Origin of the sequence: Streptomyces sp. NPDC050388 (assembly GCF_040655635.1) — a bacterium.
Lineage (GTDB): Bacteria > Actinomycetota > Actinomycetes > Streptomycetales > Streptomycetaceae > Streptomyces.
The window spans coordinates 1-40,443 of record NZ_JBFAKH010000071.1 but is presented as its reverse complement, the minus strand read 5'-3'; the positions used below and the strand labels follow the sequence as shown (position 1 = coordinate 40,443).

The 40,443-nt window shown below is 72.0% G+C and carries 28 protein-coding genes, 1 rRNA gene and 1 pseudogene; 11 read left to right on the top strand and 19 right to left on the bottom strand.

Translation table 11 applies throughout. The features are described 5' to 3' along the window. Window positions 1-294 (bottom strand): 16S ribosomal RNA (locus AB0I73_RS31005); the annotation flags it as partial. Window positions 295-855: 561 nt separating this feature from the next. Here AB0I73_RS31005 and AB0I73_RS31000 point away from each other — a divergent pair. Further along, window positions 856-1,305 carry a PTS glucose transporter subunit IIA gene (locus tag AB0I73_RS31000; RefSeq protein WP_279337132.1) on the top strand — a complete coding sequence of 150 codons (450 nt, stop codon included), beginning with the start codon at window positions 856-858 and terminating at the stop codon, window positions 1,303-1,305. Window positions 1,306-1,385: 80 nt separating this feature from the next. Next, complete coding sequence (ptsP, locus tag AB0I73_RS30995; protein WP_363042910.1) at window positions 1,386-3,056, top strand: phosphoenolpyruvate--protein phosphotransferase; 1,671 nt, start codon at window positions 1,386-1,388, stop codon at window positions 3,054-3,056. A gap of 119 nt (window positions 3,057-3,175) precedes the next feature. On the opposite strand, the gene AB0I73_RS30990 is transcribed toward ptsP, so the two are convergent. Both AB0I73_RS30990 and AB0I73_RS30985 read right to left on the bottom strand, forming a co-directional pair. Continuing rightward, window positions 3,176-4,066: a hypothetical protein gene (locus AB0I73_RS30990; RefSeq protein WP_363042908.1), complete on the bottom strand. Its 891-nt coding sequence runs from the start codon at window positions 4,064-4,066 to the stop codon at window positions 3,176-3,178. A 170-nt stretch (window positions 4,067-4,236) separates the two neighbouring features. Continuing rightward, window positions 4,237-6,213, bottom strand: coding sequence for an acetoacetate--CoA ligase (locus tag AB0I73_RS30985; protein WP_363042906.1), 1,977 nt, complete (start codon window positions 6,211-6,213; stop codon window positions 4,237-4,239). Window positions 6,214-6,425: 212 nt separating this feature from the next. Here AB0I73_RS30985 and AB0I73_RS30980 point away from each other — a divergent pair, with 212 nt between their 5' ends. After that, complete coding sequence (locus AB0I73_RS30980; protein WP_363042904.1) at window positions 6,426-8,768, top strand: glycoside hydrolase family 31 protein; 2,343 nt, start codon at window positions 6,426-6,428, stop codon at window positions 8,766-8,768. 33 nt (window positions 8,769-8,801) lie between these two features. On the opposite strand, the gene AB0I73_RS30975 is transcribed toward AB0I73_RS30980, so the two are convergent. Continuing rightward, window positions 8,802-9,344 carry an NUDIX domain-containing protein gene (locus tag AB0I73_RS30975; protein ID WP_363042902.1) on the bottom strand — a complete coding sequence of 181 codons (543 nt, stop codon included), beginning with the start codon at window positions 9,342-9,344 and terminating at the stop codon, window positions 8,802-8,804. 70 nt (window positions 9,345-9,414) lie between these two features. Beyond that, complete coding sequence (locus AB0I73_RS30970; RefSeq protein ID WP_363042900.1) at window positions 9,415-10,233, bottom strand: M15 family metallopeptidase; 819 nt, start codon at window positions 10,231-10,233, stop codon at window positions 9,415-9,417. Window positions 10,234-10,352: 119 nt separating this feature from the next. Here AB0I73_RS30970 and AB0I73_RS30965 point away from each other — a divergent pair. Beyond that, a pseudogene (locus AB0I73_RS30965) lies at window positions 10,353-10,539 on the top strand (diguanylate cyclase); the annotation flags it as partial. 20 nt (window positions 10,540-10,559) lie between these two features. Here the strand turns inward: AB0I73_RS30965 and AB0I73_RS30960 are convergent. From AB0I73_RS30960 to AB0I73_RS30940, 5 genes are read right to left on the bottom strand one after another with little or no spacing between them, the layout of a single operon-like run. Beyond that, on the bottom strand, window positions 10,560-11,165 hold the full coding sequence (locus tag AB0I73_RS30960; RefSeq protein ID WP_363042898.1) for an ATP/GTP-binding protein: 606 nt from the start codon (window positions 11,163-11,165) through the stop codon (window positions 10,560-10,562). Then, window positions 11,146-14,844 (bottom strand): hydantoinase B/oxoprolinase family protein, encoded by a 3,699-nt coding sequence (locus AB0I73_RS30955; protein ID WP_363042896.1) that lies wholly within the window; start codon window positions 14,842-14,844, stop codon window positions 11,146-11,148. Before AB0I73_RS30955 ends, AB0I73_RS30960 begins: the two co-directional genes overlap by 20 nt. A gap of 24 nt (window positions 14,845-14,868) precedes the next feature. Continuing rightward, complete coding sequence (locus tag AB0I73_RS30950) at window positions 14,869-15,264, bottom strand: DUF742 domain-containing protein (RefSeq protein ID WP_363042894.1); 396 nt, start codon at window positions 15,262-15,264, stop codon at window positions 14,869-14,871. A 9-nt stretch (window positions 15,265-15,273) separates the two neighbouring features. Beyond that, window positions 15,274-15,708: a roadblock/LC7 domain-containing protein gene (locus tag AB0I73_RS30945; protein ID WP_363042892.1), complete on the bottom strand. Its 435-nt coding sequence runs from the start codon at window positions 15,706-15,708 to the stop codon at window positions 15,274-15,276. Between the two features lie 12 nt (window positions 15,709-15,720). Further along, complete coding sequence (locus AB0I73_RS30940) at window positions 15,721-18,444, bottom strand: nitrate- and nitrite sensing domain-containing protein (protein WP_363042915.1); 2,724 nt, start codon at window positions 18,442-18,444, stop codon at window positions 15,721-15,723. Window positions 18,445-18,862: 418 nt separating this feature from the next. On the opposite strand from AB0I73_RS30940, the gene AB0I73_RS30935 reads away from it, so the two are divergent. Beyond that, complete coding sequence (locus AB0I73_RS30935) at window positions 18,863-19,381, top strand: hypothetical protein (RefSeq protein ID WP_363042890.1); 519 nt, start codon at window positions 18,863-18,865, stop codon at window positions 19,379-19,381. Window positions 19,382-19,777: 396 nt separating this feature from the next. On the opposite strand, the gene AB0I73_RS30930 is transcribed toward AB0I73_RS30935, so the two are convergent. From AB0I73_RS30930 to AB0I73_RS30895, 8 genes are all read right to left on the bottom strand, one after another. Continuing rightward, window positions 19,778-24,412, bottom strand: a complete 4,635-nt coding sequence (locus tag AB0I73_RS30930; protein WP_363042888.1) for a hypothetical protein — start codon at window positions 24,410-24,412, stop codon at window positions 19,778-19,780. A gap of 112 nt (window positions 24,413-24,524) precedes the next feature. After that, entirely contained in the window at window positions 24,525-25,406 is an 882-nt protein-coding gene (locus tag AB0I73_RS30925) for a hypothetical protein (protein ID WP_363042886.1), read from the bottom strand. Between the two features lie 115 nt (window positions 25,407-25,521). Next, on the bottom strand, window positions 25,522-27,048 hold the full coding sequence (locus AB0I73_RS30920; protein WP_363042884.1) for a hypothetical protein: 1,527 nt from the start codon (window positions 27,046-27,048) through the stop codon (window positions 25,522-25,524). Window positions 27,049-27,258: 210 nt separating this feature from the next. Continuing rightward, on the bottom strand, window positions 27,259-28,122 hold the full coding sequence (locus AB0I73_RS30915; RefSeq protein ID WP_363042882.1) for an SGNH/GDSL hydrolase family protein: 864 nt from the start codon (window positions 28,120-28,122) through the stop codon (window positions 27,259-27,261). After that, window positions 28,119-29,309, bottom strand: a complete 1,191-nt coding sequence (locus tag AB0I73_RS30910; RefSeq protein ID WP_363042913.1) for a glycosyltransferase — start codon at window positions 29,307-29,309, stop codon at window positions 28,119-28,121. The genes AB0I73_RS30915 and AB0I73_RS30910 overlap by 4 nt, the downstream gene beginning before the upstream one ends. 110 nt (window positions 29,310-29,419) lie before the next feature. Beyond that, complete coding sequence (locus AB0I73_RS30905; protein WP_363042880.1) at window positions 29,420-30,541, bottom strand: glycosyltransferase family 1 protein; 1,122 nt, start codon at window positions 30,539-30,541, stop codon at window positions 29,420-29,422. A gap of 161 nt (window positions 30,542-30,702) precedes the next feature. Next, on the bottom strand, window positions 30,703-32,121 hold the full coding sequence (locus AB0I73_RS30900) for a HEAT repeat domain-containing protein (protein WP_363042878.1): 1,419 nt from the start codon (window positions 32,119-32,121) through the stop codon (window positions 30,703-30,705). Window positions 32,122-32,497: 376 nt separating this feature from the next. Then, window positions 32,498-32,890, bottom strand: a complete 393-nt coding sequence (locus tag AB0I73_RS30895) for an ankyrin repeat domain-containing protein (RefSeq protein WP_363042876.1) — start codon at window positions 32,888-32,890, stop codon at window positions 32,498-32,500. Between the two features lie 333 nt (window positions 32,891-33,223). On the opposite strand from AB0I73_RS30895, the gene AB0I73_RS30890 reads away from it, so the two are divergent. Together AB0I73_RS30890 and AB0I73_RS30885 are read left to right on the top strand one after the other, a co-directional pair. Beyond that, window positions 33,224-33,418 (top strand): hypothetical protein, encoded by a 195-nt coding sequence (locus AB0I73_RS30890; RefSeq protein WP_202276830.1) that lies wholly within the window; start codon window positions 33,224-33,226, stop codon window positions 33,416-33,418. A gap of 57 nt (window positions 33,419-33,475) precedes the next feature. Continuing rightward, complete coding sequence (locus AB0I73_RS30885; protein WP_363042874.1) at window positions 33,476-35,155, top strand: hypothetical protein; 1,680 nt, start codon at window positions 33,476-33,478, stop codon at window positions 35,153-35,155. A 57-nt stretch (window positions 35,156-35,212) separates the two neighbouring features. Here AB0I73_RS30885 and AB0I73_RS30880 read toward each other — a convergent pair whose 3' ends face one another. Next, window positions 35,213-36,712 (bottom strand): PLP-dependent aminotransferase family protein, encoded by a 1,500-nt coding sequence (locus AB0I73_RS30880; RefSeq protein WP_363042872.1) that lies wholly within the window; start codon window positions 36,710-36,712, stop codon window positions 35,213-35,215. Window positions 36,713-36,810: 98 nt separating this feature from the next. On the opposite strand from AB0I73_RS30880, the gene AB0I73_RS30875 reads away from it, so the two are divergent. The 4 genes from AB0I73_RS30875 to AB0I73_RS30860 all read left to right on the top strand — a co-directional run bounded on the left by AB0I73_RS30875 (window position 36,811) and on the right by AB0I73_RS30860 (window position 40,281). Then, a complete protein-coding gene (locus tag AB0I73_RS30875; protein WP_363042870.1) occupies window positions 36,811-37,476 on the top strand; it encodes a hypothetical protein in 666 nt (221 codons plus the stop codon). Beyond that, window positions 37,473-38,240 (top strand): glycerophosphodiester phosphodiesterase, encoded by a 768-nt coding sequence (locus AB0I73_RS30870; protein WP_363042868.1) that lies wholly within the window; start codon window positions 37,473-37,475, stop codon window positions 38,238-38,240. The genes AB0I73_RS30875 and AB0I73_RS30870 overlap by 4 nt, the downstream gene beginning before the upstream one ends. A 47-nt stretch (window positions 38,241-38,287) precedes the next feature. Beyond that, a complete protein-coding gene (locus tag AB0I73_RS30865; RefSeq protein WP_363042866.1) occupies window positions 38,288-39,640 on the top strand; it encodes an MFS transporter in 1,353 nt (450 codons plus the stop codon). A 266-nt stretch (window positions 39,641-39,906) separates the two neighbouring features. Beyond that, the gene (locus AB0I73_RS30860; RefSeq protein WP_003977404.1) at window positions 39,907-40,281 is read left to right on the top strand and encodes an RNA polymerase-binding protein RbpA; all 375 of its coding nucleotides are present in this window, start codon (window positions 39,907-39,909) and stop codon (window positions 40,279-40,281) included. The last annotated feature ends 162 nt before the right edge of the window (window positions 40,282-40,443 follow it).

The window sequence follows — 40,443 nt, the reverse complement described above, 5'->3', positions numbered from 1 at the left end:
CCTCTCAGGCCGGCTACCCGTCGTCGCCTTGGTGAGCCACTACCTCACCAACCAGCTGATAGGCCGCGGGCTCATCCTCCACCGCCGGAGCTTTCGACCCCCGCCCATGCGGGCGGGGGTGGTATCCGGTATTAGACCCCGTTTCCAGGGCTTGTCCCGAAGTGGAGGGCAGATTGCCCACGTGTTACTCACCCGTTCGCCACTAATCCGCCCCGAGGGGCTTCATCGTTCGACTTGCATGTGTTAAGCACGCCGCCAGCGTTCGTCCTGAGCCAGGATCAAACTCTCCGTGAATGTTTACCGGTGATCCGGTTGGCACACACGGGAGCGGAACCGCCGGAGGAATGGTCCGGCGGTTCACAGCGTCCTCGCTGTGTTTCTTCAAAGGAACCTCGTCCATCCGGAAGCCGGATGGGCGGGGTATCAACATATCTGGCGTTGACTTTTGGCACGCTGTTGAGTTCTCAAGGAACGGACGCTTCCTTCGTACTCACCCTCACCGGGTTTTCCTCCGGGCGCTTCCCTTCGGTCTTGCGTTTCCGACTCTATCAGTGTTTTTCCGACCCCCTGACCACCATCCTGCAGGCATGCAGAAGATGATCTCGAGATAAGATCTGATGAGTTGGACTGCCGGGAGTCAGGGCGCACGTGATCGCATCACTCAGCCCCAGGCAGGTCCTCGACTGTACATGGGGCTGCAGAGTGGGTGCAAATCGCTGCGAGATGTGGTCTAGACCTCCAATTGGCCCTCTCGCACAAAACCGGTACTACCTATGACATACCCTGCATCACAGTGCACCGTCCGAGATAGGTAGTGACGGGCTCCTATAGATCCCCGCCCCTGGGAGGCTTCCCATGACCACCGTGACGTCCCCGCTCGCAGGACGGGCCATCGGACTGGAGTCCGTGCCCGATCCCGTCTTCTCCGGGGCCATGGTCGGCCCGGGTACAGCGATCGACCCTGTACGGGAGCCCTCCGCAGCCGTCTCCCCCGTGGACGGTGTCATCGTCTCCCTCCACCCGCATGCGTTCGTCGTCGTCGACGAGAGCGGGCACGGCGTGCTGACGCATCTCGGCATCGACACCGTGCAGCTCAACGGCGAGGGTTTCGAGCTGCTCGTCAACAAAGGCGACACCGTGACCCGTGGTCAGAGCATCGTGCGCTGGGACCCTGCCGCCGTCGAGGCCGCCGGCAAGTCCCCGGTGTGCCCGGTCGTGGCTCTGGAGGCCACCGCGGATGCTCTCTCCGAGCTGCGCGACGACGGCGAGGTGAAGGCCGGCGACAGTCTCTTCTTCTGGAAGTGACGTCAGTGCCGTCCTCATTGACGGCGAGCAGGGCAAGCAACCCGGCGGCGTGAGCCGCCGCACTATCGGAGACGGGTGAGATGGAGACAACGCTGCGAGGCGTCGGCGTGAGCCACGGTGTGGCGATCGGCGAGGTTCGACACATGGGAACGGCCGTGCTCGAACCGCCGGCCAGGCAGATCCAGGCGGAAGAGGCGGAGCGTGAACAGGGACGCGCCCGCAAGGCCGTGGAGGCTGTGGCGGCCGATCTGACGGCGCGCGGCAATCTGGCGGGCGGTGAAGCCCAGGCGGTCCTCGAAGCTCAGGCCATGATGGCCCAGGACCCCGAGCTGATGACGGACGTGGAACGTCGTATCACCGCAGGCAGCACCGCCGAGCGTGCGGTGTACGACGCGTTCGCCGCGTACCGCGAGCTGCTGGCCGCCGCCGGTGAGTATTTGGCAGGCCGCGTGGCCGATCTCGACGACGTTCGGAATCGGATCGTCGCACGGCTGCTCGGGGTACCGATGCCGGGTGTCCCGGACAGTGACGAGCCGTACGTCCTGGTGGCTCGGGATCTGGCGCCGGCGGACACGGCCCTGCTGGACCCCGCCCTGGTGCTCGGCTTTGTGACTGAGGAAGGAGGGCCCACCAGCCACAGCGCGATCCTGGCGCGGGCGCTCGGTGTGCCGGCCGTGGTGGCCCTGCCGGGTGCGGGTGAGCTCGCCGAGGGGACGATGATCGCGGTGGACGGCAGCACCGGTGAGATCTTCGTGAACCCGAGCGAGGAGAAGAAGGGGCAGCTCGAGGCTGAGGCGGCCGCGCGCAGGGCGTCGCTGAATGCGTCGACCGGGCCCGGTGCGACCGCGGACGGTCACACGGTGCCGCTGCTGGCGAACATCGGCGGTCCGGCGGATGTGGCGGCCGCAGTCGAGGCGGGTGCGGAGGGTGTCGGTCTCTTCCGCACCGAGTTCCTCTTCCTGGACGACAGCAAGAACGCTCCCTCCGAGGAGAAGCAGGTCGCGGCCTACCGTCAGGTGCTCGAGGCTTTCCCCGAGGGCCGTGTGGTGGTGCGCGTGCTGGACGCGGGCGCGGACAAGCCGCTGGACTTCCTCACCCCGGCCGATGAGCCGAACCCGGCGCTGGGTGTGCGTGGTCTGCGGTCACTGCTCGATCACCCGGAGGTCCTGCGTACCCAGCTGTCGGCGCTGGCCAAGGCCGCGGAGGGGTTGTCCGTCCAGCTCGAGGTGATGGCCCCGATGGTGGCGGACCGTGCCGACGCCAAGGCTTTCGCCGACGCGTGCCGTGGGGCAGGCCTGCGTGCGAAGTTCGGTGCGATGGTCGAGATTCCGTCGGCCGCGTTGCGTGCGCGCTCGATCCTGCAGGAGGTCGAGTTCCTTTCGCTGGGGACGAATGACCTCGCGCAGTACACGTTCGCCGCGGACCGCCAGGTGGGCGCGGTGTCCCGACTGCAGGATCCGTGGCAGCCCGCGCTGCTCGACCTGGTGGCGCTGTCCGCCGAGGCGGCGAAGGCCGAGGGCAAGAGCTGCGGTGTCTGCGGCGAGGCCGCTTCCGACCCGCTGCTCGCTTCGGTGCTGACCGGTCTGGGTGTCACCTCCCTCTCCATGGGCGCGGCGTCCATTCCTTATGTACGCGCGGCGCTGGCGAAGTTCACGCTGGCGCAGTGTGAGCGGGCCGCGGCGGCGGCTCGCGCGACCGACAGCGCCGAGGAGGCCCGTAGGGCCGCTCAGGCAGTGCTGTCGGGCGAGTAGCCGGCCGCGGCAGGCCCGCGGGCCCGACCGGCCGCCTTTCGTGAGGGGCGCTCCAGGTTCTGGGGCGCCCCTTTTCCTTCCCTTCCCTCCGATTCCCCTTTTGCGTTTCCCGTTCGTGTTCAGTGGTGGTGGGTCGGGTTCGGACCCTCGTCCGCGAGGTCGGGCGGCTCGCAGTAGTCGACATTGGACTCGGGCGAGATGAGGTCTCCGGTTTCCACGTCGGTGCAGTAGGCGTCGAAGACCTCTCCCGCGGTGAGGGGTTCGAGACCGTGGGCACGCAGCCGCCAGCCGTGGATGCGGTCGGCGGTGCCTGGTGCGGTGGTCCGCATGACAAGTCCGCCCGGACTGTCGGTGGCGAGGCCGACTGCCAGCACCGTGGTGAATTCGAGGAGCTCGGCGTCGTCCAGCTCCATGTGTCCGTCGTTGTCGTCGGCGTGCAGGACGGCGATCAGGGTCTCGGGCGGTCCGGAGACACTGCAGACGAGGTGCCGGTTGCCGGGTCCCGCGGTGTCGAGGATGCGGACGATCAGCTGGGAGGCGCGGGCGAAGGCCTCGCGGCCCAGGTCCTCACCGCACGAGGCGCAGGCGCCGAGGCGAGCGAGGAGTGTGGTCGCGTACTCCCAGGTCGCCCGGCGGACCGCCTCGTCGACGAGGGCGGGCAGGAGGTCGGCCAACGGCTGCCCCTCGTAGGGGACGGTGGGGCCTGTGGCCGCGATTTCGGCGGTGAAGCGGGTGCGGCTGGTGCGGCGGTCTGGGTCGAGGCCCGTGTGCGCGCAGAATGCCGCGTACTCCTCGGGGTCGAAGAGGGCCAGTGTGGTGTGGTCGCCCTGCAGGGCACGTGTCCTGAGGACGGCCTCCACGTGTTCGAGGTACGTGGCGTGGTCGTCGAAGACGAAGCTTCGGTAGTGCCTCATGGCGCGGAAGTCGTGCTCGTCCGTCAGCACCCCGATGGTGCCCGCGATTTCCCGGCGCAGGACACGTCGGACGGTTCGGTGGTCGGTGTACGTCATTGTCTCCCCCTGCACAGTCGATCAATGCTCACTCACGGTAACCGGGGGCACTGACAACGGCGTCCGGCGGTGACGGTGAGTGGGCGGAACCGCGCCGTGCCGCCACCACGGGGCGGCACGGCGGGAGGAGGTCGTACCGGACCGGTCGGCAACCGGCCGGCGTCCGTGGGTCAGGTGCGTTGGCGGGCCAGGTCCTCGTAGAACGTGAGCAGGTCCAGGTTGTCGACGGACCCCGGGTTGACCGCCTTCTCCAGCGGCGTGCCCTGGAGAAGGCGTTTGACCGGCACCTCGATGCGCTTGCCGGTCAGGGTGTGCGGCACCCCGGGCACCTCGATGATCTCGTCCGGGACATGGCGCGGCGACAGTTGCTCACGGATGGTCCGCTGGATGAGCCCCTTCAGTTCCTCGTCGAGCACGGCGCCCGGTGCCAGGTGCACGAACAGGGGCATCCAGTAGCCGCCGCCGGACTGTTCGACGCCGATGACGAGGGATTCCTTGATCTGGGGAAGGCGTTCGACGGCCTCATAGATGTCCGCCGATCCCATGCGGACGCCCTGGCGGTTGAGCGTGGAGTCGGAGCGGCCGTGGATGACGACGGAACCGCGCGAGGTGAGGGTGATCCAGTCGCCGTGCCGCCAGACGCCGGGATAGGTGTCGAAGTAGCTGTCGTGGTAGCGGCTGCCGTCGGGATCGTTCCAGAAGTGGATCGGCATGGACGGCATCGGATTGGTGACCACGAGCTCGCCGACCTCGTCGGTCAGGGGGTTGCCGCTCGGGTCCCAGGACTGCAGGTCGGTGCCCAGACCGGGAGCCTGCAGCTCACCGGTGTACACGGGGAGGGTGGGTACTCCCCCGGCGAAGCAGGAGCAGACGTCCGTACCGCCGCTGACGGAGGCGATCCACAGGTCTGCCCCGCTCTCGGCGAACTCGTCGTGCAGCCAGCGGAATCCGTCGGGCGGCAGGGGGGAGCCGGTGGTGGCGACGCACTGCACCGCGGAGAGGTCGAAGTCGCGGGAGGGGTGCACGTCGGCCTTGCGGCAGGCCATGACGTACGCGGCGGAGGTGCCGTAGAAGGTGGCGCCGGTGCGTTCGGTGATCCGCCACTGGGCGCCCGTGTCCGGATAGCCGGGACTGCCGTCGTACAGGACGATCGTCGTTCCGGTGAGGAGGCCGGAGACGAGGAAGTTCCACATCATCCAGCCGGTCGACGTGTACCAGAAGAAACGGTCTTCCGGCCCCAGGTCGCAGTGCAGTCCGAGCTGTTTGAGGTGTTCGACCAGGATGCCGCCCTGGGACTGGACGATCGCCTTCGGCAGTCCGGTGGTGCCGGACGAGTAGAGCACCCACAACGGGTGCTCGAAAGACACCTGCTCGAATGTCGGTTCGATGTCCGCGGAGGTCAGGGCCGACCAGTCCAGCGCCCCGTCAGGGGTGTCGGTCCCGAGCAGGGGGATGTGCACGACCGCGCGCAGGGTGGGCAGTTCACGGCGCAGTTCGGCGACGACGTCGCGGCGGTCGTGCTCCTTTCCGCCGTAGCGGTATCCGTCGACGGTGAACAGGACGACCGGTTCGACCTGCTGGAAGCGGTCGAGCACGCTGCGAGCGCCGAAGTCGGGCGCGCAGGAGGTCCACACGCCACCCACCGCCGCGGTGGCCAGGAAGGCGACGACGGCCTGCGGGATGTTGGGGAGGTAGCCGCTGACGCGGTCGCCGGGACGTACGCCCAGGGCACGCAGCTCGGCGGCGAGGGAGCCGACCCGGCTGCGCAGCTCGGCCCAGGTGACGGGCCTGGGGTCATGGGTCTCGTCGACGTACAGGAGCGCCGGCTCGTCCGCGCGGGTCGCCGCCGCGCGGAGGGCGTGTTCGGCGTAGTTGAGGGTGGCACCGGGGAACCACTGGGCGCCGGGCATCGAACGGTCACCCAGCACACGCGCGTAGGGGGTCGAGAAGCGGACGTCGAACCACTCCGTGACGGCCTTCCAGAAGGTTTCCGGCTCGTCCACGGACCAGCGGTGCAATGCCGCGTAACCGCCCTCGGCGGGGGCGCCGTGCCGTTCGGCGGTCCATGCCTGGAACGTGGTGATCCGGGCCTGGGCGATGCGCCGCGGATCAGGCTGCCAGAGCGGCTGGGGGTTCTCGGTCGACATGGGCGGCTCCCGGACTGTGCGCGTCGTGTGCGTCCCGCGCTCACGGGCTGGGGTGTGCGCGTGACGCGGCTGACAGGAACGATGCCATGTGATCGTCTTCCTAACCAGGGTGTGCCTTCCCCAGTCCGTGTCGTGAAGATGTGGCCCGTTCATGGGTGAACGGCAGTTGAACGACACTCGTGTGGAGTGCACGCAATGGCAGGGTGGGCACCATGGACGGTCGTGGCCTGGTGCGTTCGGTGAGATCGGTCGGCTCGGTGAGTGCGGCGCGGGGATTGCGTACCGTACGGGCAGCGTGGCGCAGGCGACGGGCCGACGCCACCGGGCTGCCGCCCCGGGGGACGGAGCGCGCACGGACGCCCGGACAGGTGCGGGAGGTGGAGCCTGGGCCCGGGGGCGGGATCGTCCGGTTCAACCGCTCCGAGCTCCGGATCCTCGTCGCCGTGAACGGCGCCGTCTTCTGGGGCTGGGACGGGGCGGCTCCCGAGCCGTCGTACGCACTGGTCGGCCGCTGTCCCGATCCGGATCCGCGGGCGGTGCTGGAGCCGGACACGGACGGCGGCTGGCGTGTGGTCGCCGAGCGGGTGACGGTCGCCGTCTCACGGCTCGGCTCGGTGGAGGTGCTCACCCCGGGAGGCGTGGTTCTGCGGCGCGATCTGCCACCGCGCTGGTGGGAGCCGGCGGGACCGGTGGGAGGGGGCACCGCGCGCTGGATGCAGCGGTCGGAGGTGCGGGCCGACGCCCGGTTCTTCGGGCTCGGGGGGCGCGCCTTCGGACCGTGGCTGCAGGACGGCACCCACCGGTTGTGGAACACGGGCTCCGGTCGCGCTTTCGGGGCCGGTGACGGTCCGCTCCCCGTCACGATGCCGGTGCAGCTGGTGGTGGCCGACGCGGGCACGCATCTCGCGTTCCACGACAGTTCGTGGGACGGCACGGTGACACTGCGGGAGGGCGCGGAGGGCGCCGGCTCCGGGCACGACCGGGTGGGGACGAGCACGCTGCGGATGGACGGGGGCCCACTGCGCTGCTGGGTGATGGTGGGCACTCCCTCGCGGGTGCTGCTCGCCTGGGGATCGCTGACCGGTGCCGCCGCACTGCCGCCCGCGTGGGCCTTCGGCCATCATCACGTGCGGTGGGGCCGGGGTGGCGAGCAGGAGGTGCGGCGGACCGTCGCCTGCTACCGGGAGCACGGGCTGCCGCTCGACGCCGTTCATCTGGGCGTCGACCACTACGACGCGCACCGGGTGTTCGCCGTCGACCGGGAGCGGTTCCCGAAGCTGTCGGCGCTCGCCGACGAGCTGCGGCGGGACGGGATCCGGCTGGTGTCGGCCGTCGGCCCCGCGGTCGCTGCCGAGGGCGGCAGTGCCGTGCACGGCTCGGGGGCGGCGCAGGAGGCGTTCGTGCGGGACGCTTCGGGAAAGGTCGTTCAGGGCGTCTCCTGGCCCGGAGACGTGGTGTTCCCGGACTTCACGCACCCGCGCGTGCGCCAGTGGTGGGGCGGTCTGTACGCGGAGCGACTGGAGCAGGGTTTCGCGGGTTTCTGGCACGACATGAACGAGCTGACGCTCCCCCGCTCGGCACGCCACGCCCTGGACGGACGGGACGGTGATCACCGCGAGGCGCACAACGTGTACGCGCTGTGCATGGCCAGGGCGGCCTACGAAGGGCTGCGGACGCTGGTGCCGCAGGAGCGGCCGTTCGTGTTCTCGCGCTCGGGGTGGGCCGGGATGCAGCGCTACGGAGGGACGTGGTCGGGGGAGGTGGCCACGGGCTGGGCCGGGCTGCGGGCCTCCCTGGCCCTGGTGATGGGGCTCGGGTTGTGCGGTGTCCCGTATGCGGGGCCGGATGTCGGCGGGTTCGGCGGGGACCTGTCCGCGGAGCTGTATCTGCGGTGGCTCCAGTTGGGCGCCCATCTGCCGCTGTTCCGCACGCACGCGGGTACGGGGAGCAAGGAGCCGTGGGAGTTCGGTGCCGAGGTGGTGCGGCACGCGCGTACGGCCCTCGTCGGACGTCGCCGGCTGCAGCCGTACTTCGTGACGCTGGCGCATCTGGCCCGGCGCACCGGGGCTCCCTGTGTGCGTCCGCTGTGGTGGTCGGCGCCGGAGGAGCGCGCGTTGCGCGACTGCGGGGACGCCTTCCTGCTGGGTGACTGCCTGCTGGTGGCACCGGTGCTGGCCCCGGGAGTGGAACGGCGTACGGTGCGGCTGCCCGGCGGGCGTTGGTACGAGTCGGCTACGGGACGGGCGTACGACGGGCCCGCCCGGGTGCTGGTCGACGCGCCCCCGGACCGCATTCCGGTGTTCGCCCGCGCGGGCTCCGTGATTCCCGTGCGCGGGGAGGACGGTGGGCTGGAGTTGGAGGTGTGGGCGCCCGTGAGGGGACGGACCGGGAGCGGGACGGTCGTCGCGGATGTCGACGACGGCTGGGAGGAGCCGGAGATCGAACGGTACGGCGTCCGCTGGGCGGGAGCCCGGATCGTCGTCGAGCGGGAGGGTGCGGACGGCGCCCGCGAGCTGCCCTACCCGGCGCGGGTACGCGGGCTCGGGCCGCGCTGAGCCGTGCCGGGTAGGGCCCGGGCGGGCCTGGAGTCAGATGTACCGGCCCTCGAACCAGGCGCGTGCGGCCCGCGTGTGCAGCGGGAAGGCGAGTTCCTCCGCGCGGCGCAGCAGGTGCCGGCCTTCCGTCTCGTCCGTGGCGGCGAAGGGCGGCAGGCCTTCCGCGGGACGTTCCGGAAGGAGACCGAACAGCAGGAGGTGTCCGTCGGGCGAGCTCATGGCGTCCGCGAGTCGCACGTCCCGGCTCGCCGCGTCGATTCCGGTCTCCTCCCGGAGTTCGCGCACGACGGCCTGGCGCCAGTCCTCCCGGTCGTCGATGTACCCGCCCGGCAGGGCCATGCCCCCGCGCGCGGGGGCGATGGAGCGGGTGATGACGACCAGGGCGGTGCCCTTCGTGTCGTACACGGGTTGGAGGGCGACCGCGACCGGCAGCGGGTTGCGATAGGCGACGGCACCGCATGCCGGGCAGTCCCGGGGCCAGCCGGAGACGCCCGCGCCGAAGGGCGTGCCGCAGCTCGAACAGTGGGAGTCCGGCACGGGGTCGAGGGCCGGGCCGGGGGTTCGGTTTCTGGACACGCGCGGACTGTAGCCGATCACGGCGGGGGCGTCTTCGGGGGGCCGCTCGCCAGGCGGCTTCGGGGAGCGCTCAGTGGTGACCGGTGAGCGACCCGCGGGACACCGGGAAGTCGAAGTAGGTGTCCGGATGAGCCTCCGGCTTGAAGGTGTAGTGCCACCACTCCTCGGCCAGGTTCACGAAGCCGAGGCTCTCCAGGGTGCCTTTGAGGAGCAGCCTGTTGGCCCGTTGTTCGCCCTGTATGCGGGGGTCGAGGGTGTGGCTGAGCGTGTCGAAGCAGTCGTAGCCGGTGCCCATGTCGACCGAGTTGTCGGGGAACCGCTGGTCCTTGGCCGCGAAGCAGGGGGTGAGGGGCTGTCCCGGGTGGTACGGCCGGGTCGGCTCGGCGGGGAGCCGTACGACGGTGAGGTCCACGGTCGAGCCTCGGCTGTGGCCGGACTTCTCCGCGATGTAGCCGTCGGCGAACAGCCGGTTCTTGTCGACGTTCGGGTAGAACTCCCCCTTCATCACCTGGTCGTCGAGCTCCTTGGCCCAGCGCACGAAGTGGTCCACGGCGCGTTGTGGCCGGTAGCAGTCGTACACCTTGAGGGAATAGCCCTGTCGCAGCAGCTTGCGCTGGGCCTCGTGGAGGGCCCGGGCCGTGGGGCGGGTGAGGATGCACAGGGGCTGCCGGTAGCCGTCGATGCGCTCGCCCACGAAGTTGTGCGGGGTGAAGTAGCGCATCTCCTGGATGATCGTCGGGTCCACACTGTTCAGCGCCACGAAGTCCCCGGGCGCCTTGGGCTCCGGCTTCTCCGGAGCGGATGCGGCGGGGGCGGATACGGCGGTCGTGGCCGCCAGGGCGGCGAGCGCGGTGATCAGGGCGCGTACCGCGGCGGAGAGTCGTGTCATGCCTCCTGCATCTATCAGGAGTGGGATCCGTCGGGAACCCCCCCGCCTTGCTCCGGTCACCCGTGACGCACCACTGGCGGCCGGTCGCGCTGCTGCCCGCCACCGCGTCGGCGGGGCGGGTGCGGGCCCTGGCCGAGACCCGGATGGAGGAGGCCCGGGACTCGATCCGCTGACCCGGCTGCCGGGTTCGGGCACGATCACCGGCGAGGTGGACCGGCGCATCGCGGGCGGCGGGGCTTCGCGCTCAGCCGGCTGGACGTCGACCACTTCGAGCAGGTGAACGACGGCGCCGGCTTCGCGGCGGGCGTGACACGTCCGGGCGCGCTTCAGACGGTGACGGTCCGGCGGCGCTGGGCCGCCTGTGCCATGGCGTGCTGGACGACACCGATGAGCACCTCCTTGACCGACTCGCGGTCCCGGGCATCTCCCGTCACGAGCGGTACGTGCGCGTCGAGGTCGAGGGCCCGGCGGACGTCCTCGACCGGGTAACGCGGTGCTCCCTCGAAGCAGTTGACGCCGACGAGGAACGGTATGGACCGCCGTTCGAAGTAGTCGACGGCCGCGAAGCAGTCCTCCAGCCGCCGGGTGTCGGCGAGCACCACAGCCCCGAGGGCGCCCTCGGCGAGCTCGTCCCACATGAACCAGAACCGCTCCTGGCCGGGAGTTCCGAAGAGGTACAGCACCAGATCCTCGCGGAGCGTGATGCGGCCGAAGTCCATGGCCACGGTGGTGGTGTTCTTCGCCTCCACGCCGCTGAGGTCGTCGACCGGGCGCCCGGCCTCGGTGAGTAGTTCCTCGGTGCGCAGCGGCCTGATCTCGCTGACCGCTCCGACGAGCGTGGTCTTGCCCACGCCGAAGCCACCGGCCACCAGGATCTTGAGCGTGACGGGCTCGACCGGGGGCTTGCCGCGCTCAGAACGCCCGAAGATCATCGTTCTTCTCTCCTGCTCGGTGGGGATCGGGCGGTGGACCGTATCCTCCACCGCCGGGGGTTTCGATGACGAGTACGTCGTCGGCGCGGACGTCCGCCGAGTCGCTCCCGCCGAGTTCGGTGACGCTGCCGTCCGCATGGTCGACCCGGTTGGCGCCGGGCGCGCCGGGCGCGCCGCCCGCCATGCCGTACGGGGGGACCCTGCGGTGCTGGGACAGCGTGGAGACGGTCATGGGTTCCAGGAACCGGATGCGGCGGACCGCTCCGTCCCCGCCGCGCCACCGTCCCGCGCCGCCGCTGCCTGCGCGCACGGCGAACTCCTCGAGGCGGACGGGCAGCCGCCACTCCAGGACCTCGGGGTCGGTGAGCCGCGAGTTGGTCATGTGGGTCTGCACGACGGACGCTCCGGGGAAGCCCTCTCCCGCGCCCGAGCCGGAGGCGACGGTCTCGTAGTACTGGTGGCGGGCGTTGCCGAAGGTGACGTTGTTCATGGTGCCGGAGCCCTCGGCCTGGATGCCGAGCGCCGCGTAGAGGGCGCCGGTGATGCTCTGGGAGGTCTCCACGTTGCCCGCGACGACGGCCGCCGGGGGCCGGGGCGCCAACATGGAGCCGGACGGCACGATGATGCGCAGAGGGCGCAGACAGCCGTCGTTGAGCGGGATGTCGTCGGCGACCAGGGTCCGGAAGACGTACAGGACGGCCGCGTTGACGACGGAGAAGGGGGCGTTGAAGTTGGTGGGGAGCTGTGCCGTGGTGCCGGTGAAGTCGATGGTCGCGGAGCGGTTCTCACGGTCGACGCGCACGCGCACGCGGATGACGGCGCCCGAGTCGGTTTCGTAGGTGTACTCGCCGTCGTCGAGGGCGTCGATGACGCGCCGTACCGCGTCCTCGGCGTTGTCCTGGACGTGCCGCATGTACGCCTGGACCACGTCGAGGCCGAAGTTCTCGATCATTCGGCCGACCTCGTCGACGCCCTTCTGGTTGGCGGCGATCTGGGCGCGCAGGTCGGCGAGGTTGGTCTGCGGGTTGCGGGAGGGATACCGCGCTCCGGTCAGGAGGCCGAGTGTCTCCTGCTCGCGGAACCGGCCGTTCTCGGCGAGGAGCCAGTTGTCGAAGAGGACGCCCTCCTCGTCGATGGTGCGGCTGTCGGCGGGCATGGAGCCCGGGGCGATGCCGCCGATCTCGGCGTGATGGCCGCGTGAGGCGACGTAGAAGAGGACCCTCCGGTCGCCCTCCGTGGTGTCACCGTCCACGGTGCCGGGGGATGCGGTGCCGGGGGACGCGGTGCCGAAGACCGGGGTGATCACGGTGACGTCGGGGAGATGGGTGCCGCCGTGGTACGGGTCGTTCACGGCGTAGGTGTCGCCCGGACGCATGGTGGCACCGCGCCGCCGGATGACCTCCTTGACGCCGGTGCCCATGGATCCCAGGTGGACGGGGATGTGGGGGGCGTTGGCCACCAGGTTTCCGTCCGGGTCGAAGAGGGCGCAGGAGAAGTCCAGGCGCTCCTTGATGTTGACGGACTGGGCGGTGGACCCGAGGCGGGCGCCCATCTGTTCGGCGATGGACATGAAGAGGTTGTTGAAGACCTCGAGCAGGACCGGGTCGACTTCCGTGTCGAGGTCGGAACTCCGCGTAACCGCGACGCGTTCCATGACCAGATGCCCGTCGTCGGTCGGCGAGACCCGCCAGCCTTCGTCGACGACGGTCGTGGAACCGGCCTCGGTGACGATCGCCGGACCGGAGACGGTCTCGCCGGGGGAAAGGCCCTCGCGGTGGTGGAGGGGGACGTCGCGCCAGGTGCCGCCGGTGTGGAGGCGGACGGAGCGCGCAGTGGTGGGGCGTCCCCGGTAGGGGGCGAGGGTGGAGAGGTCGGGGGGGTCGGTGATGCCGGTGGCTTCGGCGGAGAGGGATTCGACGACGATCGGGCGGTCGAGCGTGAAGGAGTACGTGGCGCGATGGCGTTCCTCGAAGGCACGGCGCATGGTGTCGGCGTCGGTCAGTTCGACGGTGAGGGTGGTGTCGGTGCCGTCGTAGCGGAGTTGGGCGCGACGGGTGACCTCGATCCGGTCCTCGGGGACGTCCTCGGCGAGGAGTTCGGCGCGGGCCGCCGCTTCGAGGTCGTCCGCGGTCCGGTGGACGCCGGGCATCGCAGCGGGCTCCAGGGGTGCTTCGGTGGAGCGTTCACGCATGGCCGTGGTGTCGGCGAGGCCGATGCCGAGTGCGGAGAGGACACCGGCCGCGGGTGGCACGAGGACGGTGCGGATACCGAGGGAGTCGGCGACCATGCACGCGTGCTGCCCGCCCGCACCGCCGAAGGTGGTGAGGGCGTAGCGGGTGATGTCGTGGCCCTTCTGGACGGAGATCCGCTTGACCGCGGCGGCGATGTTGGCGACGGCGATCCGCAGATAGCCCTCGGCGACCTGTTCCGGGGTGCGGTCGTCGCCGGTCCGTTCCCGGATCTCGCGCGCGAGGGTGGTGAAGCGGTCGCGGACGAGTTCGGTGTCGAGGGGCTGGTCGCCGTTCGGGCCGAAGACAGCCGGGAAGTGGTCGGGCTGGATGCGGCCGAGCATGACGTTGGCGTCGGTGACGGCGAGCGGCCCGCCGGCCCGGTAGCAGGCGGGGCCGGGGTCGGCGCCCGTCGAGTCGGGCCCCACGCGGTAGCGGGAGCCGTCGAAGTGGAGGACCGAGCCGCCGCCGGCGGCGACCGTGTGGATGTCCAGCATGGGCGCGCGCAGCCGCACGCCGGAGATCTGAGTGGTGAAGACGCGTTCGTACTCCCCTGCGAAGTGCGAGACGTCGGTGGAGGTACCGCCCATGTCGAAGCCGATGACCCGGTCGTGGCCGGCGAGCTGCGACATGCGGGCCATCCCGACGATGCCGCCGGCCGGACCGGACAGGATGGCGTCCTTGCCGCGGAACTGCGCCGCCTCGGCGAGGCCGCCGTTGGACTGCATGAACATCAGCCGTACCCCGTCGAGTTCGTCGGCCACGTGCTGCACGTAGCGGCGCAGCACGGGTGAGAGGTAGGCGTCGACGACGGCCGTGTCCCCGCGCGGGACGAGTCGCATCAGAGGGCTGACCTCGCTGGACAGCGAGATCTGCGGGAAGCCGATGCGGGCGGCGAGTTCACCGACCGCCTGCTCGTGAGCGGGGTGGCGGTGGCTGTGCATGCAGACCACGGCGACGGCCCGGATGCCGTCGGCGTGGGCCTGGCGCAGCGGCCCGCTCAGGGAGTCCAGGTCCGGGGCCCGTAGGACGGTGCCGTCGGCGGCGGTGCGTTCGTCCACCTCGACGACCCGTTCGTACAGCAGCTCGGGCAGTTCGATGCGACGAGCGAAGATGGCGGGTCGGTTCTGGTAGGCGATGCGCAGGGCGTCCCGGAAGCCGCGGGTGACGACCAGGAGGGTTCGTTCGCCCGTGCGCTCGAGGAGGGCGTTGGTGGCGACCGTGGTGCCCATGCGTACGGATTCGACGGGTTCGCCGGAGCCGGCCAGCAGTTCGCGGATGCCCGCGACCGCCGCGTCGGCGGCGGCCGTCCCGCCGGAGCGGCGCCGGGAGGGCGCGAGGGCCGGGTTGTCCGAGAGGAGTTTGCGGGTGAACAGTCGCCCGTCCGGGCGGCGCGCGACGATGTCGGTGAAGGTGCCGCCTCGGTCCACCCAGAACTGCCAGCCTGTCACGTCAGTACCTCGCTTCCGCGCCGCTCACAGCGCTCGGAGGCCGTTGATCACGTCGCGCAGAATACTCTCGTCCGGCAGTTCTGCGGGGGGAACCGGTCGGTTCACGTGGACGGATTCGAGGTCGACGAGATCTCCGACGAGGACTCGTACCACTCCGGTCGGCAGGTCGAGTTCCGCGGCGATTTCGGCGACGGTCTGCGGCGTGTCACGGCACAGTTCGAGGATGTCCACGTGTTCCGGGGAGAGGGTGGGGTCCGCCTCCGGATCGTCCGCGTCGGGTTCGGTGACGACCACCGCGATCAGGTCCAGGCGGTGCTGGGCCGCACTCGAGGTGCGGCCCCGCGTCATGGCATACGGACGGACGACCGGTCCGGCCTCGTCGTCGAACCAGTGGCTTCTTCCCTCGCCGTCAGCGCTCATGTCATCCCACTACCCGCCCGGGGGCAGATCGGTGCGTGGTTCGGCGTCCAGATGCGGACCGACCCGCTTCACGAGAAGGGTCATCTCGTAGGCGACCTGTCCGACGTCCGAGTCGGCGTCGGCGAGGACGGCGAGGCAGCTGCCGTCTCCGGCGGCCGTGACGAACAGGAATGCCTCGTCGAGTTCGACGATGGTCTGGCGGACACCGCCTGCCTCGAAGTGGCGGCCCACGCCCTTGGCGAGGCTGTGGAACCCGGAGGCGACGGCGGCGAGGTGCTCGCTGTCCTCGCGGGTCAGTTCCCCGGACGCCCCCGTGGCGAGGCCGTCGCCGGAGAGCACGACGGCCTTCCGTATGCTCGCGACGCGGTCCACCAAGTCGTCGAGGAGCCAGTTCAGCTCCCCCTTGCCGCCATCGGCGTGGCCGGTCGTGTTCGGTGCGGTCATCGACCGTCCCCCCTAGTCATCGTTGATCGTTCCTCGTGGTGCTGCCCCGCCGGGGCCGTCGTCGGCCTCGGCGTTCTCGTCGCGGCCGCGCTGCCACCCGCGCTGGAGCGAGGCCATGCGGCTGCGTACTTCCTCCGCGTCCCGTTCGACGGGCCGGGATCTTTCCTCGTTCCGTGGTCGCGTGCTCCGTTTGAGCTGTGGGGCGAGGCTGGCCTGCCGTACACGTCGGGGCAGCGATCCGGGGTCGGGCCGGTCCTCCGCGTCCTGCGGGCCGTTCGCGTCCTGCGGGGTGGTGCCGGGGTGGGACTCCGCGCTCCGTCGGCGGACGGGCAGGGGCGGCGGTGCGGGCTCCTGCCCCGGGTGGGCGGATGGGGTGCCGGTGTCGTGGTCCGTCCGCTCCCGGCGGACGTGCTCGTCGCCGACCGGGCGGCCGTGGGAACTGACCAGCTTGGGGACCCCCCTGCGGAGCAGCGGAGCAGGGCTGTTCATCTGCCCGTCCGTGTCCCTGTCCGGTCCGTCGTGGTTCTCGGGAGCCCGCTGATGCGGCTCACGCCGACGGCCCGGCCGCTCGTCCTTGGTGCGGGCCGGGGAGCGCCTGGGGCGGAACAGGCCGCCGTGTCCGTTGCCCTCGTCGTCCTCGTCCCCCGGGGCCCCCGGACAGTCGTCGAGGGCGTCCAGGTCGACGGGGCTCTCGAGTTCGACCGGCCCGTCCAGCAGCGAGGCGGGCAGTCCGGGCAGTTGTACGGGCACCCGGGACAGCGCGCGACGGCGGTCTTCCTCCGGCTCCTTGTCCTTGGTGCGCCGGGGGCGGTCGAGGCGGAAGCCGACTCCGTTGGTGTCCGGGACGTCGTCCGTCAGGAGCGCGTCCGGGATGAAGACGACCGCGGTGGTACCGCCGTAGGGGGAGGGCTGCAAGGAGACCCGGACGTTCTGCCGCTGCGCGAGACGGCTGACCACGAACAGTCCGAGCCGGTCGGTGTCGGAGAGTTCGAACTCCGGGGTCTCGGCGAGCCGCAGGTTGGCGTCCAGCAGCGCTTCGGCCGCCATGCCGAGACCGCGGTCGTGGATCTCCAGGGTGAAGCCGTTGGCGACGCGCTCGCCCAGGACCTGGACGGCGGTGTGCGGTGGGGAGAACACCGTGGCGTTCTCCAGGAGTTCGGCCACGAGGTGGGTGAGGTCGGCGACGGCGGGGCCGGTGACGGCGACCCGCGGCAGCCTGCGGACCTCGATGCGCTCGTAGTCCTCGACCTCGGCGACGGCTGCGCGCACGACGTCCATGAGCTGGACGGGTTTGCGCCACTGCCGGGAGGGCGCGGCTCCGGAGAGGATGACCAGACCCTCGGCGTGCCGGCGCATGCGGGTGGTCAGATGGTCCAGACGGAACAGGTCGGCGAGTTCCTCGGTGTCCTCGGTCCGGCGCTCCATGCTGTCCAGCAGAGTGAGCTGCTTGTGCAGCAGGACCTGGCTGCGGCGGGCGAGGTTGACGAACACCTCCGAGACCCCGGAGCGCAGTTCGGCCTGTTTGACGGCTGCCTCCACGGCCGCGCGCTGCAGGGTGTTGAGGGCCTGGCCGACCTCGCCCAACTCGTTCCTGTCGTACTCCAGGCGGGGGACCTCGGTCTCGATGTCGACCTGTTCACCCGCTGAGAGACGGCGCATCACACTGGGCAGTCGCACGCCGGACGCCTCATGGGCCTCGAGACGCAACTGCCGCAGGTCACGGATGAGGCCGCGGCCGATGCGCACGGACAGGACGAGGGAGACGAGGAGGGCGACCAGCCCGAGGACGCCGGCGACGACGGCCCGGGTGATGACGTCCATGGCGACCGGGTGGACGCGGTCCTGATAGCGGTCGTCGGCCTGCTCGTTGAGAGTGCCGAGTTCTTCGAGCACACGGCCGGCGGCGGTGTCCCAGCTCTTCGCGGTGATTCCGTGAGGCGGTCCGGTGCCGGAGGAGACGGCCGCCTCCTCGGCGACGCGCAGCGGAGCGGACGCCGCGTTCTTCCAGAAGCTCTCGTAACGGTCACGGTCCGCAGCCGGCAACTGCGGCAGAGCGATGTCGTACAGCAGCGTGCGCTGGGCCACGAGGTCGGAGATGTCGCGTACCTCCGCTCGGGACAGCGTGCCGACGACGAGGGCCGAGCCGAGCAGGGCGTCCTCGCGGGCGAGGAGTTCACGGGCGCGGCTGAGGTTGAGGAGGGCGCGGCCCTGCTGGCCCATCTCCACGTTGTCGATGCCGTCGAGGGAGGCCAGGAGGGCATAGCAGGAGTCCACGAGAAGGTTGTACTGGCCGAGGGCCTCGACGCGGTTCATCGTGCCCTGCTCGACGCTGCCGCGCAGGGAGTCGATGCCGTCGAACGCGTCCAGGACAGCGGTGAGCCGGTCCTCGCCGCCCGTGCTCAGCCCGTCGCGGACGTCGGGGTCGCCCGCGTTCTCGCGGACCTTGGCGATGACGCCGTCGGTGGCCGTGCGAGTGGTGCGGAGCGCGGAGAGCGTGTCCGAGGCCCGCGGATCGGCGAGATGGACGAGGGTCTGGCGGCGTTCCTGCTGGAGGACGCGGACGGTTTCCCCGATCGGGTAGCCGATGTCCTCGACCGCTGCGGAGACCCGAAACAGCTGAGTGACCGACCGTCCCGTGAATACCGTGGCGAAGCCCCAGATCGCCGTCAGGGACACCAGCGGCACGAGAAGCAGCGCCACGATCTTCCGGCGGATGGACTTCCCGCGAAAGCGCATGGACTCCCCCAGCTCGACCCCCACCGGCAGGGGGTACGCATGTACGTCACCAAACGGCGTGAGCCTACTACTGGCGCACAGGTAACTCGAAGACTCTTCCGGAGGCAGAGCTTCCGTACGAGCCCGGGAGGATGAGGAGTTGTCCGCTTATTGAGGGAGATTGCTTCCCCGAAACCGGTGGCGGCCCGAAAGCCCGTTCCGGCGGGCACACGAGGACATTTGGCCGAAATTTTTCGCCGACAGGGAATCTTCACGACTCTCCGCTCGTCCTTCTATACAGGAAATGGGGGGCGGAATCGGCCCCAGGAGCCGCACCCCGCGCCCGGGCGGCGTAAAGCAGCGCAAGCCGGGCAGCCGTAGAAAATCGGGGCTCCGGACAGGGGTGAGCGGTCCACCGAGGGTGGGGAGCGACACGGTGATGGGCACGGCACAGCGGCAGGCGACGTCCGGGAAGGACGTGGCCGCACAGAACACGGCACGGCGGGACACCGATGCGCGGGATCTCGGCGTTCGGAGTGAGCGGGAACCCGCTCAGGACCGTTCCCACTACCGGCCGTTGTGGATAGAGGAGTCGGCGAAGCGGCGCAGGCTGCCCGACCCGGTGCGGACGGCAGCCGTGCGGGCGGTGCTCATCATCTCGGTGACGCTGATACAGGCCATGGTGTCGTTCCTGTGCACCCTGGCCGGGTCGTGGCTGGCATTCCCCATGGTGCTCAGCAGCATCGCCAGCACCGTGGTCGCCACCTGGGCCGCACTCGATGTCTGGGTGACGCGCCAGGTGTGGAACCAGCGCAACGGCGTGGTGTCGGCACCGAGCAGCACCGCCCGGTCCCTGCGGCGCGAGCGGCGCAGGGCACGACGTCAGGCCCAGACCGCGGAGCGGGCCCAGAGGCGCATCCGCCGACAGGGCAAGAGGGAGCAGTTGTCGCACCCTTGAGGGGGCCCAGGTCGTCGAACGGGCGAGCACCGACCTGTGAACACGAAAGCGGCGAGCCCGAAGGCCCACCCGTTCGCCGACTTGTGCCGGTCAGGCCCTGGCGCACTCCCAGCCGCCGCAGCTGCACGGGGTGCCGCTGGATGTGTCCTGGAGGCAGGCACAGAGCTGGAGTTGTGGCGCCATCGGGCGGAGATGCCGTGGCCGTGGCTCCTCATGTCGAGAGCTGACAGCCGAACATCTCCGTGCCGCCGACCACGTCCGTCTGCGACTGTGGTCGGCGGCACGGGCATCCGGCTCCAACGTCGCTACGAAACGCAAGAGCGAGCACGTTCTCCCTGTCACAGGCACCGCCTGCATCCACGCCGCGGAACCGCATGTCGACACAGTCCCGCGCCCCTAGGGGGTTGCAGGTGCCGGGCGTTTGAACATCCGGGTGGCCGTGATCTCGCTGTGCACGGCTTCCCCGTCCGTGGCCTCCCGGGGCAGGCCCGGCCGCAAGTGCTCCTCGACGCTGATGTACTTCAGGCCCGCCCTCAGGTCGGCGTCGTTGCGCAGACGGATGACCAGCGGGAACTCCGCCAGTGCCGTCGTGTCGAACAGGCCGGTGGTGTAGAGGAGCTGCACACCGAGCGCGTCGGCGACGGCCCGCTGGAGCTCCAGCAGGTAGGTGGCGTTGGCGCGGCCGATGGGGTTGTCGAGGAACAGGGTGCCGGCGTGCCGGTGCCGCTCCCGACCCCGGTCGTTGGAGCGCAGCGCGGCCATCGTGCAGTACAGGGCGATGGCCGCGGTGAGCAGCTGCCCTCCGGAGAACACATCGCCCATCTGCCCGACGGGGACCCGCTCGGCGCGCAGTACGGCGTCCGGCTTGAGGATCTCGACGGCGACGCCCTTGGGCCGGAGGGCGGCCGCGACTCCACGCAGCAGCAGGGACATGCCGTCGCGCCGCAGATCGGAGTTCTTGCGCACGGCCGCGCGGGTCGCCTCGTCGATGACCTCACCGAGCCGTTCGGTGAGGGTCGCCTGGTCGGGTTCCTCGAAGCGGATGCGGAGGAATTCCTGCCCGGACCACTCGCCGAGCCCTTCGGGCAGCCGGGACAGCCGCTGCGCGGAGCGCAGGGTGGCGAGGGCCGACTCGACGAGTCCTCTGAGCCGGTCCACGATCGAGTCGCGGTTGCGTTCCAGCTGTTCGAGTTCGTCGGTGAGGACCCGGAGCCGGGGCGCGAAGGCGTCCGCCCACTTGTGGGCGTGCTCGGGCAGCGCGGAGGCGGGCAGTTCGCGGATCTGCTGCCGCGCGGGGGTGCGAACCTGCTCGTAGCGGGTGGAGTTGGCGTGCCGGACGAGGATGTCGCTCGCCTCGCGCACCGCGGACTCGGTGGCGGACAGATCGGCGGCGCAGCCCCGTAGTGACCGGCGGGCTTCCGCGGCGGAGCTGCGGGCCTCCGCCAAGCTGCCCGGGTAGGGCTCGGGCCGCTCCGGCTCCTCCTCGGACGCGTGATCACGCAGCAGGTCGCGGAGCATGGCGGCGATCTCGTCGAACCCCCCGGCGGCGTCCTCCGCGGCGTGGTGCGCGTCGAGGAGTTCTCCGTGGGCCTGCCTGGTCCGGTCCAGCTCCTCCGTCCGGGAGGCCAGTTCGGCCGTGGCGGTCCGCAGCAGCGCCTGTGCGTGTTCGGCGTCGCGGGGCACCAACTCCTCGGGAAGCGCGGTGTGTTCCTCGCCGTCCTCGGGCGCGAGCCGCTCCGCCTCGCCGCGCAGCCGTCCGAGTTGCTCGCTCGCGCTCGACATACGGGTCTCCAGGAGCTGCACCAGCTCCTCGGCGCGGGCCGCGGCGGCCTGGCGACTGGGACCGTCCGACCCGTCGGGCGACTGGAGCAGCTGCTCCGCGCGGGTGCGGACCTTGTTGCTCAGCCGGTCCAGCTCCGCGCGTGCCGCGCTCTCGTCGCTCTCGGCCCGGGCCTGCTCGGCGCGCAGATCGGCGCCGACGCCGACCTTCTCGTAGACCTGGGACGCGGCCCGGTACGCCTCGCGCAGGGCAGGCAGGGAGATCTGCGGCGCCTCGGTGCCGTCCTCCGGTACGTCGTCGGGGGCGCCGGCGATCTCGGAGCGCTCGGCGCGCAGCGCCCGCGCGGTGCGCCGGGCGTCGTCGGCGGCCCGCTGCGCGCCGCGTCGGTCCTCGTCGGCGGCCCGCGCGCGCTCCAGGCAGGCCTGGGCGCCGGCCTCCGCCTCGGCGGCGTCGTCGGCCAACTCCCTCAGTTTGGCCTGCCAGCCGCCCCGCTCGCGCAGCCGGAAGGCGAGTCCCGCGAGGGCGTCTGCGGCGCGCCGGGCCTTCTGCGCGGTCTCCTGGCGCTCGTCACGCACCCGGACGGCCTCGGCGGCGGCCTCCTCGGCCTCCGCCCGTACGGCGCGTGCCTCGGCGAGTTCCGCCTCGGACTCCGCCGCGAAGGCGCGGGCATCGTGCGCCGCGCGGGCCAGTTCGGCGAGCCGGCCGGGCGGGCAGCCGGTACGCCAGGAGGTGAGCCGCGCGGTCAGCTCTCGGTCCTTGGCGAGCCGCGCCGCCAGCGCACGGATCTCTTCGTCCCGCGCGGCCGCCCGGACGCGCAGCGCCTGCCGCTCCTCGTCGGCGGCGTGCTCGTCGTGCATGGCCGGGTTCGGCGGTACGAGGAAGACGTCCCCGGTGTCCGTGTCCGGCGCCGGGGTCGGCGCGAGCAGGGCGGCGGCCGTGCCGACGGCGACCGTGGACCGGGGCAGCAGGGCGGCGTCGCTCAGGACCGCGCGGGCGCGGGTGTGGGAGTCCGGGTCGGTGATGATGACACCGTCGACCAGTTCGGGACGGGCGGCCAGCACGCGTGCGTGGTCGGCGGGGTCGACGGCCTGGGCGAGATAGCGCCAGCCGGGCAGGGCGGGGATGCCGTGCTCGCCGAGGTGCTCGACCGTGGCCAGCACGTCCGGGCCGGGCGGCAGCAGTCCGCCGTCTCCGAGAGCGCCGAGGATGCGGGCGTCGTCGGCGGCGGCGGTGCGCAGTTCGAACAACTGGCGTTCGGCGGAAGAGACCGCGTCGTCGAGCAGTTCGCACAGATCGTTGGCGAAGCGGTCCAGTTCCGTGGCGGTGAGGGTGCCTTCGGCGGGGCCGCCGTCCGGTTCGGCATCCGTGTCGGGACGGGGCCACGGGATTGAGGGGCGTACGTCGGTGACGGTCAGGCCCAGCAGCTCGGCCGGCCGTTCCTCGGCGGCCAGTGCCTGTGCGGTGCGAAGTTCGCTCTCGTGGGCACGGTCGGCCGCCGTGGCCGCGTCCGCCGCGCGGGCGGCGGTGAGTTCCGCGCGCGCCTGGGTGGCGGCGGCCTCGCGCGCGTGCTCGGTCGCCCGGCGGGCCGCCTCGCGGGCCGATTCCCAGGCGGCGACCGCGGTCTTCTCCGCGTCGCTGGCCGCGAGGGCGGCGCGGGCCGGGTCGGCGTCGGGGGCGCTGTCGTCGAGCCAGCCGGCCCGGACGGCCTCGGTGGTCTCCTGCTCGACCTCGGTGAGGCGCTGCCTGAGGTGGGCGATCTCGCTGCGGGCCCGCTGTGCCTCGGTGGCGGCGGCGGTGGCGTCGCGGTGGGCGGCGTCGCTGACCTCCTGGAGGGCGGCGGACCGCTCCTCCTCCTCGTTGGCGAGGTTCTCGGCGTTCTGCGCGGCGGTGTGCAGGGCGCGTACGAGGTCGACGGCTGCCTTCGCTCGGGCGGCCAGCGCGGGTGCCGCGTCCCGCTCGGCCTCCTGGATCGCGGCCGAGACCCTGGCGGCCCGGTCGGCGGCGGCGCGGTGGCGCAGCGCTGCCTCTGCGGCCTGCCATGCCGAGTACAGGGTGCGCGCGTCGGCGAGTTCCCGTTTCTGTGCGGCGGCGGACTTCTCTGCCGCGGTGAGCGCCAGGGAGGCGTGCCGGTAGGCGATCTCCGCCGAGATCAGTGCGCTGTGTTCGCACGCCGTTCCGGCCTGGGTGACCGCGTGGGCGGCGGCGGTGACGCGCTGCGCGAGGTCGGCGGCGCGGGCGCGTTCCTGGTTGCCGCGCGCGGAGAGCCTGCGGGCCAGGGTGCGGGTGCGGCGCTCGGCCGTGGTGTGGATCTCCCGCGCCTGGGTGCGGGCACCGGCCGCTTCGACGATCCTGCCGAGCAGTTCGACGGAACCGGCGGTGAAGTCCCGTTCGGCGATCAGCTCGGCGCGTCGGCCCAGCTTGTTGCCGAAGCCGCCGACCAGGTCGGCGAGTCCGTCGGTATCACGGGTGTCCGTGACGGCGCGCAGCAGCAGATCGGTGAAGTCCGAGTCCTTCTTGACCGCGAAGAGGCCGGCCGCCTCGCCCTCGTCGGCGTTCATTTCCCGCTGGTAGCGGAAGAGTTCGGGGTCGAGTCCCAGATCGCCGAGGTGCTCGGTCCAGCGCTCGTGGGTCTCCTCCCAGTGCACCTCCAGGTGCGGATACGTCCTGCCTGCCTCCGTGAGGGCGTCCCGGAAGCCCTTCATGGTGCGGCGGCGGCCCCTCGCGCCGGACTGGCCGTCGGCGGGCGGCCGTACGGCGGTGGCCTCCGCGACGGGAAGGTTGTCCAGGCTGAGTCCCGGGCCGGGCCGCAGCGAGTACCAGGCCTCGGCGAACTTCCTCGGGTCGTTGGAGACCTGGCGGCCACGCCATTCACTGGCCTTGCCGACGACGACGCACTCGCCGGTCAGCACGTGCTGCCACTCCAGCGCCACGTGTCCGCAGTCGTCGGCCAGCAGGAACTTGCGCAGCACGCCGGAGCTCGCGCCGCCGAGGGTGTTGCGGTGGCCCGGGAGCATCACGGAGAAGATCAGCTTCAGCAGGACGGACTTGCCGCCGCCGTTCTCCAGGAAGAGCACCCCGGCGGGCGCGGGCCGGCGGGGCGGGCCCACCGGCTCCTCCGCGAAGAACTCCGCCTGCGTCGGCGCGGGTTCGGGCACGGTCTCGCCGACACCGCGCAGGTCGAGCACGGTGTCGGCGTAGCGCGCGCCGGCGGGCCCGATGGAGTAGAGGCGGACCCGGGACAGCTCGTACATGGCGGACTCTCGAAGTTTTCGGCAGGTCGGGGTGGTTCGGAGACGGGGACGGGAAGGAGGGGCGGGAGGGGAGACTGGGACGGAGGCGAGGACGTGCGGCGGCGGGGGACGCTCAGACGGAATGGAACGGCAGGCCGGCGCCGGCCACCAGTTCCAGGTCCTCATCGCTGTCCGCGGGCAGCAGGGTCGGGGTGCCGTCGGTGACCGGGACGACGCCCAGCTCCAGCAGTTCGGCCATGGCCGCACCGCCCGCCAGGTCGCGCACCTGGAGCTGGTAGCGGGCCGTCGTGCGGTAGGTGCCGCCATGGTCGTCGCCGGTGCGCTGCAGGAATCCGGAGTCGGTGAGGAACGTGACGGCCTTGGCGACGATGCCGGTGGTCGAACCCGCGAGCCGGCGTGCGTCCTTGGTCGCGCCGGTCGCGCTGCGTCTCGCCCAGATCCGCCAGGCCGTCTCCAGCCCTGGGGCGTCGCTGGCCGGGTCGGTGTTCTCGCCCTGTTCCGCGGCCCGCTCCTCCAGACGGTGGCAGGCCTGGCGTACGAAGGCGTCGACGCCGTTGACGGTGACCCGTCCGATGTAGGCGTCGTCGGCGAGGTCCTCGGGACGCGGGAAGGCCATGACGGCGACGGCGAGGTGTGCGAGCCCGTGCAGGAACCGGTCGCCGCCGTCGGCGGAGGTCCGCCGCGCGTAGTCGCCCATGCGGACGGCGAACACCGAGTCCTCGGCTGCGGTCACGGCCATCCCCGCGCGCGGGGACACCTCGAGCACGATCAGGCCGAGGCCGGTGGCCACGGCGTCGGCGAGGCGCGCGAACGGCGGGTCCTCACGGTAGCGGCGCAACAGGTCCGCGTACTCCTGGTCGCGGGCCGGCTGCAGCTTGGGCTGGAGGCCGAAGGCGACGAGCCGCGCCGCGTCGGCGGCGTCGGCGGGTGTGACGGCGGCGCTCGCCGGTGCGGTGGAGGGCTCCGCCTCGCTCCACTCGGCATGCTCGCTCACGGACACGGTTCCTCCTCGCGCTGGCGAACGACGGTGACGGCGGCGACGACGGTACTGGCGGCCTGCCCGGAGCCGGCGGCCTCCGCAGGCTCCCCGAGGTCCGGCGGAACACCCATCAGGCCGCCTCCGTCCGGTCCGCCGCCATCCCCGCCGCGTCCAGCAGGGCCGTACCGACGATGAGGTCGGCGCCGCCGAACTCGGGGTCGTCCAGTCCCACACCGTCGTCCACCGCGAAGAGCAGGCGCCGCTCACCCTGGCGGTAGGCGGTGCCGACCGGCGGGCTGGCCGCGTGGACCGCCAGCAGAGCCACCAGGTACGGAAGTTCGGGGTCCTGGCGGCGGGCCTCGGCGAGCAGTCCGGACAGCCGTCGGGGCGCGTCGGCCGGCAGTTCCAGCAGGGTGGTCGCGGCCGTCAGCTGCTCCTCGGTGAAGCGGCTGTCGTCCGGTGTGGCGATCAGGTCGGGTTCCGGCATCTCGGCGCCCAGGTGCTCCCGTTCCACCGCCGGGGTCAGCAGGATGTCGACGAGGTCGGCGACCCGGACGGACACCGGTGTACGCAGCCCGGTGCCGCGGGCGAAGAAGGCGTCGGTGATCCGCACCGCCTGCTCCAGGGGCAGGGGGAGCAAGGGGGAGAGGAGGTGTCCGTAGAGGTCCGTGCCCGAGGTCGAAGCCGGCGTGGCGAAGGCCTGCCGGTCCTGTTCGGCCCGGAACAGCGGGCCGGCCTCCAGCAGCCGGGACTGCAACTGGGTGTGCCGGCGGATGCAGTCCTTGACGATGTCCACCAGCTCGGCGGCCCTGCGTTTGTGCTCGGGGTCCTCCGATTCGTCACGGGCCTTGCGGATGTTGGTGAGGATCGCGTTCTCGTGGCGGTACCGGTCCGCGACGTGGTCCAGGGCCTCGGCGATCATGTCGGGAACGGCGCTCAGCCAGTCCACCGCGCGTACGTTGCGCCGGGTGGCGTCCAGGGCGCGGCGCAGCGATTCGGAGTACTGCACGGTCCGGTAGCGGGCCTGCTCGGCGGCGAGCTGGGCGTCGGCGAGCCTGCCCCGGTTGATCAGCACCTCGAGTTTGACCTCGGCGGCGATCTGGGCACTGGTGACATCGGTGTCCAGGGCACCTACCAGGACGTTGACCGCCTCGTCCGTGGTCCGCAGGTAGACGGTGCCGCCGGGGCCGGGGACCTCCTCGATCAGCTTGAAGTCGTAGTCGCGGCGGACATAGCTGCCGTCCGCGCCGAACACTCCGTACACCGCGCGGAAGCCGCGGTCGACACTGCCGACGTTGATCAGGTTCTCCAGGACCCAGCGGGCCACCCGCTCGTGCTCGGCGGCCGGTCGGCGGGGAGCCTGGGCGGTGATGCGCGGGACGAGCCGGGCGACTATCTGGTCGTGGTCGGCACCGGTGTCGAAGTCCATGTTCAGCGTGACCAGGTCGATGGCCGCCAGGGCGACCTCCGCCATGCCGTACACCGAGTACTCGCCGGCCAGATTGGCCTTGCGGGCGTCCAGGTCGTGCAGCGGCGCGGTGCAGGCGAGTGCGCGCAGCCGCCGGGCCAGCCCCTCGTCGGCCGCCGGGCCCGGCGCGGGCCGCGGGCCCGCGCTGAGCTGGGGCGGAGCACTGTCCGTCGATGCAGGTGAAGTCACGGTGCACAGACTAGGTCCTCGGTCTGACAACGGCCCAAACGACGCAGATGCGCTCCGGTGTCACGGTCGTCACACTGCTCCGAACCCACGGGGGCCGCCGGGGCCCGCTGACGCCCCGTTCGCTCCGGACGCGGTGCGCGTCGGGCGGCGCGCGCGGCCGGACCCGCATCCCCGAAGGGCCCGGCCCACCTCATCGCCGCACGGCGACCCTCACTGCCGTGCGGCGCCCGTGCGCCCCGGGGGCTCCCCCGCCGTCAGCGCGGCCAGTGCCGCCGACACCGCGGCGGCGGTCCGCAGATCGAGCCGGACGCTCGTCCCCCGCGCACGGTGCCGCAGGTCGTCGGCGGCGAGTGCGAGGAGCTGGGGCAGCAGGTCGGTGCACCGACGGGCCACCCATCCGGTGCCGGCGGTGGCCAGCCACCACAGGCTCGCCGCCAGGGTGGGTGCCGCGGACTCCGGCTCGGGCGAGGGCGCGGGTCCGGGGGCGAGACCCCGCTCCGCCAGCAGCGCGTGGAACCTCACGGCCAGTTGACGGTGTCCTCGCTCGCCCGGGTGCATCCGGTCCGCGCTCCACATCGCCCGGTCGGCGACCCAGTCACCGTCGCTCGCGTGCAGGTGCACCGCGCCGTACCGGTCGGACAGCGCGTGGACGACGGTGTTGAGCGCGCGCTGCCGGCGGGCGAGCGGCCTGGCCAGCGCCCCGGGCAGGCCCATGGTGCCGCCGGGGTCGGGCAGGCACGCGGTGAGCAGCACGGCGCCCTGGGCCGCGCAGGCCGCGTACACCTGGTCCAGCCGCCTGGCCACGGCGTGGATGTCGAAGCCCTGGCGCAGGGTGTCGTTGACCCCGACGACGACCGAGACGAGGTCGGGCCGCAGGGCCAGTGCCCCGGGGAGTTGGCCTTCGAGCACGTCGTGCGTCTGCGCCCCGCTCTTCGCCAGGTTGGTGAACCGTACGGGCCGCTCGTCCAGCGACCCGGCGAGCAGCGCGGCCCAGCCCCGCCATCCGTCCCCGGCGCGGTCTCCGACGCCCTCGGTCAGCGAGTCGCCGAGGGCCACGAACCGCACGGGTCTCATCTCGGGCCTCCCCGTGCTGCGGACGCGGGCCGGACGGGCGCCACGCCGTCCGGCCCGCTCTCCCTCGCGGCCGTCCGCGGGGCCTCGTGGGCGTCGAGGAACGCCGTCACGGCCGCTCCCCACCCGAAGCCCTCCGCACGTGCGCGTGCCGCCGCGCGCCGCTCCGTCTCCGGTCGTCCCAGCAGGAGTTCGACGGCGTCCGCGAACGACTCCCCCCGGTCCCCCGCGACCGCCCCGGCGGAGCCGATCACCTCCGGCAGCGCGGACGAGGTGCTCGCCACCACGGGGGTGCCGCACGCCATCGCCTCCAGCGCGGCGAGCCCGAAGGTCTCCGCGGGCCCCGGCGCCAGGCACACGTCCGCGGAGGCCTGGAGCGCGCCGAGGAACGCCCGGTCGAGGACGTGCCCCAGGAAGACGACCGGCAGTCCGCGTTCCCGGGCGCGCTGCTCGAGCCGCGGCCGCAGCGGTCCGTCCCCCGCCACCACCAGCACCGCCCGCCGCCCGCGCCGCAGCAGTGCCTCCAGCGCGTCCAGCGCCGTCCCGGGCCGCTTCTCCACGGACAGCCGGGTACACGTCACCAGCAGTGTTTCCGTCCCGCGCGCGTGGCGGGCCCGCAGCCCTGGATCGTGCAGCGCGGGGTGCCGCTCCGTCAGGTCGACGCCGAGCGGTGCCCGTACGACGTTGCGGGCACCGATCCTGGCGAACTCGCGCTCGGCGAACCCGGTGGTGCACACGACACGCGCGTAGGTGTGAGCGGTGCGGGCGTTGAGGGCGTCGGCGGTGCGCCGCGCGACCCCTTCCGGCAGCCCCCAGGTGCGCAGCACGCCGTCGGCGGTCTCGTGGGAGACCATGACCGCGGGTACCCGGGCCCGCCGCGCCCATCTGCCGGTCCAGCGCAGGGTCGTACGGTCGGACACCTCGAGCCGGTCGGGAGCGAGTTCCTCCAGCAGGGCGACGATCCGCCGCTTGTCGGTGAGGACGCGGTAGCCACCGGTGCCGGGCAGGAGCGGGCCCGGCAGGGTGATCACCCGCCCCTGCTCGGTCTCCTGGTCGCTCTCCCGCTCACCGGGGACGATGAGCACGGACTCGTGCCCCGCCTCCCGATAGCCCCTGCCGAGCTCCCGCAACGCGGTGCGCAGTCCGCCGGAGGCCGGCGCGACGAAGTTCGCGAGCCGCACGATCCGCAGCGAGCCGTCGACACCCTGGGTGCGCCCGACGTCCTGCGGGCACTCGACGCCCTGCGTGCCGTCGGCACCCGGCCCACCAGTCGGCAGGGCCTCCGTTCCCACCGGCCCGTTCACGCCGCCACCGCCGTCCTGCGCCCGGCGAGCACATCCGTGTAGTGGCCGATCAGCCGGTCCCCGACGGCCGCCCAGGTACGGCCCTCGACCGTCGCGCGCCCCGCTGCCCCGTAGGCGGCCCGCCGCCGGGGGTCGGCGGCCAGCGACCACACCGCGTCCCGTACCGCGGCTGCGTCGCGCGGCGGCACCAGGAACCCGGTACGCCCGTGCGCGACCAGGTCCAGCGGGCCGCCCGCGGCGGGCGCGACCACGGGCACGCCGCTCGCCATGGCCTCCTGCACGGTCTGGCAGAAGGTCTCGAACGGTCCCGTGTGGGCGAAGACGTCCAGCGAGGCGAAGATCCTCGCGAGTTCGTCACCGGTGCGTCGTCCCAGGAAGGCCGCGCCGGGCATGGCCTGCTCCAGACCCGGTCGGCTGGGGCCGTCGCCCACGACGACGACCCGCACTCCCGGCAGGGCGCTCGTTTCGGCCAGCAGCTCGACCTGCTTCTCGGGAGCGAGCCGGCCGACGTAGCCGACGATCAGCTCGCCGTTCGGGGCGAGTTCCCGGCGCAGTGCCTCGTCCCGCAGTTCGGGCCGGAAACGGACGGTGTCCACGCCGCGCGGCCACAGTTTGACCCTGGGGACGCCGTGCTCCTGGAGGTCGCTCCGCGCGGCGCCGGACGGGGCGAGGGTGAGGTCGGCGGCCGAGTGCACGGACCGGATCCGACGCCAGGCCGCGGCCTCGCCCGCGCCCATGTACGTGCGGGCGTACCCGGCGAGGTCGGTCTGGTAGACGGCCACGGCCGGCAGGCCGAGACGCGAGGCGGCCGCCATGCCGCGCACACCGAGCACGAAGGGGCTGGCCAGATGGACGAGATCGGCCCGGTGCTCGGCGATCGCCGCGGTGACACGCCGGCTGGGGAGAGCGACGCGGACCTGGGGGTAGCCCGGGAGCGGGAGGGAGGGGATCCGGACGACGGGGCACGGAGCCCGGTCGTCGGGTTCGTCGCCCGCGGCGGGGGCGACGACAACAGGGCTGTGACCGCGGTCCACGAGGTGCCGTGCGGTCTGGAGCGCGCAGTGAGCCACGCCGTTCACGTCAGGGGGAAAGGATTCGGTCACGATGACGACTCGCATACGGGTGTTCTCGCCGCGCCGGACGTGGCCACGTCAACGTGGATCTTTCCGGCCGGGGAACGTCCCATGAGCGTTGTGTCGCACACCCGCAGGGGTCGAACACCGGCCATGCGCTCCTGCCCAGCGGGACATCCGGCGTTCACACCGCGCCCCGGGGCGGGTCACACGACGGTCTCCCCGGGACCGATCCGGCTGCGTACGGCGGTCTGCACCTCGGCCTCCTCGGCCGGGTCGACGGCGAGCCGGCGCAGGCGCTCGAAGACTCGGGCGTCGCCGGTCTCGGCGTGCCGCGCGGCGATCTCGCGAGTGGACTCCTCGCAGTCCCAGAGGCACTCGACGGCGAAGCCGCTGCCGAAGGAGGGATCGGTGGCCGCGAGTGCGCGGGCGGCCCGGCCGCGCAGATGGGAGGAGGCGGTCTCCCGGTAGATGTGGCGGAGTACGGGAGCGGCACAGGTGATGCCCAGGCGTCCGGCGCCGTCGACGAGGGTCCACAGGGTCGGCGCGTCGGGGCCCTCGCCCCGTACCGCCTCGCGCAGCGCGGCGAGGACCAGGTCTCGGTCCTGGGCGCCGCCCCGGAGGGCGAGGACACGGCCGGCGGCGGCGCCCAGGACGTCGGGCCGGTGGGCCCAGCGGCGCGCACGGTCGACGGCGGCGAGACTGCGCATGCGTTCGAACGCGTCGACGGCGGTCTCCACGACGGGCGCCGGCCCGGTGGCCACGGCACCCTCGATCAGGGCGAGGGCGTCCGGATCATTGCTGTCGGCGAGGTAGCGCAGGGCGGTGCAACGGGCCCCCTCGGTGCCGTCCTCGGCGGCCCGGACGATCTCGGACCGGTCCTCCGGGCCCGCCACGGCGCTCAGGCAGCGGGCGGCCGGGACATGCAGGGCGGTGCCGCGTTCGAGTCCCTGCTGGGCCCATTCGAAGACGGCCCGCACGCTCCACCCGGGACGGGGACCGGTGGGGCGCATCTGCCGCTGCCAGCGGTCGAAGCAGCCGGCCTCCTGGGCGCCGCGCACACGCGTGGCGACGGATTCGCGTGGATCGTCGGCCCACAGGCGCCAGGGCCGCGGCTCGAAGGCGTCGCGGACGGTGGCGGCCAGTTCGGCCTCGCCCTCGGCATCGGTGGTGAACCGCGCGAGCACCGGGGCGGCGAGGGCGCGCAGGCCCGCGTCGTCGTCCCGGAGGGCGAGTTCGTCCAGGGCCCAGGTCCAGTTGGAGCCCTCGGCGGCGTACCTGCGCAGCAGGACGAGCGCGTCCCGCCTGCCGTAGGAGGCGAGGTGCCCGAGGACCGCGAGGGCGAGCCCGGTGCGTGACTCCTCGGTGTCGAGGATGTCCTCGGCCTCGAAGAGGTGTGCCTCGATCGCGTCCAGTTCACCGTGCAGATCGAGGTAGAGGCGGGCGTAGTAGAGGGAGCGGTTCTCCACCTGCCAGTCGTGGCGCGGATCGCGCAGCACGCAGTGGTTCAGCGCCGCGAGCGTTTCGGAGCGCGGGGCGGTGAGCGCGTGCAGCGTGCCGTCGCCGCGGCCGCGCTGAAGCAGGCCGAGCAGTGTACCGCTGGGCGCTATGACCGGATCGAACATGGGAAACAGCCTCACATCAAGCGTCGACGCAACCGGGGACGTGCATTACCTGGCCGCGTGCCAACACGTCGGGGCGCCCGCCGTTTCCTGCTTGCTGTAGACCATCTTCCTCTGCCTCTCGTCGGTGGCCCGTGCGGGCCGCGTCACGGCCCGCACGGTGCGGCAACACCTGCCCAGCCATCGCGTCCGTGAATCACGTCGTCATGATGACCCGGCGGTCACATCTGCCGCGACCGAATTCCGGCGGCCTCGTACCGCCTACTCCGTTTCCCGTGGTTTCCCGCAGTTTCCCGCGGTTTCCCGTGCCCTCGCCGGTCGGAGCGCTCAGCGCAACGTCCGGTTCAGCACTCGGCCCGGCTTCGGCCCCCTGCGCGGTTCAGTGTCCACCGAACAGTTCGAGCAGTTCCGCGCGGCCGAACATCCGAGCCGTGTCGACGGCCGAGGGAGTGCCCGCGGCAGGGTCGGCACCACCGTGCAGAAGGGCCTTGACCACCTCGGTCTCGCCCTTGAAGGCGGCCCCGGCGAGCGGGGTCTGTCCCCGGTCGTTGATCCGGTCGGCGTCGGCGCCGCGCTCCAGCAGCGCGCGGACCGCTTCGGCATGGCCGTGGTAGGCGGCGAGCATCACGAGCGAGTCGCCCCGGTCATTGGTGAGGTCGGCAGGCACACCCGCCTCTACGTAGGCCACGAGTTCCCCGGTCCGGCCGCGCCGGGCCAGATCGAAGATCTTGGTCGCCAACTCCACGACCTCGGGGTCAGGGGCTTCAGTCATGTCGGCCGGACCGCCTCTCACCACGGATCACTCCGCACATCGGGGACAGGGTGTACGTCTGCGAGCGGTGCAGAGCCGTACGGGTGAATCGCCAGGGTACTGGCTCGCGCGGCACATGAGCCGACGTGTCCGAGGTAAGGATCACGGGGCACCCGGCCGGGCACAGCCGGATGCGACAGCCCACGTCCGCCGGGTCAGGAACGGTCCGCACCGGTCCGCCGACCGGGCGAAACACTCACCGATTAACCCAGTTGCACCTTTTGTCGTATAGATACATTCTGTGAGGATGGAAGTACTCATGGTGACTGTCCCCCACGAACCAGGAGAACTCACATGATCCTCTCGATCTCAGGCGTGGTCCTGCTCGGCGTCGTCCTCTTCATCTTCTGCCGCAAGGACGGCCTGAAGCCGTTGCACGCCGTGGTGGCCCTGCTGTTCGGCTTCTATCTGGCCAGTACGGCCATTGCGCCGAGCATCAAGGCGGGCGGCGAAAGCCTGGCAGGCCTCCTCGGCGGAATCAGGTTCTGACCCACCGCACCCCATCTCCCCGACGTACCCGCCCACCCGCACACACTGGAGGCAGCAGTGGCCCGGCGCCCCCTTCCCCACATCCTGAGGAACGGCGGCATCCAGCTCGCCCGGAGCCGGGAGCTGGCCCGGACGGCTGCCGACAGCGCCACGGACGTCCTCCATCCGCTCATCACGATCACGCGCGGACTGCGCCGGCTCGCCTCGGCCGGGCGGCGCAGGTGGCTCGCCACCCCCAAGGAGCGGCGCGGAACGCTGTTCTTCCTGGTGACATCGGTGGTCCTGGTCGTGGCGCTCCTCCCCTACGGCCCCCTGCTCGCCGTCATCACCCTGATGGCGGCGGCGGCCTGGCAGGGCCGGGACCGCGCCTCGGCCGCGTCCGACGGGCCCGACGAGTCACAGATCCAGCGCCTGAGGTCGCTGTACGAAGCCCTGGTGCCGTACTTCTCGTCCGCCGGGGACCCGGACCCCCTCTACACCCACGGCGGCGCGTGGGAGAACGCCTTCCCCGAGTACGAGTTCGACGGCACCGGCCGCATCACCCACCTGCTGATCAGCTATCCCGCGTACTACACCGACGGCGAACCGGAGTCCCGCGCCCGGATCGAGCACCTGCTCGCCGCCAAGTCGGGGCGCGGCCGCGAATACCACTTCGCCTGGGACGAGGAGGGCAACCAGCTCACGGTCCGCGTCCTAGCCCCGCTGCCCGCCGACATCGCCGCCCAGCGCTTCGTCACGTCCCCCGGCGAGACGGTCCTCGGTTTCACCGATCCCACCCGGGTGCGGCGGACCCTGCCGCTCACCCACGGCAAGGAACAGCGCGACGTTCCCCCCGTCGTCTGGCGCACCGGCATCCGCTCCGCCGAGCCCCATCTGCTGGCGGCCGGGCACCCCGGCAGCGGTACCTCCACGCTGTTGCGCTCCGTCGCACTGCAGGCACTGGTCCACGGCGATGTGATGATCATCGACGGCGGCGGCACCGGGGAGTACGCGTGCCTCACCGGCCGGGACGGCGTGCTCTCCGTCGAGTGCGGCCTGGCGGGGGTCCTGGCAAGTCTTCGGTGGGCCGCGCACGAGACGGAGCGCCGCCTGATCGTCACCAACCGGGCCCACCAGGCGGGCGACCCGCCGCCCGCGGACACCAGGCGGCCGCTCTGGATCCTGCTGGACCGCCCGAGCGCGTTCACGCACCTCGCCGCCGCGGACGGCCGCGAGGACCCCCAGTCGCTGCTCCAGGTCCCGCTGCGGCACGGCCGCCCGGTGAACGTCACGGTGGTCGTCGCCGATCAGCTCGACAGCATGGAGGCCCTCACCGACGCGGTACGGCAGCACACCCGCGCGCGCGTCGTCCTCGGACCCGCGACACCGGAGCAGGTTGCGGCCGTCCTGGGCGCTCCCCCGCACACCACACCCGTCGAACACGTCCCCCCGGGTCGCGGCTACGCCCGTCTGGGCACGGGCCCGGTTCACCGGATCCAGGTGCCGGCCACGCCGAACCCGTACGACGACGCGACCAGCGACGCCCACCGGCAGGCGGTACTCGACCTGCTCCCGGCCCGGACGACTCCGGCGGACGCGGAAACGGAGGCGCGGGCGCCCGAGCGCACACGGCCGGTACCCGGCCTCCTGTCCAAGGCACCTGCCGACGGGACCTCCGTGAACACCGCCCCGGCGATGACCGACCGGCACACCGAGGACAACGTGCCCGCGGAGGCGGCCGTCGCCGAATCCTCCTGACCGCCCACCGCCGGCCGCCCTCGAACACCGCGTGCAGGCGCCGCCCGTCCGCCGTGGCTACGCCACGAAGGAGCGCGGCACCTCCGCCCCCGACGTCCCGCCGGTCTCGACGATCCGTGCCGCCGCGGCCAGCCGTACCGCCGCCTCCTCCGCCACCGCGCCGCCCACGGTGAACGGCAGGCGCACATATCCCTCGAACGCCCCGTCGACCCCGAAGCGCGGCCCCGACGGCGCCCGCACCCCGACCCGCTCCCCCGCCTCGGCGATCCGCGACCCCGAGAGCCCACCGGTACGCACCCACAGGGTGAGCCCGCCGCGCGGGACCTCGAACTCCCAGTCGGGCAGCTCCCGGCGCACCGCGTCGACCAGCGCGTCCCGGTTCTCCCGGGCCTGCGCCCGTCGGATCTCCACGGCCCGCTCCCAGCCGTCCGTGCCGAACAGCCAGTTCACCGCGAGCTGTTCCAGCACGGGCGTGCCCAGGTCGGCATACGCGCGCGCCGCGACGAGACCGCGGATCACGTCGGGGGCCGCGCGCACCCAGCCGATACGCAGACCGGCCCAGAACGCCTTGCTCGCCGAGCCGACCGTGATCACCGTGGAGCCGGCCGGGTCGAAGGCGCAGACGGGGCGCGGCATCTCCACATCCGGATCGAGCCAGAGCTCGCTCATGGTCTCGTCGGCGACCAGCACCGTCCCCGCCGAGCGCGCCGCCTCCACCAGCCGGCGGCGCTGGTCCTCGTCGGCGAGCGCACCGGTCGGGTTGTGGAAGTCCGCGACGACGTACGCGATGCGCGGCGCCGCTTCCCGCAGCACCTGCCGCCAGTGGTCCAGGTCCCAGCCGGCCAGCCCCTCCGCCATGGCGACGGGGACCAGCCGGGCCCCGGCCTCCCGCATCAGCTGGAGGATGTTGGCGTAGGACGGCGACTCGACGGCGATGCGCTCGCCACGGCCTCCGAAACGGTGGCAGATGGCGTCGATGGCACCCATCGCCCCGGTCGTCACCATGATCTGCTCGGGCATGGTCGGGATGCCCCGCGCGGTGTACCGGTCGGCGATCGTCGCGCGCAGCGCCGGCAGTCCGGCCGGGTAGTCGCCGTGGGTGTGCGCATAGGGCGGCAGTTCCTCGAGGGCGCCCTGTACGGCGCGGGTGAGCCAGGGTTCGGGCGCGGGCAGGGCGGCGCAGCCGAGGTCGATCACCGAGCCGAGGGCCTCGGGGGGCAGCGGTTCCAGTCCCCGCGCGGGCACCGGGTTTCCGGCCGGCACGGCGGTCCAGCTGCCGGCGCCGCGTCGTGACTCCAGGAAGCCCTCGCCGCGCAGCGCCTCGTAGGCGGCGGCGACGGTGGTGCGGCTGACGGACAGGGCCAGGGCCAGTTCCCGCTCGGCGGGCAGCCGGGCGGCCACCGGGACGCGCCCCTCGAGCACCAGCAGCCGGATCCCGTCGGCCAGGGCACGATAGGCGGGCGGGCGGCGGGTGCCGGGTCCGGCCGACCGGTCCTGCTGGGAGCTGAGCAGCCGGGCGAGCTGCGCCGCACCCACCGCCGAGGTCCACTGCGCCATCTGAATCAGTCCACCTTCCTCGAATTGGCCATGGATGGCATCTCCCTCCCTGCCACAGGGTGTCACGGGTCAGTCCACTTCCACCATGGGGGTATGCCTTGTCCAGCCGATCGCCCCGGCGCGGGCATCTCGCACGGCGCCTGTTCCAGCTCTACACCGGACTGGCGCTGTACGGCGCGAGCTCGGCCCTGCTGGTCAGGTCCGGACTCGGTCTGGAGCCGTGGAACGTGCTGCACCAGGGCCTGTCCGAGCGGACGGGCCTGTCGATGGGCCTGGTGGTGACCCTCCTGGGCGCGGCGGTGCTGCTGCTGTGGATCCCCCTGCGCCAGCGCCCGGGCCTCGGCACGGTCTCCAACGTCCTGGTGATCGGCGCTGCCATGGACTCGACCCTGGCCGTGGTGCCCGAGGCGCACGGCATGGCCCTCCGCGTGCTGATGACGGTCTCCGGCATCGTGCTGAACGGCGCGGCGACCGGGCTGTACATCGCGGCGCGCTTCGGGCCGGGCCCGCGCGACGGGCTGATGACGGGACTGAATCAGCGCACGGGGGCGTCGATCCGGCTGGTGCGCACGGCCATCGAGGTCACGGTGGTCGCCACGGGCTTCGTCCTCGGCGGCACCGTGGGCGTGGCGACCCTCCTGTACGCGGTGACGATCGGCCCGCTCGCCCAGCTCTTCCTGCGGGTGTTCGCCGTCCCCTCGGCATCCGCCGGCCCCGCGGTCGTCGCCACCGGTCAACCGCACGGGGTGATACTGCGTCCGTGACCTCACGGATACGCCACCCCTACCTCGACCATCCCGGCCCGATCGCGTTCGCCCACCGCGGCGGGGCGGCGAACGGACTGGAGAACACCGTGCGCCAGTTCCGGTGTGCCGTCGAGGCGGGTTACCGCTACATCGAGACGGACGTCCATGTCACGCGGGACGGCCGGCTCGTCGCGTTCCACGACGCGACCCTGGACCGGGTGACGGACGGGGCGGGCCGGATCGCCGACCTGCCGTGGCGGGAGGTGCGGCACGCGCGCGTGGCGGGCCAGGAGCCGGTACCCCTCTTCGAGGAGCTGCTGGCCGCCTTCCCCGAGGTGCGGTGGAACGTCGACGTCAAGGCCGAGCCGGCTCTCCTGCCCTTCCTGGAGCTGGTCGAGCGGACGGACGCCTGGGACCGGGTCTGCCTCGGCTCCTTCTCCGAGGCCCGCGTGGTACGCGCCCAGCGACTGGCCGGGCCCCGCCTCGCGACCTCGTACGGCACGCGGGGGGTGCTGAATCTGCGGCTGCGCTCGTGGGGGCTGCCGGCCGCGGTGCGCCGGTCGGCCGTCGCCGCCCAGGTTCCGGAGGCCCAGTCCGGCGTCCCGGTGGTGGACCACCGCTTCGTGCGCACCGCACACGCGCGCGGGCTCCAGGTACACGTGTGGACGGTCAACGAACCCGAGCGGATGCACCGGCTCCTGGACCTGGGGGTGGATGGCATCATGACCGATCGCATCGACATACTGCGTACGGTCATGGAGGACCGCGGCCTGTGGGTCTGAGACCCCGCCCGGCCACTGAGCGCGTTCACGGGGAAGCGAGGGCACGGGTGGGCGACGACACCGTGCGATCACCGGCAGCGGACGAGGCGGCCGGCCGACGGTACGAGCAGCGCGGCTGGTACTTCTACGACTGGGCGTGCTCCGTGTACTCCACGAGCGTTCTCACGGTGTTCCTCGGCCCCTATCTGACGTCGGTCGCCGAGGCCGCGGCGGACGCGGACGGGTTCGTTCATCCGTTCGGCGTTCCGGTGCGCGCCGGGTCGTTCTTCGCGTACTCGGTGTCCCTGTCGGTGATCCTGGCGGTGCTCGTGATGCCGCTGGTGGGCGCCGCCGCCGACCGCACCGGCCGCAAGAAGCCGCTCCTCGCGGCCGCCGCCTACACGGGTGCCGCCGCCACGGCGTGCATGTTCCTCCTCGACGGCGAGCGCTATCTGCTGGGTGGCGCCCTGCTGGTCGTGGCGAACGCGGCGCAGTCCGTGGCGATGATGCTCTACAACTCCTACCTGCCGCAGATCGCCACTCCCCAGGAACGCGACGCGGTCTCCTCACGGGGCTGGGCCTTCGGCTACGCGGCGGGCGCCCTGGTCCTCGTCGCCAACCTGATCCTCTACTCCGCCCATGACGGTTTCGGACTCTCCGAGGGCATGGCGGTCCGCATCTGCCTGGCGTCGGCCGGTCTGTGGTGGGGCGCCTTCGCCCTGGTGCCGCTGCGGCGGCTGCGCGACCGCCGCGCCCCCGTGCGGGAGGCGTCGTCCGCCCTGTCCGGTTTCCGGCAGCTCGCGGCGACCGTCCGCGACATGCGGCGCCACCCGCTCACGCTCGCCTTCCTGCTGGCGTACCTGGTCTACAACGACGGCATCCAGACGGTGATCTCACAGGCCTCGGTCTACGGCTCGAAGGAGCTGGGGCTCGGGCAGTCCACGCTCATCGTCGCCGTGCTGCTGGTCCAGGTACTGGCGGTGGTCGGCGCGCTGGCGCTGGGCCGGCTGGCCCGGATCCACGGGGCGAAGCGCACGATCCTCGGCTCACTGGTCGCCTGGACGCTGACGCTGGCCGCCGGGTACTTCCTGCCCGCCGGGGAGCCGGTGTGGTTCTTCGTTCTGGCCGCCGGGATCGGCCTGGTCCTCGGCGGCAGCCAGGCCCTGTCCCGATCGCTGTTCTCCCACCTCGTGCCGCCCGGCAAAGAGGCCGAGTACTTCTCGGCGTACGAGCTGAGCGATCGCGGGATGAGCTGGCTCGGTCCGCTGCTGTTCGGGCTCACCTACCAGCTCACGGGCAGCTACCGGGACGCGATCATCTCGCTGGTGGCCTTCTTCGTCCTCGGTTTCGCGCTGCTCGCGCGGGTTCCGGTGCGCCGGGCGGTCGCCGCCGCGGGGAATCCCGTTCCGGAGAAGATTTAGCACTCGGCGCGAAAGGGCTGTAGTGTACGCGTTTGGCCTGCCAGGTGTACCGTTACTGCGCGTCAAAGACACCGAAACGCTGTGTTGCATCTGTCATTAGATGTGACAAACCGGGCGCCGGTGGGTACTGCACTGGTTGACAAGGCTGCGGCTACGACGGCGACACATGGCCCGGAACGGGAATCTTTACCGCCGACCGGACGTTGACCGGATGACGACGACAGCGACACCTGTCCTGTGGGCGACAAGCCCGGGAGGCACGATTCATGAGTGAGCGAGCTCTTCGCGGCACGCGCCTCGTGGTGACCAGCTACGAGACGGACCGCGGCATCGACCTGGCACCGCGCCAGGCCGTGGAGTACGCATGCGAGAAGGGGCACCGCTTCGAGATGCCCTTCTCGGTCGAGGCGGAGATCCCGCCGGAGTGGGAGTGCAAGGTCTGCGGTGCCCAGGCACTCCTGGTTGACGGCGACGGCCCCGAGGAGAAGAAGGCCAAGCCCGCGCGTACGCATTGGGACATGCTGATGGAGCGACGCACCCGTGAGGAACTCGAAGAGGTCCTCGAGGAGCGTCTCGCCGTTCTGCGCTCCGGTGCGATGAACATCGCGGTTCACCCCCGGGACAGCCGAAAGTCGGCTTGAGCCCGACGGAGGATCGGACGGGAGCACAGCGCACAGCAGCACACAGGACCGCGGGCGCCGTACCACTGTGACCCCAGCAGGAAAGCCCACTTGACCCCGTCCTGCCGCCGGGACGACGAGACGACGGGACGACAGGGCGACGGACTGAAGAGAACGGACTGA

What these genes read in the sequence shown, in the direction of transcription:
- AB0I73_RS31000 (WP_279337132.1), top strand. Translation starts at nt 856, where the DNA reads ATGACCACCGTGACGTCCCCGCTCGCAGGACGGGCCATCGGACTGGAG.
- ptsP (WP_363042910.1), top strand. Translation starts at nt 1,386, where the DNA reads ATGGAGACAACGCTGCGAGGCGTCGGCGTGAGCCACGGTGTGGCGATC.
- AB0I73_RS30990 (WP_363042908.1), bottom strand. Translation starts at nt 4,066, where the DNA reads ATGACGTACACCGACCACCGAACCGTCCGACGTGTCCTGCGCCGGGAA.
- AB0I73_RS30985 (WP_363042906.1), bottom strand. Translation starts at nt 6,213, where the DNA reads ATGTCGACCGAGAACCCCCAGCCGCTCTGGCAGCCTGATCCGCGGCGC.
- AB0I73_RS30980 (WP_363042904.1), top strand. Translation starts at nt 6,426, where the DNA reads ATGGACGGTCGTGGCCTGGTGCGTTCGGTGAGATCGGTCGGCTCGGTG.
- AB0I73_RS30970 (WP_363042900.1), bottom strand. Translation starts at nt 10,233, where the DNA reads ATGACACGACTCTCCGCCGCGGTACGCGCCCTGATCACCGCGCTCGCC.
- AB0I73_RS30960 (WP_363042898.1), bottom strand. Translation starts at nt 11,165, where the DNA reads ATGATCTTCGGGCGTTCTGAGCGCGGCAAGCCCCCGGTCGAGCCCGTC.
- AB0I73_RS30950 (WP_363042894.1), bottom strand. Translation starts at nt 15,264, where the DNA reads ATGAGCGCTGACGGCGAGGGAAGAAGCCACTGGTTCGACGACGAGGCC.
- AB0I73_RS30945 (WP_363042892.1), bottom strand. Translation starts at nt 15,708, where the DNA reads ATGACCGCACCGAACACGACCGGCCACGCCGATGGCGGCAAGGGGGAG.
- AB0I73_RS30940 (WP_363042915.1), bottom strand. Translation starts at nt 18,444, where the DNA reads ATGCGCTTTCGCGGGAAGTCCATCCGCCGGAAGATCGTGGCGCTGCTT.
- AB0I73_RS30935 (WP_363042890.1), top strand. Translation starts at nt 18,863, where the DNA reads ATGGGCACGGCACAGCGGCAGGCGACGTCCGGGAAGGACGTGGCCGCA.
- AB0I73_RS30930 (WP_363042888.1), bottom strand. Translation starts at nt 24,412, where the DNA reads ATGTACGAGCTGTCCCGGGTCCGCCTCTACTCCATCGGGCCCGCCGGC.
- AB0I73_RS30915 (WP_363042882.1), bottom strand. Translation starts at nt 28,122, where the DNA reads ATGAGACCCGTGCGGTTCGTGGCCCTCGGCGACTCGCTGACCGAGGGC.
- AB0I73_RS30905 (WP_363042880.1), bottom strand. Translation starts at nt 30,541, where the DNA reads ATGCGAGTCGTCATCGTGACCGAATCCTTTCCCCCTGACGTGAACGGC.
- AB0I73_RS30900 (WP_363042878.1), bottom strand. Translation starts at nt 32,121, where the DNA reads ATGTTCGATCCGGTCATAGCGCCCAGCGGTACACTGCTCGGCCTGCTT.
- AB0I73_RS30895 (WP_363042876.1), bottom strand. Translation starts at nt 32,890, where the DNA reads ATGACTGAAGCCCCTGACCCCGAGGTCGTGGAGTTGGCGACCAAGATC.
- AB0I73_RS30890 (WP_202276830.1), top strand. Translation starts at nt 33,224, where the DNA reads ATGATCCTCTCGATCTCAGGCGTGGTCCTGCTCGGCGTCGTCCTCTTC.
- AB0I73_RS30880 (WP_363042872.1), bottom strand. Translation starts at nt 36,712, where the DNA reads ATGGCGCAGTGGACCTCGGCGGTGGGTGCGGCGCAGCTCGCCCGGCTG.
- AB0I73_RS30860 (WP_003977404.1), top strand. Translation starts at nt 39,907, where the DNA reads ATGAGTGAGCGAGCTCTTCGCGGCACGCGCCTCGTGGTGACCAGCTAC.